Annotated in this window: 56 protein-coding genes and 1 tRNA gene (2 of these 57 running past the window's edge); 36 read left to right on the top strand and 21 right to left on the bottom strand. The window is 54.2% G+C overall.

Translation table 11 applies throughout. The annotated features are described in order from the left end of the window. Positions 1-867, top strand: the 3' portion of a protein-coding gene (gene puuE, locus ACJY2G_RS03020) for an allantoinase PuuE (protein ID WP_430320263.1). The gene continues 72 nt to the left of window position 1, outside the view; only the last 867 of its 939 coding nucleotides appear in the window; its start codon lies beyond the left edge, outside the window; it ends in the stop codon at positions 865-867. 626 nt (positions 868-1,493) lie between these two features. On the opposite strand, the gene hpxZ is transcribed toward puuE, so the two are convergent. From hpxZ to ACJY2G_RS03000, 4 genes are read right to left on the bottom strand one after another with little or no spacing between them, the layout of a single operon-like run. After that, positions 1,494-1,877 (bottom strand): oxalurate catabolism protein HpxZ, encoded by a 384-nt coding sequence (gene hpxZ / locus ACJY2G_RS03015; protein ID WP_112290588.1) that lies wholly within the window; start codon positions 1,875-1,877, stop codon positions 1,494-1,496. 52 nt (positions 1,878-1,929) lie between these two features. Beyond that, the gene (locus ACJY2G_RS03010) at positions 1,930-3,333 is read right to left on the bottom strand and encodes an AtzE family amidohydrolase (RefSeq protein ID WP_430320264.1); all 1,404 of its coding nucleotides are present in this window, start codon (positions 3,331-3,333) and stop codon (positions 1,930-1,932) included. Between the two features lie 14 nt (positions 3,334-3,347). Continuing rightward, complete coding sequence (gene hpxX / locus ACJY2G_RS03005; RefSeq protein WP_112290587.1) at positions 3,348-3,542, bottom strand: oxalurate catabolism protein HpxX; 195 nt, start codon at positions 3,540-3,542, stop codon at positions 3,348-3,350. A gap of 36 nt (positions 3,543-3,578) precedes the next feature. Next, the gene (locus tag ACJY2G_RS03000; RefSeq protein WP_113877951.1) at positions 3,579-5,165 is read right to left on the bottom strand and encodes a gamma-glutamyltransferase family protein; all 1,587 of its coding nucleotides are present in this window, start codon (positions 5,163-5,165) and stop codon (positions 3,579-3,581) included. Between the two features lie 199 nt (positions 5,166-5,364). Between ACJY2G_RS03000 and ACJY2G_RS02995 the strand changes: the two genes are divergently transcribed. The 9 genes from ACJY2G_RS02995 (at position 5,365) to uraH (ending at position 12,724) form a co-directional block, all read left to right on the top strand. Then, complete coding sequence (locus ACJY2G_RS02995; protein ID WP_112290583.1) at positions 5,365-6,204, top strand: MurR/RpiR family transcriptional regulator; 840 nt, start codon at positions 5,365-5,367, stop codon at positions 6,202-6,204. A gap of 258 nt (positions 6,205-6,462) precedes the next feature. Further along, positions 6,463-7,254: a transporter substrate-binding domain-containing protein gene (locus tag ACJY2G_RS02990; protein WP_430320266.1), complete on the top strand. Its 792-nt coding sequence runs from the start codon at positions 6,463-6,465 to the stop codon at positions 7,252-7,254. Between the two features lie 24 nt (positions 7,255-7,278). Beyond that, positions 7,279-7,944, top strand: a complete 666-nt coding sequence (locus tag ACJY2G_RS02985) for an amino acid ABC transporter permease (RefSeq protein WP_430320267.1) — start codon at positions 7,279-7,281, stop codon at positions 7,942-7,944. Positions 7,945-7,946: 2 nt separating this feature from the next. Beyond that, entirely contained in the window at positions 7,947-8,597 is a 651-nt protein-coding gene (locus tag ACJY2G_RS02980) for an amino acid ABC transporter permease (protein WP_430320387.1), read from the top strand. Then, positions 8,597-9,349 carry an amino acid ABC transporter ATP-binding protein gene (locus ACJY2G_RS02975; RefSeq protein WP_430320268.1) on the top strand — a complete coding sequence of 251 codons (753 nt, stop codon included), beginning with the start codon at positions 8,597-8,599 and terminating at the stop codon, positions 9,347-9,349. The genes ACJY2G_RS02980 and ACJY2G_RS02975 overlap by 1 nt, the downstream gene beginning before the upstream one ends. An 18-nt stretch (positions 9,350-9,367) precedes the next feature. Continuing rightward, positions 9,368-10,606, top strand: a complete 1,239-nt coding sequence (locus ACJY2G_RS02970; protein WP_430320269.1) for a pyridoxal-phosphate-dependent aminotransferase family protein — start codon at positions 9,368-9,370, stop codon at positions 10,604-10,606. Further along, entirely contained in the window at positions 10,606-11,880 is a 1,275-nt protein-coding gene (gene hpxK, locus ACJY2G_RS02965) for an allantoate amidohydrolase (RefSeq protein ID WP_430320270.1), read from the top strand. Before ACJY2G_RS02970 ends, hpxK begins: the two co-directional genes overlap by 1 nt. Beyond that, positions 11,877-12,392, top strand: coding sequence for a 2-oxo-4-hydroxy-4-carboxy-5-ureidoimidazoline decarboxylase (uraD, locus tag ACJY2G_RS02960; RefSeq protein ID WP_430320271.1), 516 nt, complete (start codon positions 11,877-11,879; stop codon positions 12,390-12,392). Before hpxK ends, uraD begins: the two co-directional genes overlap by 4 nt. After that, complete coding sequence (gene uraH / locus ACJY2G_RS02955; protein ID WP_112290571.1) at positions 12,389-12,724, top strand: hydroxyisourate hydrolase; 336 nt, start codon at positions 12,389-12,391, stop codon at positions 12,722-12,724. Before uraD ends, uraH begins: the two co-directional genes overlap by 4 nt. Positions 12,725-12,737: 13 nt before the next feature. Here the strand turns inward: uraH and ACJY2G_RS02950 are convergent, their stop codons facing one another. Further along, positions 12,738-14,006, bottom strand: coding sequence for a glutamine amidotransferase-related protein (locus tag ACJY2G_RS02950; RefSeq protein ID WP_430320272.1), 1,269 nt, complete (start codon positions 14,004-14,006; stop codon positions 12,738-12,740). Positions 14,007-14,218: 212 nt separating this feature from the next. On the opposite strand from ACJY2G_RS02950, the gene ACJY2G_RS02945 reads away from it, so the two are divergent. Beyond that, positions 14,219-14,725, top strand: a complete 507-nt coding sequence (locus ACJY2G_RS02945) for a DUF1993 domain-containing protein (RefSeq protein ID WP_430320273.1) — start codon at positions 14,219-14,221, stop codon at positions 14,723-14,725. A gap of 68 nt (positions 14,726-14,793) precedes the next feature. On the opposite strand, the gene ACJY2G_RS02940 is transcribed toward ACJY2G_RS02945, so the two are convergent. Continuing rightward, positions 14,794-15,567: an amidohydrolase gene (locus ACJY2G_RS02940; RefSeq protein ID WP_113877959.1), complete on the bottom strand. Its 774-nt coding sequence runs from the start codon at positions 15,565-15,567 to the stop codon at positions 14,794-14,796. Beyond that, complete coding sequence (locus ACJY2G_RS02935; RefSeq protein ID WP_279920007.1) at positions 15,555-16,715, bottom strand: pyridoxal phosphate-dependent aminotransferase; 1,161 nt, start codon at positions 16,713-16,715, stop codon at positions 15,555-15,557. The genes ACJY2G_RS02940 and ACJY2G_RS02935 overlap by 13 nt, the downstream gene beginning before the upstream one ends. Before the next feature lie 207 nt (positions 16,716-16,922). Between ACJY2G_RS02935 and ACJY2G_RS02930 the strand changes: the two genes are divergently transcribed. From ACJY2G_RS02930 to ACJY2G_RS02920, 3 genes are read left to right on the top strand one after another with little or no spacing between them, the layout of a single operon-like run. Next, on the top strand, positions 16,923-17,537 hold the full coding sequence (locus tag ACJY2G_RS02930) for a methylthioribulose 1-phosphate dehydratase (RefSeq protein ID WP_120163205.1): 615 nt from the start codon (positions 16,923-16,925) through the stop codon (positions 17,535-17,537). After that, a complete protein-coding gene (mtnC, locus tag ACJY2G_RS02925) occupies positions 17,534-18,220 on the top strand; it encodes an acireductone synthase (protein WP_430320274.1) in 687 nt (228 codons plus the stop codon). The genes ACJY2G_RS02930 and mtnC overlap by 4 nt, the downstream gene beginning before the upstream one ends. Before the next feature lie 11 nt (positions 18,221-18,231). Next, positions 18,232-18,777 (top strand): 1,2-dihydroxy-3-keto-5-methylthiopentene dioxygenase, encoded by a 546-nt coding sequence (locus ACJY2G_RS02920; RefSeq protein ID WP_120163203.1) that lies wholly within the window; start codon positions 18,232-18,234, stop codon positions 18,775-18,777. 488 nt (positions 18,778-19,265) lie between these two features. On the opposite strand, the gene ACJY2G_RS02915 is transcribed toward ACJY2G_RS02920, so the two are convergent. The 4 genes from ACJY2G_RS02915 to mtnA form a co-directional block, all read right to left on the bottom strand. Continuing rightward, positions 19,266-19,925 (bottom strand): DUF799 domain-containing protein, encoded by a 660-nt coding sequence (locus ACJY2G_RS02915; protein WP_120163202.1) that lies wholly within the window; start codon positions 19,923-19,925, stop codon positions 19,266-19,268. After that, a complete protein-coding gene (locus ACJY2G_RS02910; protein ID WP_112290559.1) occupies positions 19,922-20,299 on the bottom strand; it encodes a DUF4810 domain-containing protein in 378 nt (125 codons plus the stop codon). Before ACJY2G_RS02910 ends, ACJY2G_RS02915 begins: the two co-directional genes overlap by 4 nt. 18 nt (positions 20,300-20,317) lie before the next feature. Beyond that, entirely contained in the window at positions 20,318-20,986 is a 669-nt protein-coding gene (locus ACJY2G_RS02905; protein ID WP_120163234.1) for a CsgG/HfaB family protein, read from the bottom strand. 311 nt (positions 20,987-21,297) lie between these two features. Continuing rightward, positions 21,298-22,326 (bottom strand): S-methyl-5-thioribose-1-phosphate isomerase, encoded by a 1,029-nt coding sequence (gene mtnA / locus ACJY2G_RS02900; RefSeq protein WP_430320275.1) that lies wholly within the window; start codon positions 22,324-22,326, stop codon positions 21,298-21,300. A 116-nt stretch (positions 22,327-22,442) separates the two neighbouring features. Between mtnA and mtnK the strand changes: the two genes are divergently transcribed. The 3 genes from mtnK to ACJY2G_RS02885 all read left to right on the top strand — a co-directional run bounded on the left by mtnK (position 22,443) and on the right by ACJY2G_RS02885 (position 25,898). Continuing rightward, positions 22,443-23,642, top strand: coding sequence for an S-methyl-5-thioribose kinase (mtnK, locus tag ACJY2G_RS02895; protein WP_430320276.1), 1,200 nt, complete (start codon positions 22,443-22,445; stop codon positions 23,640-23,642). Between the two features lie 95 nt (positions 23,643-23,737). Then, the gene (locus ACJY2G_RS02890; RefSeq protein WP_095923134.1) at positions 23,738-24,208 is read left to right on the top strand and encodes a DUF1456 family protein; all 471 of its coding nucleotides are present in this window, start codon (positions 23,738-23,740) and stop codon (positions 24,206-24,208) included. A 292-nt stretch (positions 24,209-24,500) separates the two neighbouring features. Continuing rightward, entirely contained in the window at positions 24,501-25,898 is a 1,398-nt protein-coding gene (locus ACJY2G_RS02885) for a carbohydrate porin (RefSeq protein WP_430320277.1), read from the top strand. A 201-nt stretch (positions 25,899-26,099) separates the two neighbouring features. Here ACJY2G_RS02885 and fadE read toward each other — a convergent pair whose 3' ends face one another. Further along, on the bottom strand, positions 26,100-28,568 hold the full coding sequence (gene fadE, locus ACJY2G_RS02880) for an acyl-CoA dehydrogenase FadE (protein ID WP_430320278.1): 2,469 nt from the start codon (positions 28,566-28,568) through the stop codon (positions 26,100-26,102). Positions 28,569-28,837: 269 nt separating this feature from the next. On the opposite strand from fadE, the gene lpcA reads away from it, so the two are divergent. Further along, positions 28,838-29,416 (top strand): D-sedoheptulose 7-phosphate isomerase, encoded by a 579-nt coding sequence (lpcA, locus tag ACJY2G_RS02875; RefSeq protein WP_120163197.1) that lies wholly within the window; start codon positions 28,838-28,840, stop codon positions 29,414-29,416. Positions 29,417-29,556: 140 nt separating this feature from the next. Continuing rightward, a complete protein-coding gene (locus tag ACJY2G_RS02870; protein ID WP_112290550.1) occupies positions 29,557-30,324 on the top strand; it encodes a class II glutamine amidotransferase in 768 nt (255 codons plus the stop codon). Here the strand turns inward: ACJY2G_RS02870 and dpaA are convergent. Beyond that, complete coding sequence (dpaA, locus tag ACJY2G_RS02865; protein WP_112290549.1) at positions 30,295-31,020, bottom strand: peptidoglycan meso-diaminopimelic acid protein amidase; 726 nt, start codon at positions 31,018-31,020, stop codon at positions 30,295-30,297. The two genes, ACJY2G_RS02870 and dpaA, sit on opposite strands and share 30 nt — an antisense overlap. Positions 31,021-31,301: 281 nt before the next feature. Between dpaA and dinB the strand changes: the two genes are divergently transcribed. After that, on the top strand, positions 31,302-32,360 hold the full coding sequence (dinB, locus tag ACJY2G_RS02860; RefSeq protein ID WP_430320279.1) for a DNA polymerase IV: 1,059 nt from the start codon (positions 31,302-31,304) through the stop codon (positions 32,358-32,360). A 134-nt stretch (positions 32,361-32,494) separates the two neighbouring features. Here dinB and pepD read toward each other — a convergent pair whose 3' ends face one another. Beyond that, positions 32,495-33,955, bottom strand: coding sequence for a beta-Ala-His dipeptidase (pepD, locus tag ACJY2G_RS02855; protein WP_120163195.1), 1,461 nt, complete (start codon positions 33,953-33,955; stop codon positions 32,495-32,497). A 293-nt stretch (positions 33,956-34,248) separates the two neighbouring features. Between pepD and gpt the strand changes: the two genes are divergently transcribed. From gpt to ACJY2G_RS02825, 6 genes are all read left to right on the top strand, one after another. Beyond that, positions 34,249-34,707 carry a xanthine phosphoribosyltransferase gene (gene gpt / locus ACJY2G_RS02850; RefSeq protein WP_112290918.1) on the top strand — a complete coding sequence of 153 codons (459 nt, stop codon included), beginning with the start codon at positions 34,249-34,251 and terminating at the stop codon, positions 34,705-34,707. Between the two features lie 177 nt (positions 34,708-34,884). Then, positions 34,885-36,135 (top strand): esterase FrsA, encoded by a 1,251-nt coding sequence (gene frsA, locus ACJY2G_RS02845; RefSeq protein WP_112290916.1) that lies wholly within the window; start codon positions 34,885-34,887, stop codon positions 36,133-36,135. 63 nt (positions 36,136-36,198) lie between these two features. Next, positions 36,199-36,600 carry a sigma factor-binding protein Crl gene (crl, locus tag ACJY2G_RS02840; RefSeq protein ID WP_112290914.1) on the top strand — a complete coding sequence of 134 codons (402 nt, stop codon included), beginning with the start codon at positions 36,199-36,201 and terminating at the stop codon, positions 36,598-36,600. Between the two features lie 123 nt (positions 36,601-36,723). Then, on the top strand, positions 36,724-37,827 hold the full coding sequence (gene proB, locus ACJY2G_RS02835; protein WP_112290913.1) for a glutamate 5-kinase: 1,104 nt from the start codon (positions 36,724-36,726) through the stop codon (positions 37,825-37,827). Positions 37,828-37,837: 10 nt separating this feature from the next. Beyond that, positions 37,838-39,091 (top strand): glutamate-5-semialdehyde dehydrogenase, encoded by a 1,254-nt coding sequence (locus tag ACJY2G_RS02830; RefSeq protein ID WP_430320280.1) that lies wholly within the window; start codon positions 37,838-37,840, stop codon positions 39,089-39,091. A 157-nt stretch (positions 39,092-39,248) separates the two neighbouring features. After that, a tRNA-Thr gene (locus ACJY2G_RS02825) sits at positions 39,249-39,324 on the top strand. 40 nt (positions 39,325-39,364) lie between these two features. On the opposite strand, the gene ACJY2G_RS02820 is transcribed toward ACJY2G_RS02825, so the two are convergent. Further along, positions 39,365-39,616, bottom strand: a complete 252-nt coding sequence (locus tag ACJY2G_RS02820; RefSeq protein ID WP_430320281.1) for a helix-turn-helix domain-containing protein — start codon at positions 39,614-39,616, stop codon at positions 39,365-39,367. A 112-nt stretch (positions 39,617-39,728) separates the two neighbouring features. On the opposite strand from ACJY2G_RS02820, the gene ACJY2G_RS02815 reads away from it, so the two are divergent. Further along, positions 39,729-39,980 carry a helix-turn-helix domain-containing protein gene (locus ACJY2G_RS02815; protein ID WP_159282602.1) on the top strand — a complete coding sequence of 84 codons (252 nt, stop codon included), beginning with the start codon at positions 39,729-39,731 and terminating at the stop codon, positions 39,978-39,980. A 76-nt stretch (positions 39,981-40,056) separates the two neighbouring features. On the opposite strand, the gene ACJY2G_RS02810 is transcribed toward ACJY2G_RS02815, so the two are convergent. After that, entirely contained in the window at positions 40,057-40,389 is a 333-nt protein-coding gene (locus ACJY2G_RS02810; RefSeq protein ID WP_430320283.1) for a hypothetical protein, read from the bottom strand. A gap of 315 nt (positions 40,390-40,704) precedes the next feature. Here ACJY2G_RS02810 and ACJY2G_RS02805 point away from each other — a divergent pair, with 315 nt between their 5' ends. The 4 genes from ACJY2G_RS02805 to ACJY2G_RS02790 are packed head-to-tail and all read left to right on the top strand — an operon-like array spanning position 40,705 to position 42,862. Then, positions 40,705-40,896: a hypothetical protein gene (locus tag ACJY2G_RS02805; protein ID WP_430320284.1), complete on the top strand. Its 192-nt coding sequence runs from the start codon at positions 40,705-40,707 to the stop codon at positions 40,894-40,896. 3 nt (positions 40,897-40,899) lie between these two features. After that, positions 40,900-42,429, top strand: coding sequence for a colicin E3/pyocin S6 family cytotoxin (locus tag ACJY2G_RS02800; protein WP_430320285.1), 1,530 nt, complete (start codon positions 40,900-40,902; stop codon positions 42,427-42,429). Beyond that, positions 42,429-42,689 carry a DUF7683 domain-containing protein gene (locus ACJY2G_RS02795; RefSeq protein WP_430320286.1) on the top strand — a complete coding sequence of 87 codons (261 nt, stop codon included), beginning with the start codon at positions 42,429-42,431 and terminating at the stop codon, positions 42,687-42,689. Before ACJY2G_RS02800 ends, ACJY2G_RS02795 begins: the two co-directional genes overlap by 1 nt. Next, entirely contained in the window at positions 42,686-42,862 is a 177-nt protein-coding gene (locus ACJY2G_RS02790; protein WP_430320287.1) for a CPCC family cysteine-rich protein, read from the top strand. The genes ACJY2G_RS02795 and ACJY2G_RS02790 overlap by 4 nt, the downstream gene beginning before the upstream one ends. 128 nt (positions 42,863-42,990) lie before the next feature. Here ACJY2G_RS02790 and paoC read toward each other — a convergent pair whose 3' ends face one another. The 4 genes from paoC to ACJY2G_RS02770 all read right to left on the bottom strand — a co-directional run bounded on the left by paoC (position 42,991) and on the right by ACJY2G_RS02770 (position 47,743). After that, positions 42,991-45,189: an aldehyde oxidoreductase molybdenum-binding subunit PaoC gene (gene paoC, locus ACJY2G_RS02785; RefSeq protein WP_439291174.1), complete on the bottom strand. Its 2,199-nt coding sequence runs from the start codon at positions 45,187-45,189 to the stop codon at positions 42,991-42,993. Between the two features lie 3 nt (positions 45,190-45,192). Then, the gene (locus tag ACJY2G_RS02780) at positions 45,193-46,143 is read right to left on the bottom strand and encodes an FAD binding domain-containing protein (protein ID WP_430320289.1); all 951 of its coding nucleotides are present in this window, start codon (positions 46,141-46,143) and stop codon (positions 45,193-45,195) included. Further along, positions 46,140-46,679: an aldehyde dehydrogenase iron-sulfur subunit PaoA gene (gene paoA / locus ACJY2G_RS02775; protein ID WP_112290901.1), complete on the bottom strand. Its 540-nt coding sequence runs from the start codon at positions 46,677-46,679 to the stop codon at positions 46,140-46,142. Before paoA ends, ACJY2G_RS02780 begins: the two co-directional genes overlap by 4 nt. A gap of 152 nt (positions 46,680-46,831) precedes the next feature. Continuing rightward, the gene (locus ACJY2G_RS02770; protein ID WP_113877982.1) at positions 46,832-47,743 is read right to left on the bottom strand and encodes a LysR substrate-binding domain-containing protein; all 912 of its coding nucleotides are present in this window, start codon (positions 47,741-47,743) and stop codon (positions 46,832-46,834) included. 155 nt (positions 47,744-47,898) lie between these two features. Between ACJY2G_RS02770 and ACJY2G_RS02765 the strand changes: the two genes are divergently transcribed. The 4 genes from ACJY2G_RS02765 (at position 47,899) to ACJY2G_RS02750 (ending at position 51,907) form a co-directional block, all read left to right on the top strand. After that, the gene (locus ACJY2G_RS02765) at positions 47,899-49,386 is read left to right on the top strand and encodes a UbiD family decarboxylase (RefSeq protein ID WP_430320290.1); all 1,488 of its coding nucleotides are present in this window, start codon (positions 47,899-47,901) and stop codon (positions 49,384-49,386) included. Positions 49,387-49,433: 47 nt separating this feature from the next. After that, positions 49,434-50,153 (top strand): DUF554 domain-containing protein, encoded by a 720-nt coding sequence (locus ACJY2G_RS02760; protein ID WP_113877984.1) that lies wholly within the window; start codon positions 49,434-49,436, stop codon positions 50,151-50,153. Between the two features lie 226 nt (positions 50,154-50,379). Then, the gene (locus ACJY2G_RS02755; protein ID WP_120163181.1) at positions 50,380-50,613 is read left to right on the top strand and encodes a putative hemolysin; all 234 of its coding nucleotides are present in this window, start codon (positions 50,380-50,382) and stop codon (positions 50,611-50,613) included. Positions 50,614-50,749: 136 nt separating this feature from the next. Continuing rightward, positions 50,750-51,907: a M20 aminoacylase family protein gene (locus ACJY2G_RS02750; protein WP_439291170.1), complete on the top strand. Its 1,158-nt coding sequence runs from the start codon at positions 50,750-50,752 to the stop codon at positions 51,905-51,907. An 86-nt stretch (positions 51,908-51,993) separates the two neighbouring features. Here the strand turns inward: ACJY2G_RS02750 and ACJY2G_RS02745 are convergent, their stop codons facing one another. Continuing rightward, positions 51,994-53,781, bottom strand: a complete 1,788-nt coding sequence (locus tag ACJY2G_RS02745) for a methyl-accepting chemotaxis protein (protein WP_113877986.1) — start codon at positions 53,779-53,781, stop codon at positions 51,994-51,996. Between the two features lie 234 nt (positions 53,782-54,015). On the opposite strand from ACJY2G_RS02745, the gene ACJY2G_RS02740 reads away from it, so the two are divergent. Further along, a protein-coding gene (locus tag ACJY2G_RS02740; RefSeq protein ID WP_439291168.1) for a type I restriction-modification system subunit M crosses the window boundary here: on the top strand, positions 54,016-56,064 show its 5' portion. The gene runs 300 nt beyond the window's last position; only the first 2,049 of its 2,349 coding nucleotides appear in the window; the start codon lies at positions 54,016-54,018; its stop codon lies beyond the right edge, outside the window.

Below are 56,064 nucleotides of genomic sequence, written 5' to 3'. Positions count from 1 at the left end.
CACGCCAACTGGCCGGGCAACGCCCGCATTGCGGTGCAGTTTGTTCTCAATTACGAAGAGGGTGCTGAAAATAACGTTTTACATGGCGATGCCGGTTCCGAGCAATTCCTGTCTGACATCATCGGCGCAGCCAGTTTTCCCGACCGCCATATGTCGATGGATTCGCTGTACGAATACGGATCCCGTGCGGGTTTCTGGCGCATCCACAATGAGTTTCAGAAACGCGGCTTACCGCTGACCGTTTTCGGTGTAGCGATGGCGCTGGCACGCAATCCGGAAATTGTCAGCGCGATTAAAGCGGCGGATTACGACGTTGTCAGCCACGGCTGGCGCTGGATCCACTATCAGAACATGAGCAAAGCCGAAGAGTCGGAGCACATGCAAAAAGCCATCACCGTGCTGCGCGACCTGTTCGGCAAAGCGCCGTCCGGCTGGTACACAGGCCGCGACAGCCCGAACACCCGCCAGCTGGTCGCGGAGTCTGGCGGATTCCAGTATGACAGCGATTATTACGGTGATGACCTGCCGTTCTGGACGACGGTGAAACTGGAAAATGGCGAAACGAAACAGCATCTGGTGATCCCATACACGCTGGAAACCAACGACATGCGGTTTGCCTCCCCGCAGGGGTTCAATACCGGCGAGCAGTTTTATACCTATCTGAAAGACACGTTTGACGTGTTGTATGAAGAGGGCGAAACATCGCCGAAAATGATGTCGATCGGGATGCATTGTCGGATCCTCGGTCGCCCGGGGAGATTTCGCGCTTTACAGCGGTTTCTCGATTACGTCGAATCGCATGATCGCGTATGGGTTTGTAAGCGGCAGGATATTGCCGACCATTGGGTTAAACATTTCGGTGTTTAATCCCGAAATTCAAAACCTTGGGCTCGCCGCCCAAACTGGCCCAGAGGACGCGTAAGCGCGCGCCCTCTGGACTCCCGCGCTTTTTCACTGCGCGCTGTCGCGGGCACGACGGACATGTTCTGTTGCTTCAGTGGGTGGCGAAAATCCAGGTGCTTCGCACTACCTTCTCTCGGTCTTCAAGCCATAGGTCTTGAAGCCGCTCCGTTCAGCTGAATTTTGAGCACGCCAATCCACTTTTCTAAAAGATGAAAAACAGTCTGCCGTTAATTTTAAGATGGTGCGGGCGATTCAGAAATCTTGCTGAACGGAGCGTCCTGAAGACCTGAGGCTTCAGGACCGAGAGAGGGAACCGCGTAGCGGCAAGATTTCCAGCCTGTCACGGTGGTTGCTGAAACATAGCCAGCGAGCGATAGCATGCAGTTAAAAGACGTGGGAGATCCAAGAGGGGCCCGTCCTGGCCCCTTTTGGGCGGTTTCGGCGCAGCGCGATAAGTGATCGCTGTTATTGAGAAACCGAAATTATCACCGTTCAGATTTCCCCTCGGTGGGAACCGAAATTGTCACCGTCCATTCCTGGAAAAGAACAGTTTCCTCAGCTTTCCAAAGCTGAACCGCCCATTGGTTCGGTCAAACCATCAGACTCACATGGGCTGCCACAATCTTCCATCCACTCGCCATCTTCACCCACGTCTGCTGCTGACGCCCGATTTTGTCGGTGCCTTCACGGCGAAACTCCGTGCTGGCCACTGCCATGTCATCGCCAAATGTGGTGATGGTGGTGTTGACCAGATCCCGGTTTAAACCTTGTGAGGAACGCGCTGAGCGGAACGCGCGGATGGCTTCGATGCCGTAAAGATTTTCGCCCGCACCGTAGCGCACGGTACGCGGATCGTGCCAGAACAGTTCGTCGAGGACGGCGGTATCGTTGGTGATCAGCGCCTGTTCATAGCGATAAAACGCCGCATTCATTTCGGCAAGGATCGCCGGGCGGTCGATATGTTCAGTTTTCATGATTCGTCTCTTTACTCTTTTACTTCACCCTGGAAAACGGAGATGCAGGTTTTTACGCAGGCATCACCGGAGAACTGCTGACGTTCACTATTCCCTGTAATTCCAGCGCCCGTGCAGCGCGCAGGCACAGGTCTTCGCGCCACGGCGGCGCAATCAGTTGTAATCCAATCGGCAGACCGGTTGATGTCGTGACCGGCACCGTGACCACCGGTAAACCGAGGAACGAAATCGGCTGCGTCAGCATGCCCATATTGGCACGGGTTGGCAGATCCTGACCGTTAATTCTGATTGTGTCCTGACCAATCAGTGTTGCCGGGCATGGCGTGGCAGGGGCGATCAGAATGTCCCAGTGATCGAACAGGGGCAAGATTTGTTCCTGAAAATGCTGACGAAAACGCTGTGCCTGGACGTACCACGCCGCCGGGATCATCGCACCGGCCAGTAAACGCTCGCGGGATAATGGCTCAAACTGCTCCGGAATGCTGCGCAGTTTTGGCAAATACTGATTACCGCCTTCAGAAGCACTGATGATAAACGCCGCTGAACGCGCCATTTCGGCCTGCGGCATCACGACTTCTTCCTGCGCTTCCAGAGCCTGCGCAATCTGACGCACCGCTGCTTTGGCGTGGTCGTCGCACCAGGTAGAAAAATATCCGCCCAGCACCGCAGTGCGCAACCCCTGCTGGCCGCGTCCGAGCTGCGAAAACGTCGCGGTAACGGGCTTATCTGCCTGGAAGTGATCTTGCGGATCCGTGCCCTGAATCGCGTCATAGACCTGCGAAAGATCTTCGCTGCATCGCGCCATCGGGCCGATATGATCGAGGCTGGCGACAAACGGCTGGCTGCCGCGACGTGAAATTCGTCCGAAGGTCGGCTTCAGGCCGAGAATACCGCTCAATGAGGCCGGCACGCGGATCGAGCCGTTGGTGTCGCTGCCGAGTGTGAAATGCACCAGTCCAGCAGCCACGGCGGCGGCGGAACCGCCGGAAGATCCTCCGGCGACACGCGCCAGATCCCGTGGATTACGGGTGGCACCGTAATGGCTGTTTTCAGTGGTGAAGCCGTAAGCGTAAGCATCCATATTCAGCATGCCGGAAAGCATCGCGCCTTGTGCTGCGAGGCGTGAAACCGTCCACGCATCGTGGCGTGCGGCAGCGTTGCTGCTGTTGAGGCTTGCGCCTGCCAGCGTTACTTCACCGGCCACATCCAGCAAGTTTTTCACCGCATAAGGGATGCCTGCCAGAGGCGCAAGTGCGGCACCGCTTGCGCGGGTTTTATCCACTTTTGCTGCTTCACGTAACATACGTTCGCGGGTGATATGCGTATACGCGTTGATGACCGGATTAGCCTGTTCAATGGCGTCCAGCGTGGACGTCGCAATTTCTGTCGCTGAGATTTCGCCCTGCGCCATCGCCTGATGTAACTGACTGATGGTAAAGCTATCAAACGATTTCATGCGCGATACACTCTTCATGCTCTGTACACCCCGGCAATTTCCAGTCGCGAATCGAGCGGTAAATCCATCAGCGGTTGTGCCATTTGCGCGATACGGCTGAACTGCACCAGCAATTCCTGACGACGGGTGTCGTCGAGTTCCAGCGCCAGCACGCTTTCCATCTGGCGGATATAAGCGGCCCAGTCGGTCGCTGCGGGGGTATTTTTCATGCTGCTTCCTTATCAATTCTCATGAGCGAACTCTGATCAAAATCCGGCGGCGCTGCCGTTGCTGCGCGGGTCGGAGGCACCTTCAAACATGCCGTTGGTATGGCGGACAATCGCACCGGCGTGGCCGACGGCTTCGCTGAAATCCGGCAACAGTTCGACGTCGTGACCGCGCTGTCTCAGCCCGGCCTGCGTCGGATAGGCGAAACGGCCTTCCAGTTTCAGTGAATCCGAACTTTCTCCCCACGTCCGCCCCAGCAGCCAGCGCGGACCGCTGATCGCCTGCTGCAAAGACTGACCCTGCACCACATGGCGGATAAACACGGCGGCCTGGGTTTGCGGCTGACCGTCGCCGCCCATCGAACCGTAAACCATGGTGCGCCCGTCGTATAAACGTGCGGCGGCGGGGTTGAGGGTATGAAACGGTTGCTTGCCCGGTGCCAGCGCCAGTAAATGGCTGGCATCGAGGCTGAAAGATGCGCCGCGGTTTTGCCACAACACGCCGCTGCCCGGCAGCACTACACCACTGCCGAACTCGTGATAAATACTCTGGATAAATGATACCGCCAGCCCGCTGCTGTCCATCACGCCCATCCAGACGGTATCGCCCGGACCTTTACCTTTGCCCCAGTCGGCGGCGCTGTGCGGTTTGATGCGGGTGGCGAGGGCATCGAGATACTGCGGATCCAGCAGGCTCTGCGCGTCCTGCGTCATCATGCGTGGATCAGTGATAAAGCGGTCGCGCAGGCCGAACGCCAGTTTGGTGGCTTCGACAATGCTGTGGATCGTCGCGCTTTCATCCATGGTTTCCAGCGGCAGGCGGTCAGTCAGGCCGAGGATCGCCAGCGAAACCAGCCCCTGCGTCGGTGGCGTCAGGTTGTAGATTTCGCCTTTGCTGTGTTTGAGGCGCAGCGGCACACGGCGCTGCGGCTTGTAAGCAGCAAGATCGGCGCGGGTGACCGGCATACCGAGCTTTTCCATGTCGGCGGCCATATTGTCGGCCAGTTCACCGCGATAGAAACTGTTCAGCCCGTCTTCGCACAGCATCGATAACGTCTGCGCCAGTTGCGGCTGGGTGAAACGGTTCCCGGCGCGCGGCACGTCGCCGTTAGGCAGAAAAACATCGGCGAAGGTGCGGAAATCTTTCAGTTCATGTTGCTTGGCGCGGGTGGCGGCTTCCTGCGAGGCGGTCACCGGAATGCCGTCCGCAGCGTAACGGATGGCGTCACGCAGCAGGCGCGAAAGCGGTTTTTGCTCGCCGCCGAATTCAGCCGATACATTCAGCGCTTCCTGCCAGCCGCCGACGGTGCCTGCGACCGTCAGCGCCGCTTTCGGGCCGCGGTGCGGAATGTGCGTTTCACCGGCGTAGAAATCGAGAGAGGCCAGCGAACCGGCGGCACCGCTGGCGTCGATCGCCACCGGATTGCCCTGCGGGGGCACAATCAGCCAGAAACCGTCGCCGCCCAGTCCGTTCATGTGCGGATAGACCACGGCAATGGTGGCGGCCGCCGCCACCATTGCCTCGATGGCATTGCCGCCTTCACGCAATACCGCAAGCGCACTCTGGCTCGCCAGATGATGAGGTGTAACCGCCATGCCCAGCGGTGCGCTGTTACTGTTAATCATGCGATGTCCTTTTTGAAACGCTTTTTTTATGTTGCCCGCGCATGCAGGGATGAGGGCGTGCAGGGATTAAGTTAAGCAAGAGGTGTTCCACATCGGCAAAACCTTCAGACTTTCACTCATAATTTAGCTTGCATTGGCAAGCATAGTGCATGGTATGTTCCGCTGATTTACTGAAACATTGGTTACAAAAGGGACGGAGATGAAACAGATTGATGAACGTCTGCGTGACCATTACGCAGAACTCACGCCGCAGGAACAGCGGGTGGCCGACTTTATTTTTGCCAGCATTGATGACCTGATGAGCTACAACAGCGCAGAGCTGGCGCGGCTCAGCGGCGTGTCGAAGGCCACGGTCAGCCGCCTGTTTAAACGTCTTGGTTACCCGAGTTATCGCGATATGCGCGATGAAATGCGCACCCTGCGCCAGAGTGGCATGCCGCTGACCGACAGCCGTGACGCGGTGCAAGGTAACACCTTGTTATCACGGCACTATAAACAGGAAATGGCTAACCTGACGCAGTGGATTAATCAGATTGATGGCGCACAGTTTGGCGCGCTGATCACCGCCCTGAGTCAGGCGCGGCAGGTACGTCTGCTGGGTTTTCGTAACAGTTATCCGGTGGCGCTGCACCTGCGTCAGCAACTGATTCAGGTGCGTGCTGGCGTGATGATGATGCCGCAGCCGGGGCAAACGCTGGCGGAAGAACTGGTGGATCTCACCGCGCAGGACGTGGTGATTTTCGTTGCTTTCCGTCGTCGTCCCCGCATGGCGAAGGCGATTCTCACGCAATTACAGTCACTTGATGTGCCGGTTTTACTGATTTGCGAGCCGCAGGCGCAGACACTTATTCCGCTCGCCACCTGGCATCTGGCCGCGCCGCTCGACAGCGTGTCGGCGTTCGACAGTTATTCATCTGCCATGAGCCTGGCGAATTTACTCAGCAATGCGTTGTTGCACGATATGCTCGCGTCAGGCCGTCAGCGCATTCATCAGATAAGCGATTTGTATAACGATCTGGATGAGCTGGAGCAGCGCTGATTCCCGATTCAGGGACAAACTCAGCGCTTTTCTGGTGCTTTCGCACAATTACGGTGCATCAGAGTTTTCAACCTTTCTCGCTTTTTGCCCTGATTTAGGGCAAAAAAATCCCCTCTGCTTACTTCGCTGAGTCGCTAATTCCTTGTCATATCGTGACTTTGCGCACATTTTTTCTGCCGGGTCATTTTTGGCACATTCGTTGCAAAGTTTTAAATATAAGAATCTATCGTTCCAAAAACTTTTCACCGGAGATAATCTATGAACATGAACAAACGGTTGTTGGCATGGGCAGGTGCGGCAATGCTGGTGCTTCAGGCATCGAATGTTATGGCCGATCAGTTGCAGGATATTCAGAAGCGTGGCGTGCTGCGCGTGGCTGTTCCGCAGGATTTCCCGCCGTTTGGTTCGGTGAGCAAGGATTTGCAGCCGGAAGGTTATGACATCGACATGGCGCATTATCTGGCCGATAAGATGAAACTTAAGTTGCAACTGGTGCCGGTCACCAGCGCCAACCGCGTGCCTTATCTGCAAACGGATAAAGTCGATCTGGTGATTTCCAGCCTCGGCAAAAACGCCGAGCGCGAAAAAGTCATCGACTTCAGCAAAGCTTACGCACCGTTCTTCCTCGGCGTGTTTGGTGCGCAGGGTGACAAACTGTCGGATCTGAAAGAACTGTCCGGTAAAACCATCGGCGTGACCCGTGGCGCGGTGGAAGATCTGGCGCTGACCGATGTGGCACCGAAAGATGCCAAAATTCAGCGTTACGAAGACAACAACACCACGCTGTCGGCCTACCTGTCCGGTCAGGTGGAATACATCGCCACCGGTAACCTGGTGGTGGCGGCGGTAGCCCGCATGAATCCGGCCAAAGCGCCGGTTTCCAAAGTGATGCTGAAAGACTCGCCGTGCTATGTCGGTCTGCGTAAAGACGAACCGGCACTGAAAGACAAAGTGAATGAACTGATCGCCGAAGGCATCAAAGACAAGACACTGAATACGCTGTCTGAAAAATGGATGAAGGCACCGCTGCCGGCATCAATCGGCGCGTGAGCAGGGTTTTGACGGAGATTTTTCATGACCTATCAGCTTAACTTTAGCGCGCTGTGGCCTTATATGCCGGAACTGCTGGCCGGATTATGGACCACCATTGAGCTGACGGTACTGGCAACGGTTGGCGGTGTCGCGATAGGAGTTTGCGGCGCGGCCATCCGCTGCGGCAACCATAAAATTCTGCGGACAGTCTGGGGCATTTATGTCGAAGCCATCCGTAATACGCCGTTTGTGGTGCAGCTGTTTTTCATTGTATTTGGCCTGCCAGCCATTGGCCTGAAAATGACCGCCGGTGAAGCGGCGCTGCTGGCGATGCTGATTAACCTCGGCGCGTACAGCACCGAGATTATCCGCGCCGGTATTCAGGTGACGCCGAAAGGCCAGTGGGAAGCCGGACGCGTGCTGGGACTAACGCGCAGTCAGACGTTCCTGCGCATTGTGCTGCCGCCGTCGCTGAAACGCATTTATCCGTCGCTGGTCAGCCAGTGCATTATCGTGATGCTCGGATCTTCCGTGGTATCGCAGGTGTCTTTTGAGGAACTGACGTTTGCTGCGAACTTAATTCAGTCACGCACCTTCCTCAGTTTCGAAGTGTATCTGGTCACCACGTTGTTCTATTTGCTGTTGTCGGTGGCGATGCGTCAGTTGCTGCTGCTGGCCGGACGCCGTGTCTTTGGGAGTGAAAACTGATGATGACCTTCACTGACTGGGACATTGTGCGCAATCTCCTGCTGGCGGCGCGCTGGACGTTGCTGTTGTCGCTGACCGCGTTTATCGGCGGCACGCTGGTGACTCTGCCGCTGTTGTTTATGCGCCTGACCAGGCGCCGCTGGCCGACGCGTTTTGTGCGTCTGTATTCTGAACTGTTTCAGGGTACGCCGCTGCTGATGCAGCTGTTCCTGGCCTTCTTCGGGCTTGGCCTGTTTGGTATCAACGTCAGCCCGTGGACGGCTGCCGCGCTGGCGCTGACGCTGTATACCAGCGCGTATCTGGTAGATATCTGGAGCGGCAGTATTGCCGCTTTACCGAAAGGCCAGTGGGAAGCGTCGCGCTGCCTCGGCCTGAATTTCGGTCAGACGTTATGGCGTGTCATTACTCCGCAGGCGCTGCGGATTGCCATTGCGCCGACCGTCGGGTTTTCCGTACAGGTGGTGAAAGGCACCGCGCTGGCGTCGATTATCGGTTTTGTCGAACTGACCAAAGCCGGAACCATGCTGAACAACGTGACGTATGAGCCGTTCAAAGTGTTTGGATTAGTGGCGCTGGGCTACTTCCTGATGTGCTATCCGCTGTCCCGTTACAGTCAGCATTTAGAAAAATCATTGCGTGGAGAGAAACAGTAATGCCACTGATCACCATCAATCAGGTTCAGAAATATTACGGTCAGAACCACGTGCTGAAAGGCGTGGATCTGGATATCGACAGCGGCGAAGTGATTTCGATCATCGGCCGCAGTGGTTCAGGCAAAAGCACGCTGTTGCGCTGCATGAACGGGCTGGAAGGCTATCAGGAAGGCAGCATCAAACTGGGCGGCATGACCATCACTGACCGCGATTCCCAGGCGCGTGACATCAGCCGTTCGGTCGGTATGGTGTTTCAGAGCTTCAATCTTTTTCCGCACATGACCGCGCTGGAAAACGTCATGCTGGCGCCACGGCGCGTGCTGAAAAAGTCCGCCGCCGAATGCAGTGAACTGGCCGCGCAGATGCTGGCGAAAGTCGGGCTGGCGGATCGCATGGATTATTACCCGTCGAATCTTTCCGGCGGCCAGCAGCAACGTGTGGCGATTGCCCGTGCGCTGGCGATGAACCCGAAAGTGCTGCTGTGTGATGAAATCACCTCGGCGCTGGATCCGGAATTAGTCGGCGAAGTATTGAAAGTGCTCGAGCAACTGGCGAAAGAAGGCATGACGCTGGTACTGGTGACGCACGAAATGAATTTTGCCCGCGAAGTGGGCGACCGCGTGGTGTTTATGCATCAGGGCACCGTGTGGGAACAGGGCGAAAGCCGGGCGCTGTTTGCCAATCCGCAAACGCCGGAGTTAAAACAATTTATAGCATCCGTACGCGGCCTTACTGAGGCTGCCGCAAGCTAACATCGTAAAGGATTAACTATGTCAAATTTCATCTCTCCCGGACAAATCAACCCGCCAAGCCGTCTGCTGATGGGGCCGGGGCCCATCAATGCCGATCCGCGCGTGCTGCGGGCAATGGCGAGCCAGCTGGTCGGACAATATGATCCGGTGATGACCGGCTACATGAACGAAGTGATGGCGCTGTACCGTGCGCTGTATAAAACCGAAAACCCGTGGACGTTGCTGATCGACGGCACCTCGCGCGCCGGGATCGAAGCCGTGCTGCTTTCCGGTATCCGTCCGGGCGACAAAGTGCTGGTGCCGGTGTTTGGTCGTTTCGGTCATCTGCTGTGTGAAATTGCCCGTCGTTGTCGCGCTGAAGTTCACACCATCGAAGCGCCGTGGGGCGAAGTGTTTGATCCGCAGCAAATCGAAGATGCGATTAAATCCGTGAAACCGCGCTGGTTGCTGACCGTGCAGGGCGATACGTCCACCACCATGTTGCAGCCGCTGGAGCAACTGGGTGAAATCTGCCGCCGTCACGGCGTGTTGTTCTATTCCGATGCCACGGCGTCCTTCGGCGGCAACCCGCTGGAAACCGACGCCTGGGGTTTAGACGCAGTGTCTGCCGGTTTGCAAAAATGCCTCGGCGGTCCTTCCGGCAGCTCGCCCGTGACCATCAGCCCGCGCTTTGAAGAACAAATCCGCCGCCGTAAATGCGTGGAAGAAGGTATCCGTACCGCCGACCACGCCGACGGCGATGAGGAGATGATCTACTCCAACTATTTCGATCTTGGCATGATCATGGATTACTGGGGGCCGGAGCGTCTGAACCACCATACCGAAGCCACCAGCATGTTATTTGCGGCACGCGAATGTGCGCGCATCATTCTGGAAGAAGGGCTCGATACCGGTATCGCCCGCCACAAACTGCACGGCGGCGCACTGCTGGCAGGGATTCAGGGCATGGGGCTGGAAGTGTTCGGCGACCTGAATAACCGCATGAATAACGTGCTCGGCGTGGTCATTCCGCAGGGCGTTCACGGCGAACAGGTGCGCCAGATGATGCTTAACGATTTCAGCATTGAAATCGGCACGTCATTTGGCCCGCTGGCCGGGAAAATCTGGCGTATCGGCACCATGGGTTACAACGCGCGTAAAGACTGCGTGTTGCAGACGCTGGTGGCGCTGGAAGCGGTGCTTAACCGTCTCGGCTATGCGTCGAAATACGGCGCAGGGGCGCAGGCCGCCTGGGATCACTACGCAGGAGGTCAGTAATGGCAGAAGCCTTTACGCTGGCTGCGGTTTCCGACAGCGCAAAACGTGCTGCTGAACGGGTGATGGCGCGCTGCGATGCACTCGCCGCCATCAGTGAAACGCCGGGTCAGCTGACCCGCGTGTATCTCTCGGCCGAACATTTGCAGGCCAATCAGGTCGTGGGCGGATGGATGGAAGCAGCCGGTATGCGCGTCTGGCAGGACAGCGTCGGCAACATCTGCGGGCGCTACGAAGGGCTGGACGCTTCGGCTCCCGCCATCCTGCTTGGCTCACATCTCGACAGCGTGCGTAATGCAGGGCGTTATGACGGCCCGCTGGGCGTGCTGACCGCGCTGGAAGTGGTGGCGCATTTGCATCACAACGGCATCCGTTTGCCGATGGCGGTGGAAATTGTCGGGTTCTGCGATGAAGAAGGGACGCGTTTTGGTATCACGCTGCTGGGCAGCCGCGGGCTGACCGGCACCTGGCCGGCGGACTGGCTGGAACGTCAGGACGCGCAGGGGATTTCGGTGGCACAGGCGATGCAGAGTGCCGGGCTGGAGCCGCTGAAGATCGGTGCGTCACAGCGCGCGGTCAGCGATTTCTGCGCGTATCTTGAATTGCATATCGAACAAGGCCCGTGCCTGCAAACGGCGGATGTGCCGCTCGGCGTGGTCACGGCGATTAACGGTGCGCGTCGCCTTAATTGCGAATTCACCGGTCACGCAGGTCATGCCGGAACCGTGCCGATGGGGCAGCGTCAGGACGCCCTGACCGCCGCCGCTGAATGGACGCTGGCGATTGAAAGCATCACTACTGCCACCGGCCGTAATCTGGTGGCGACGGTCGGCACCCTGGAATGTCTGCCGGGCGCGGTGAATGTCATTCCGGGTCAGGTGAAGCTGTCGCTGGATGTACGCGGTCCGCGTGATGATGATCTCTCTGCGCTGCTGGAAACGCTGCTGGCGAAAGGTCGGGATATCGCCGCACGGCGCGGCCTGACGTTCGCTGCCGAACAGTTTTACGGCATCAGCGCGACGGAATGTAATGCCGGTTTGCAGCATCGTCTGAGTCAGAGCGTTCTACACCTGCAGGGACAGGCGATGTCATTGCCAAGCGGGGCAGGGCATGATGCGATTGCCATGGCTGAATGCTGGCCGGTCGGCATGTTGTTTGTGCGCTGTAAAGACGGCATCAGCCATCATCCCGATGAATCTGTCACCACCGGCGACGTAGCTTACGCGGTGCAGGCGTATATCAATACGGTGCTGAGTTTTGCTGAGGGACATTTATGACTTTCGAAGGATCCGGCTCGTTATCCAGATTCAATGCGCTATCCGAATTTGAAGCCGTTGCCCTGTTGCGCCCGCTGGTGAATATCCCTTCGTGGGCGAAAACTGTCAGTGACGGACGCCCTTATGCTTCTGTGGAAGACGTATTGCGCCGCGCGGAAGCGGCCTGCGAAAACTGGCAACCGGAAGATATTACTCAGGCGCTGTCGGCACATCCGCGTATCGGCGAACGCGCCAGCGGAGCCAGTAAAGAAGCGCAGCTTTCCCGTGGCGAACAGGCGACGCTCAATATCAGCCAGCAGGCAGTGATCGATGCGCTGCATGACGGCAACCTGCGTTATGAGCAACGTTTCGGACGGGTGTTTCTGATCCGCGCGAAAGGGCGCAGTTCAGAGGAGATTCTGGATAATCTGCAACGACGCCTGAAGAATTCACCGGACGCTGAAGATCAGGAAACGGCGCAACAACTCAAAGAAATTACCCTGCTGCGTTTAAAGGAGATATTCCCGTTATGACACGCATCACCACCCATATTCTTGATACGTCTTTGGGCCAGCCCGCGGCCAATGTGCGCGTCTGGCTGGAAAGCCTTGAAGGGCGGAACATCACGCTTATCAGCGAAACCCAAACCGATGCCGATGGCCGCGCCGCAAAATTAACGCCGGAACCGGTGGCTTCCGGGCATTACCGGTTGTGTGCGGATATTGGCGCGTATTTCACGGCAACGGGGCGCGAAACGCTGTATCACTCGGCGATCATTGATGTGGTGATCGACGGTGAGCAGGATCATTACCATCTGCCGCTGCTGATCAGTCCTTATTCTTATTCAACGTATCGCGGCAGTTAGACCTTTCTGTCATTCAGCCCATCAGCAGGTGCGGATGCTTTAACCGCACGCTTTGGGTCAGCGCCGCGTGGCTGACATCCCGGTCACGATTGCCCTGACGCACCTGTTGCAAAAACGCCATCAGCAGCGGATGCGGGCGCTCGCGACGTGACATCAGTTCCGGTTGTCCCTGAACGCCGAGAAAGAACGGATGATTGTCCAGCTCTGCCACCTGCGCCTGTTCCCCGCTTTCGTCATACCCCGTAATGCGCAATCCCGTACTTTCCAGTTCTGCCAGTAAATGCGGATTCAGATAGCGGCGCTGGTTATAGCGCAGCGTAAACGCATCGCCCATTTTATTGGCCAGCAGGCTGCCGCTGCGGGTGATGACCGTATGATTCCCCGGACGTGGCTGCGCGTGCTCGGCGAGCGGCAAACCGGTTTGCAGACTGCCCAGCGTTGACGGGCCGTGCATCACCACCCGATCCTGTCCGAGCACTTTCTGGCCCAGCGCCGTCACCATCTGATGCATTCCCTGATTGATGCCCAGCACCGGCGTGCGGTTTTCCAGTGCCCAGGCGGCAGTCGCCAGCGCGCTGGCCTGATGATCGCCCTGCGTTAACGTTGCGCCCGGTAAAATAATGCCGTCGACGTCGAAAAGCGTGCAGTCGAGCTGGCTGCCAAGTAACGCCGCTGTCACATACACCACGTCAATGTTCATTGCCAGTGCATCGGCGGCGTCTCCCAGTGCAGCCAGCATCGCCGGATAGCTGTCGCGTTGCTCGGCAAAATCGCCCACCAGCGCCACGCGCAGTGTTTTTCCTGCCCGCATCACCGGCTGCGAAACGGAGCCTAACGCCCAGCGCCCGAAGGCATCGCGCCCCCAGCCGTTACTGCGAATTTTGCCGGTCGCGCAATCTTCCAGCTGGAATTTATCCTGATTGCGCACCACGGTCAGTGACTCAGTTTCTATGCCGTGTTCAGCGATTTGTGCCGCCAGACCCGCGGATAAAGGCTCACGCAATGGTACGACGATATCTTCTTTAAGTGCCCGATAAATCAGGGATTCAAGGCCAGTTTCTTCACCCGCACCGCGCCCGGTCAGGCGCTCAAGCCACACCAGCCCGCTGGTCAGTGCGTGTCCCTGCGCCGTGACGTGCTGACGGGCATTCGGGTAACGTTGTGCATCATGACTGACGGGAAAGTGACACAGCGGCAACGCGCGGAGTTCAGCAAGTATCGCTGCCATCGCGCCGTACAACGCAGGTTCGGGCGTGGAGTGTGCAATAAAGGTGATGGTCATCAGTGGTCCTCTGTCAGATGTTTTTGCGGGGATATTGAATGCAAGAATTGATCCACACAGGGATGTGTTTACATGCGCTGACAAAAAGAGAGAGATGTGTCGCAAACCCGCATTTCGTCACACTTCATTGCTATAAAACGTCACGCTGTTTAGAACGGAACGCGCTAGTGTAGCGCCGGTTGTTCTAACACTTCATTCACTAAGGAAGCATCATGTCAGCATCTCTTTATGGCAGTACGGCAGCACAGTTTGTTCGTGGATTAAAGAATCTTTCAGCCTTGCTGGAAAAGGGCGCTGCATGGGCAAAAGAAAACGGAAAATCAGAAGAAGAAGTCCTGAATACCCGTCTGGCCGAAGATATGTATCCGCTGGCGCGTCAGGTGCAAATCACCAGTGACATGTCGAAAGGCGCAATTGCCCGTCTGTCGGGCATTGCCGCACCGGCGATGGAAGATAATGAAGTGACGTTTGCCCAGTTGCAGGAACGTATCGCCAAAACGCTGCGCTTTATTGAAAGCGTGGATGTCGCGAAACTGGAAGGCGATGAATCCCGCGAGATCGTGGTGAAAGGCCGAAACCATGAACTGAAATTCACCGCGCACAGCTACGTCACCGTCTTTGCCGTGCCGAACTTCTATTTCCACATCACTACCGCCTACAACATTCTGCGCCACCTGGGCGTGGATATTGGTAAGGCGGACTTTATCGGCGGGAATTAATCACCACTGTCGAATAAAAAATGCCCCGGCTGAAAAGTCCGGGGCATTTTTTTGTCATGTAACAATTTTTAGTCATGCAACAAATAGGTATCGGCATCGCGCCAGGCGGGGAAAGTTTCGCGGTAATCCTGTAACGCTTCCAGTGATAATTCGGCCTCAATAATCATCGCCGAACCCGGTTCTGCCCGCGCCAGTTCTTCACCTTGCGGATTAATGATCAGGCTGTCGCCGCTGTAATAATGACCGTTATCGTCATGGCCGACGCGGTTGCAACCGGCAACATACGCCTGATTTTCGATGGCACGGGCGGCGAGCAATGTCTGCCAGTGACGGCTGCGTGGGGCAGGCCAGTTGGCGACGTAAAGCGCCAGGTCGTAATCCTGACGATTGCGTGAATACACAGGGAAACGCAGGTCGTAACAGACTTGCGGCAAAATACGCCAGCCGCGCCATTCGACGATTTCACGACGTTTTCCGGGCACATAATAATTGTGTTCACCGGCCATGCGGAACAGGTGACGTTTATCGTAAAAATGCACGTTGCCCTGCGGCTCAACCAGCAGGAAACGGTTCACCGCGCCTTCCGTGGTGCTCAGCGCCACACTGCCACCGATCATCGCACCGAGTTGTTTTGCCCATTGTTGAAGCCATTGCACCACACGCGATTCCGGCAGCGCGCTGCCCGGTGCCTGCATGGCAAAACCGGTGGTAAACATTTCAGGCAACACAATCAGGTCACGGCCGGTCAGCGCACCGAGCAGGCCGTCGAAATGCGCGAGGTTTGCCTCGCCGTCCAGCCACACCAGCGGCTGTTGCAGTACGGACAGTTTTAAAGTTGACACAGGCGCTCCGCGGCAGCGTCCAGCGTGGCTTCCTGTTTGGCGAAGCACAGCCGGATCAGTTTATGTGGGAAAGGTGCGGCGCAGAATACCGACATCGGAATGGCCGCTACGCCGACATGTTCAGTCAGCCAGTGGCAGAATGCCACGTCGTCTAAATCGGACACGTCACTGTAGTCGACCAGCAGGAAATAGGTGCCCTGACTGGGTAACACTTTCAGACGGCTGTTCGCCAGCCCCTGCGCCAGACGGTCGCGCTTGGCCTGATAAAAGGCCGGTAATTCCTGCCAGTGTTCCGGCGCTTCACGCAGCATATCCGCCAGCGCCAGCTGAACCGGCGTGGTGATGGAGAAGGTCAGATACTGATGAACCTTGCGCAGTTCGGCACTGATAATCGCCGGTGCGATGCAGTAACCTACGCGCCAGCCTGTCATGTGATAAGTCTTGCCGAACGATGACACCGCAATAGCACGCTGACGCAATTCGGGATGACGCAGCACGCTGGCGTGACCTTGCGGTGCAAAGCAAATGTGCTCGTACACTTCATCGCTCAGCACGAAAATGTGCTTATCCGCAATGGTCTGCCAGAGTTGTTCGACGTCGCTGTCGCTCCAGACCGTGGCCGACGGATTATGCGGGGTGTTGATGATCACCAGCTTCGTGCGGTCAGTGATCTGATCGGCGAATTCCGCCCAGTTCACTTTAAATTCCGGCGGCTGTAGCTGAATGCGTTTCATCACGCCGCCCGCCAGTTCCACCGCCGGGGCGTAACAGTCATAGCTCGGATCAAAAGCAATCACTTCATCACCTTTCGACACCAGCGCGGTGATGGCGATATACAGTGATTCGGTCGCGCCCGCTGTGATGGTGATGTCGGTGTTGGCGTCCGGCGCATAGCCGTAAATCAGTTCGGTTTTCGCGGCAATCGCTTCACGCAGTGGCGCGGTGCCGGTCATCGGAGCGTACTGGTTCGAACCCTGACTGACGTGATACGCCAGACGATCCCTCAGATATTGCGGGCCGTCGAAGTCAGGAAAACCCTGCGACAGGTTAATCGCATTGTGTTTCTGCGCCAGAGCACTCATTTGGGTGAAAATCGTGGTGCCTAAGGCAGGAAGTTTACTTTCGGGGATCAATGCTGCTGTGCTCATGGCGGGTCAATACTCCTGGACCGTTGACCTGACAGGCGTCAGGTGTGCAAATAGCGATGTTGCTGACAATATAACACGATGTTAATATTTGGCAATCGAGACGCTTAGATGGCTAAATGCCAATTCGGTCTAAGGCACTTAACTTTTTATATATCGCTGTTTCACGCCAAACTCAGTCCCTCAACGCACCGGTTTTACAGGATAAAAATGACAGAGAATTTGCAACTGGGCGCGCTGCTGGCGGCCTGTCACTGGATTGGTCAGAAGGGCTGGAGCCCGGCGACGGGCGGTAATATGTCTGTACGCGAAGGCGATGCCCATTGCCTGATCACCGAATCAGGAAAAGACAAAGGATCACTGACCGCAGAAGACTTCCTGCTGGTGGAACTGGAAAGCGGCCTTGCGCCGGGTGGTCGTCGTCCTTCGGCGGAAACCGGGCTGCACACGATGCTGTATTCCCGCTATCCTGAAACAGGCGCGGTGCTGCATACCCATTCGGTCAACTCGACCGTGTTATCGCGGGTTGAGCGCAGCGGCGCGCTGGTGCTGGAAGGCTACGAGATGCAAAAATCGCTCAGTGGCCAGACCTCGCACCTTGATCAGGTGGTGATCCCGATCTTCGACAACAGCCAGGATATTCCTGCGCTGGCGCAGAAGATTATTGCCTCGTCAGAGCACGCGCCGTTGCAGTATGGTTTTCTGCTGCGCGGCCACGGGCTGACCTGCTGGGGACGGGATGTGGCCGAAGCGCGCCGCCATCTGGAAGGGCTGGAATTCCTGTTCCAATGTGAACTGCAACGTCGCCTGCTGGAGGCTAAATGATCCGCGCTATTGTCACTGATATTGAAGGCACCACCACGGATATCCGTTTTGTGCATCAGGTGTTATTCCCTTACGCCCGCCAGCGTCTGGCGGAGTTCCTTCGTCATGAGCATGAACAGCCGGACGTCGCAGCGGCGCTGGACGCCTTACGCGCTGAAATCGACCGGCCACAGGCCAGCGTCGAAGCGCTCATCGAACAGCTTTTTACCTACATGGACAACGACGTGAAATCGACGTCGCTGAAAGTCTTGCAGGGCATCATCTGGCGCACGGGTTATGAGAATGGCGATTTCCGCGGCCATCTCTATGACGACGTCGCGCCGCAACTGGAAGGCTGGAAAGCCGAAGGCCTGAAACTTTGCGTGTATTCCTCCGGTTCGGTGGACGCGCAAAAACTGCTGTTTGGCTACAGTGATGCGGGTGATTTAACCCCGCTGTTCAGCGGATATTTCGACACCCGCGTCGGGGCAAAGCGTGAAACGGAGTCGTATCAGAACATCGCCGAGCAACTGATCCTGCCGCCGCAGGATTTACTGTTTTTATCGGACATCCGTCAGGAACTCGATGCCGCGCGCCTGGCAGGCTGGCATACCTGTCAGCTGATCCGTGATGACGCTGACGAGCTCAGCGATCACCTGCAAGTTAATCGTTTTGATCAGATAGCCTTAGAAACATTCTTATAAGAGGGTTGACCATGAGTGCATTGACGATTTTTAGTGACCAGGATCCTTCCGCACCGGTCTGGGAAAGCCGCGACGGCGACGCCATTGCTGCCGAACTGAGCAAAATTGATGTGCGCTTTGAGCGCTGGCAGGCTGATCGCGATTTAGGTGAGAACCCGCAACCGCAGGACGTGATTGCCGCTTATCAGCATGAAATCGATAAACTGGTCGAAGAAAAAGGCTATCAGAGCTGGGACGTGATCAGCATGCGTCCGGACAATGAACAGCGCGACGTGCTGCGCACCAAATTCCTTTCCGAGCATACGCATGGCGAAGATGAAGTACGTTTTTTCGTTGAAGGCGCGGGGCTGTTTTGCCTGCACCTGAATGGCAAGATTTTCCAGATCCTGTGCGAGAAGAACGATCTGATTTCCGTACCGGCCAACACCCGCCACTGGTTTGACATGGGCGGATCCCCGTCATTTACCGCGATCCGCGTGTTCGACAATCCGGAAGGCTGGGTGGCGCATTTCACCGGCGATAAGATTGCGGATGCGTATCCGAGGATGGGGGAGTAAGGGGGCCACGTCTCGCAGAAACAAAAAAACCACCGAAAGGTGGTTTTTTTGTGCTGGTCAGGTTAGCGGCCTTTCCAGCGGGCTTCGTTACTGATGTAACGCAAGCGCAGACTAGCGGGAGGGATAGTCTACTTTTTGAACTTATTTGTCAAGGATCCTGGCAATGCGTGTATGATGACGCCGGGCCTTTACGCCGTCTTAGCAAACGGGCACCGGTTTCAGAAAAGGATGTCCAACGACCGTCAACGCAGGCGCAGACTAGCGCTTGTTTTCACGGAGATATCACCGGTGGTGTTGACGTGAAGCGGTCTTTGCAAGGACCGCACAATGAAACGGTACATCTGTATCTTTCTCGTTGTCACCGGCGCGACGCTGACACAAGGGAAGGGGAGCTGGAGCATTTCCAACAACTCTCTTAATGTGATCATTAACGCACCGGGCAAGTAAGCCAGAAAGCCGTCCCGCAAGGGACGGCTTTCTTCAGGCCTTTAACGCATTACCTGCTTACCATAATTCGGTGAGCGTGGGCCGTACAGCAGGCCGTCGGTCTGAGATGCACTCAGCAGACGGTAGCTGGTGAGCCCGGCGATATCATGACCTTTGTCGGAAATCGTGCTGGAGATTTGCTTCACCGCAGCCTGAACCAGCATGCCGATGATCCCGCCGTTGTTGTTGTCATTTTCGCTGTCAGAGGCAGTGGCGTTACCTGTCCACAGCACTTTGCCATTGCGTAAATCCACCAGTTTGGCATTAGCGGTGACACGGGTTTCGCTGGAAACCACCATGTAGCTGCTGCCGTAGCTGGTGATATCAATGTAAAGCGCGGCATCCGCACCGAAAATTTCACGCAGTTTGGCGGCGCTGACTGAACGAATATCTTCCGCACCGGTTATGCCGTTCTGCTTGAAGGTTTCTTCAACGACAGCCACCGGGAAGACATAGAAGCCGTCTTCTGCCAGCGGTGCCGTGACAGTTGAAAGCATGCTGTGGCTGGCGTTCACGTCCGGCGAATGGTTCACCGGCGGCAGGACCAGAATCGATCTCGGTTTGCTTTCTTTAAACGCGGTGTAATCGTAAGACGCTTTTTTCGCGCAGCCTGTCAGCAACAACGTCAGCACCATACCGGTCAGCAGGAATAAACGTTTCATTTAACACTCCCTTTATTTTTCAGCAGGAAATCCATGTAGGTTGCTGACTCAGGAAATAAACTTTTCTCAGTATTGAATTCCTGAAATGCCAGATCGGTATGACCGGTATTGGCATAAAGTAATCCCAGTTGGGCGTGCAGGCCTGGTGGAACGGCTTTACCGGTTGCACGGGATTTTTCAATCGACTCTTTTAATGACGCGATTTGTTCTTCCGGGCCGACTTTGTCACCCTGATAATACTGGTAAACGGTCTTCTGATAGTTATCCCAGTTATATAATGATGTGTCAGCCTGTTTTGCACAGCCCGCTAATAATAACGCTAGGGTAAAAAATCCACCTTTTAACACGGCGCGTTGGGTTTTACGTAATGTCATTTGATAATATCCGTATTATTAATTAGCCGGACGCCATGCGCCGCTTTCGATCCCATTCACCAGGTTATTCACCGCTTCACGAATTGCTAAATCCAGCACTTTGCCGTTTAAGGTAGAGTCATAACTGGCAGTACCGCCGAAACCAATAATTTCACGGTTGGACAGGGAATACTCGCCTGCGCCCTGTGAGGAATACACCACTTCAGAGGTCTGAACATTGACAACATTCAGGCTGACTTTAGCGTAAGCGATCTGTTGCTTACCGCGGCCGAGGATGCCCCACAACTGGTTGTCGCCGACTTCTTTACGACCAAACTCAGTCACATCACCGGTGATGACGTAATTAGCACCTTTCAGCGTTTGTGCCTGGCCTTTAATTCCGGCTTCTTCTTTAATTTCAGCCATATTGGTGCGGTCTAAAACATTAAAGCGGCCAGTTTGTTGCAGGTCAGTCACCAGAATAGTTTTAGACTGATTGCCCAGACGATCGACGCCGTCAGAGAAAATGCCACTCATATAGCTTGAGCGGTTATCGAATTTTCCGACAGAAATCGGACTGCGGGGGCCATTATATTGCGTGTTATAAGAAGCGACTTTCTGAACTTCAACCGTGCGGGATGATTCTGTTGCACACCCTGTTAATGTGCCTGCCGCAATCATTGCCGACAAAATGAAAACTGATTTCATCATGTTACTATTCCTTGTCAATTTAATTTTTATTAACGGGCAAAGGTTGCTCGTGCCAAATTAAAATAATTTGACTTAATGTTATTCCAATAAGTAGCAGGAGATATTTCACTTAAAACGATGAATTATCTCAATAGCCATTTTTACCCTTTTCGGTCGCGGAATACCGGCGCTGAAAGAGAGTAAAATTTAAAATTGGCTAATGATAATCCTAACAGATATTGCTTTTCGATTTCCTTACATTAATGGATTTTCTTTATCATTAGCTCAAAAAAACAGCGCCTGCAGGCGCTGCATTATTTACCAGAGGGTTAACGCAAGGCTCGTCTGAAGAACCCTTCCCGAACCTGATCCGGCGTCACCACGCCCACATCCAGCACCCATCCGCTGATCAACTCTGCAGGCGTCACATCAAATGCCGGGTTATAAACCTGTGCGTCCAGCGGTGCCCATTGTACGGAACCAAAACTGCCGGAAACGCCGGTGACTTCGCTTGCGGCGCGCTGTTCGATGGGGATAGCGGCACCGTTCGGACATTGCGGATCGTGCGTGGTATGCGGTGCGGCGACGTAGAACGGAATGCCGTGATATTTCGCCAAAACCGCCAGGCTGTAAGTGCCGATTTTGTTGGCAACATCGCCATTCGCAGCAATGCGGTCAGCGCCGACCCAGATAGCATCGACGCGCTTTTGTGCCATCAGGCTGGCGGCCATCGAATCGCAAATCAGCTGATAAGTAATGCCCAGCTCACCGAGTTCCCAGGCGGTGAGACGTCCGCCCTGTAACAGCGGACGGGTTTCGTCCACCCAAACCTGTTCTACATTCCCCTGCTCATGGGCGCGGCGGATCACCCCGATTGCCGTACCGACGCCTGCCGTTGCCAGCCCGCCGGTGTTGCAATGGGTCAGCAGGCGGCTGCCGGGTGTGACCAGCTTAGCGCCATGTGTGGCAATGCTGTCGCACAATGCCCGGTCCTCATCCACCAGACGCAACGCTTCTTCTGATAACGCCTTCACGTAATCAGGTTGTTGCAGCGCGGCTTTCATCCGGTCGAGATTGTTCATCAGATTCACGGCGGTCGGGCGCGAGGCACGCAGCGTGTCCAGCGCATGATGTAATTCATCCTGCGCCATTCCCCGTTCAGCCAGCAGCGCCAGCAGCAGGCTGGCGGACAAGCCAATCAGGGGTGCACCACGCACGCGCAGGGTGCGGATGTGATCCACCAGTTCGCTGACGTCACGACATTCGCGCCAGTCAGACCGTTGCGGCAGGGCTTGCTGGTCGAGGATCCACAGCTGGTTTTCACGAATACGTAAACTGGTGGTTGTGAAGCTTTGCATTATTGGTTAAATCCTTGTTGCCCGGTTGCATCTGGTCACTTATTCTGCCAACATGAGTAACGGATGTATAGACGTCTAAACGCTTTAAAGGCTAAAAAAGAATTCGAGAGGTCAGGATGTCGCGCTACTACACATTTACCGCCAAAGATGCCGTTGAATATGCCCGTCAGTTTGGCGGCGTGGCAGATCCGCACTCCCTGGTCACTGCCGATGAAATCGGTGACGGAAACCTGAATCTGGTGTTTAAGATCCGCGATACTGCGGGTAAAAGCCGGGTGATCGTCAAACAGGCGCTGCCGTATGTGCGTTGTGTGGGTGAATCCTGGCCGCTGACTTTAGATCGTGCGCGCATTGAAGCAGAAACCCTGATCATCCACGGTCAGTATTGCCCGCAGCATACGGTCAGCGTTTTACATCACGACGCAGAACTGGCGGTGATGGTGCAGGAAGATCTGTCGGATCATCACATCTGGCGTAGCGAGCTGGTGCAGGGGAAATACTACCCGCAGGCTTCTGCCCAGCTGGGAGAATATCTGGCGCAGACGTTGTTCCATACCTCGGATTTCTTCCAGAACGCGCAGACCAAAAAAGCCGAAGTTTCCCGTTTCACTAATCCTGAATTGTGTCAGATCACCGAAGATCTGTTCTTTACCGATCCGTATGTCGATCACGAGCGCAATAATTTTGATGCCGTATTGCAGCCGGAAGTGGATGCGCTGCGTGCGGATAAACCGCTGCGACTGGCGGTGGCTGCGCTGAAACACCGTTTCCTGAGTAAAGCGGAAGCGTTGCTGCACGGCGATATTCACAGCGGGTCGATTTTTGTCGCCGAAGGTAAACTGAAAGCCATCGACGCGGAATTCGGTTATTACGGCCCGCTGGGATTTGATCCGGGTTCGGCAATGGGAAATCTGCTGCTGAACTACTGTGGCCTGCCGGGACTGGTCGGGGTGCGTGAAGCGGCAGATGGCCGTGAGCAGCGCCTGAAAGATGTGCGTGAACTGTGGCTGAGCTTCTCGGAGCGTTTCCTGCAACTGGCGCGGGATAAATCCCAGGATCCGACGCTGGCGGAGCCGGGCTATGCGGAAGTTTTCCTGCAGGAAGTCTGGCACGATGCCGTCGGGTATTGCGGCGCGGAGTTGATCCGCCGCACCATCGGACTGGCGCACGTCGCCGATCTCGATACCATTAAAGATGCTGCGATGCGCGCCGATTGCCAGCGCCACGCGCTGAGCCTCGGACAAAAACTCATTCTGACTGCACAACAAATCGGCGATGTGGAGTCACTTATTGCGCGGATCCGTCAGTTCAGCTAATCCTGTAAGATTCTTGTATAATGCCCGCCTTCGAGGTGCGTAGGGGTAAACCCGGTGGCATTTCCTCGGTTTACTTTTAACAGGAATACAGAATTATGATGCATAACCATGTCTTGCGCAGCGTGCGCTACATGCTGGATTTGAGCGAAGGTCAGTTGATTGAGATCCTTAAAACGACCGGTACGCCTGTCAGCCCAGAAGTGATGTCGCGCTACCTCAAAAAAGAAGACGAAGAAGGCTACATGGAAGTGCCAGACGAAGTGATGGCAAACTTCCTTAATGGCCTGATCACCTTCAAACGTGGTAAAGACGATCGCTTCCCTGCGCCGGAAGTAGAAAAGCGTCTGACCAATAACATCATGCTGAAAAAATTGCGCGTGGCGTTTGAGCTGAAAACCGAAGACATGATTTCCGTGCTGACTGCGGCAGATTTCAAAGTCTCCGAAGGCGAACTGAGTGCGTTCTTCCGCAAGGAAGGCCACAAAAACTACCGTCCTTGCGGCGATCAGGTAATGCGTTATTTCCTGAAAGGGCTGACGGCGAAAGTCCGTCCTAAGAAAGGCTGAATATAAAGTATTCATGAAATAAATATTTTCACAGAGAATACTTCATTAGTGAATAATAAGCGGGAGCCTCAAAAAAGGCTCCCGTTTTACGTTTATTGATTCTGTAATTGCGGAATTTCGTTATTTCCTTTCTCACTTCACGTTTTTTTAGTTTATTTTTGACAGAGTATTAATCCGGAAACTATCTTCATCCCTCGCCGTAATACCTCTGGGCACTATTTTAAAAAAAATAAAACACCGCTGTTAATTGACAGGCAGCGGTTAAATTTTATAGTGAAAAGGATATCTTATTATGACAAAAATTAAAGCGCTGGCCTTGTTCGTTGGATTTGCCGTTTCGGGTTCTTCGGTCGCCGCGGCGTCTCAAAGCAGTCTCGAAGCCCGCATGGCGCAACTCGAACAGCGTCTGCAGCAGGCAGAGACGCGAGCAGAAACGGCAGAAAAGCAAATTGAGCAGCTCAAACATCAGGACATCAAACGCGAACAGGAAATTGCTATCGTCAAAGAAGCTAATCCTGTTGAAGTTAAAAAAGATGGAATATCGAAAGACAAATTATTAACACTTAATGGATTCGATAATTTAAAACTGTATGGCGATGTGGAATTTAATGTCGACGGCGCAAGTCGTACAGGGCAATTAACCTCTGTGCGAACCAGTGATAATAAAAACTGGAAACCGGGAAATAATGAACGCTGGGATGTTAACGGACGGTTATTAATCGGTCTGGATGGTTATCGCCGTAATGATAATGGCCAGTTCTCTGGTTTCTCTGTACAGCCAACGGCTGACCTGAATGGCTCGATGAATCTTGATGATGCTGCCTTCTTCTTCGGTGAGGAAAAAGACTGGATGGCAAAAATCGGTCGTTTCGAAGCCTACGATATGTTCCCGCTTAATCAGGATACTTTCATCGAATACTCCGGGAATACCGCCAACGACCTGTACGCCGACGGTTATGGCTATGTGTACATGATGAAAGAAGGGCGCGGGCGTAGTGACAGCGGCGGCAACATCATGCTGAATAAAAATATCGGCAACTGGTATTTCGAGCTGAATACCTTGCTGGAAAACGGTTCAGCGCTGTTTGCCGAGCAAAACTATCATGGCAACGAACTTGAGAATGACAAAAACGTTGCCTATCTGCGCCCGATCATTGCCTGGAAGGGGGATGCCTTCTCGGTTGCGGCGGCAATGGAAACCAACGTGGTGAACAACGCGTATGGTTACACCAACGATAAAAACGAATTCGTCGATCAGTCCAAACGTAATGGTTACGGTATGACAATGACCTGGGACGGCCAGAAAGCTGACCCGGAAAATGGCGTGGTAGCAAACCTGAGCACGGCGTATATGGATGCGTCGGATGAGAAAGACTTCACCGTCGGTGCCAATGCGTTGTGGAAAAACTTCGAACTGGGTTACATCTACGCGCACAACAAAATTGAAGACTTCAACACTAGTGGCATTCGCGAATCCGATTATGACGATGACTGGTTCGATGAGCCGGGCAGCTACGACATCCATACCGTTCACGCCAGCTACCTGATCCCGAACGTCATGAACATGGAAAACTTCAACGTCTACCTGGGCGCGTACATCTCCATGCTGGAAGCGGATAAAACTTACAGCAGCGATGATGACAGTGACCAGAGGTATGGGGCGCGGGTACGCTTTAAATACTACTTCTAAATTACCCATCATAATTCTGGCTGCAGATGCGTTGGCTTCGCGCACTTACCCCAGTCACATAGTTATCTATGTTCCTGGGGATGCGTTTACTTGCCGCCTTCCTGCAACCTGAATCCTTTAGGGTAATACGTGTGTATCTTCATAAATAATAAAAGCCTGAGTGCGTAAACACTCAGGCTTTTTTATGACTTAACCGTTAAATCAGGCAGCTTCGGTGTGGCGGGGTTTCGCCTCAGCCTTTTTTACGCTGTCTTTCTCCGCTTCAGGTTTTTGCGCAGCCAGGGCGTCCGGCTCAAACTCATCGACGTTAATGGAACGCAGACGGCTTTCTTCCGCACGGCTCAGGATTCGGGCGTCATCAGCGCTCAGATGACCAGCATCCAGACCTTTTTGCGCCAGAATATCCAGACGGGTGAACGGCAGCTTTTTACCCATCGCTTCGCACAGACGTTTGTGAACCGGCTCAGCGGCCAGAATATCCTGCAACGCTTCTTCCAGCAGACCGACCGGATTGTGCTCGCTTGGCGTCAGATACTGACCACGACCGATGCGGCTGCGGGTCTCAGATGGCAGCTGCAGAATGCGCGCCAGTTCGTGATCCAGACGGTCAGACGGTGCGGCATGTGAAAGCCCCAGCGGGAAAATCACCAGACGCATCACACCCGCCACGAAACGGTTCGGGAAGTTACGCAGCAAATCGTCGATAGCCACTTCAGCCTGATGCAGACAATCCTGCACGCCCCAGTGAACCAGCGGTAAATCCGCTTCGTTACAACCTTCTTCGTCATAACGTTTCAGCGTCGCCGTCGCCAGATACATCTGGCTGAGGATATCGCCAAGACGGGCGGAAATACGTTCGCGACGTTTCAGACTGCCGCCGAGCACGCCCATGGAAATATCAGACAGCAGCGCCAGATTAGCGCTCAGACGGTTGATGTGCTGGTAGTAACGCGCCGTTTTGTCGTTAACCGGTGTGTCACTGGTGCGACCGCCGGTCAGACCGAGCCAGAAGCTGCGCATATTATTACTGCCGACATGGCCGATATGCCCGAACAGCGCACGGTCGAAATCAACCAGATCGTTTTTCTCAGCGGCCGCCATTTCACGCAGAACATAAGGATGGCAGCGGATCGCGCCCTGACCGAAGATGATCATGCTGCGGGTCAGAATGTTGGCACCTTCCACGGTAATCGCAATCGGCGCGCCCTGATAAGAACGGGCCACAAAGTTGCTGGTGCCGAGCATAATGCCTTTACCGCCGGTGATATCCATCGCATCCATCACGGCGCGCTGGCCACGGTGAGTACAGTGGTATTTCACGATAGCCGACAGCACCGCCGGTTTTTCGCCGAGCATAATGCCGTTGGTAATCAGGGTTGCAGCGGCGTCCATCACATAAGCGTTACCGGCAATGCGTGCCAGCGGTTCTTCGATGCCTTCCATTTTGCCGATAGGCAGTTTGAACTGACGGCGGATATAGGCATATGCGCCGGTCGCCAGCGCCAGAGATTTCAGGCTACCCGTGGAGTTAGACGGCAGGGTAATACCACGACCGACAGACAGACATTCCACCAGCATACGCCAGCCCTGACCGGCCATTTTCGGGCCGCCAATGATGTAGTCGATCGGCACGAAAATATCGTGGCCGCGCGTCGGACCGTTCTGGAACGGCACGTTCAGCGGGAAGTGACGATGGCCAATTTCGACACCGGCGGTGTCGGTTGGGATCAGCGCACAGGTAATGCCCAGTTCAGTTTCGTTGCCGAGCAGGTGATCGGGGTCTTTCAGTTTAAACGCCAGACCCAGCACGGTGGCGATAGGGGCCAGCGTGATGTAGCGTTTGTTCCAGGTCAGACGCATACCGAGGACTTCTTTCCCCTGCCACTGGCCTTTACAGACGATACCGAAATCCGGAATAGCACCGGCATCAGAACCCGCTTCCGGGCTGGTCAGGGCGAAACAAGGGATTTCCAGACCTTCGGCCAGACGCGGCAGATAGTGATCTTTCTGCTCTTCGGTGCCGTAATGTTGCAGCAATTCGCCCGGGCCGAGGGAGTTCGGCACACCGACGGTGATCGCCAGAATACCGGATACACCGGCCAGTTTTTGCAACACACGCGCCTGAGCGTAAGCGGAGAATTCCAGGCCGCCGTATTCTTTCTTAATGATCATCGCGAAGAAGCGATGTTCTTTCAGATACGCCCACAGTTCCGGCGGCAAATCTGCCAGTTCATGGGTTATCTGGAAGTCATTCGCCATGCGACAGGCTTCTTCAACCGGCCCGTCAATAAAGTGTTGCTCTTCTTCGGTCAGTTGCTGTTCAGGGTAATCCTGCAATTTTTTCCAGTCAGGCTTACCGCCAAACAGATCGCCTTCCCACCAGGTCGTTCCGGCTTCAATAGCTTCTTTTTCCGTGCGTGACATGGCAGGCATCACTTTACGGAAGGTGCGCAGGGCAGGGGCTGAGAACAATGAACGACGCAGGGCAGGGATATTGAACGGCAGCAAAATGATCGCCAGCGGCACCAGAAGCCATAACGTCCACAAATTAATGGCACCCATGGCAGCGGTAAACGCCAGTAAAATCAGGCTGCTAAGGGCAAGATTGACCTTGTGGTAGAACAACGCACCAAGGATCACGACAAATGCAACAATGCTAAGAACCATCATAGTAAAGCTCCTGAGTAGTAGGAGGTCTGACCTGTTGTAGGGATACAATGGTTTTAGTTCATGCTCATTTCTTTATCAATGTGTTTACATACTAATTACAACACAGCTCACAAACCGGCCGCACGAAGCGTCAAAAACAGAAACTATCGGAATCATTACCGCTTCATTGCTTCTCGCTGTTTCGGCTTTCCGTTAAACTGCACAGCGGAACGTTTTATTGCTATCGGCCGTGCGTAAACCGGCTGCAAATGGACATAAAAGAGGCTGCTATGTACCAGGATATTATCCGTACTGAACTGAACGAAGCTGCTGATACGCTGAATAAATTCATCAGCGATCCGGCAAATATTGAGTCTATTCAACGTGCAGCAGTGCTGCTGGCAGATTCATTCAAAGCGGGTGGGAAAGTAATTTCCTGCGGCAACGGCGGTTCACATTGTGACGCCATGCATTTCGCGGAAGAGCTGACCGGCCGTTATCGTGAAAATCGTCCGGGCTATCCGGCGATTGCCATTTCTGACGTCAGCCACATCTCCTGCGTCGGCAACGATTTCGGTTACGAATACATTTTCTCCCGTTATCTGGAAGCCGTTGGCCAGAAAGGTGACGTTCTGCTGGGGATCTCCACTTCTGGCAATTCTGGTAACGTGATCAAAGCTATCGAAGCTGCCCGCGCTAAAGGCATGAAAGTCATTACCCTGACCGGTAAAGATGGCGGCAAAATGGACGGCTCAGCCGACGTGGAAATCCGCGTTCCGCACTTTGGTTTCGCTGACCGCGTGCAGGAAATCCACATTAAAGTGATACATATCCTGATCTTATTGATCGAAAAAGAGATGGCAAAATAATTCGCCGCACGTGGGTAATACGGCGTTGAAATCTGGCTCAGAATGCTCATTTACTCTATGTAAACTCCGCTTCTTCGCCAGATTTCGCTTTGTCTTTCCTGAGTGCAGCGCATTATAAGAATAATAAAAGGAGGCAGGTGATGTGCGAATTGCTCGGGATGAGCGCTAACGTCCCTACTGATATTTGTTTCAGTTTCAGTGGATTAGTGCAGCGCGGTGGCGGGACTGGTCCGCATAAAGACGGCTGGGGCATTACCTTTTATGAAGGCAATGGCTGTCGTACTTTTAAAGATCCGACGCCAAGTTTTAATTCGCCCATTGCCCGCCTTGTTCAGGAATATCCGATCAAATCCTGCGCGGTGATTTCTCATATTCGTCAGGCAAACCGTGGCGAAGTGGCGCTGGAAAATACCCATCCGTTCACCCGCGAACTGTGGGGACGCAACTGGACTTACGCGCACAACGGCCAGCTTCGCGGTTACCGCCAGCTGGATACCGGCACGTTGCGCCCTGTCGGTCAGACAGACAGTGAATACGCTTTTTGCTGGTTGCTGCATAAACTCACCCAACGTTATCCGCGCCGCCCTGCAAGCTGGCCGCCGGTGTTTCGCTATATTGCGTCGCTGGCTGATGAGTTACGGCAGAAAGGGGTGTTTAACATGTTGCTGTCGGACGGTAATTTCGTGATGGCATACTGCTCGACGAATTTGCACTGGATCACGCGGCGGGCGCCTTTCGGAAAGGCAACGTTGTTGGATCAGGATGTGGAAATTGATTTTCAGCAGCAGACGACACCGAATGATGTCGTCACCGTGATTGCCACGCAACCGCTGACCGCAAACGAAACCTGGAACAAGATTGCCCCAGGTGAGTTCGCGTTATTTCATCGGGGCGAACGCCAGCTGTGAGGACAGCGGGGTGTTAGACAACGGTTGCAGCACTTCATATTTACCGTCAGTGACCACAACATTCGGTGGCTGATGGTGTTTCTCAAAGTACGCATATCCCGGTTGTAACTGGCTCCAGAAGCTGTAGTAGCTTGAGTTTTTGTGCGCCTTCATGTTGGCATCGGTCATTTTGAACGGATAAATGCTGATCTGCAGATTACGCTGCCCGAACTGGAATGCCGCCTGCACATAGGTAAAGATTTCGTCCATGTAGCCGTCGGTCATGGCGTAGCAACCGATAGACTTACAGTTTCCGTGGATCATCAGATACTTACCTGAATAGCCCTGCGAGATGTCGTAAGCATTGGGGAAACCGATGTTAATGGCGCGATAAAAGCGGCTGTCAGGTTTCAGGTGGTGAATATCCACGTTGTAGAAACCTTCCGGGCTTTTGAAATCACCTTCGCGACGTTTATTTCCCAAACCGCCGGAAAAATCGCAGATGCCGTAACTGCCGATCAGACGAAATTCGCCGTCGAGTTGGGCATACAATTCGAGTTTACGTTCTTGTTTGAAGATCTGGATATAAACCGGAGCGCCTAACAATTGCTTTTTAAGCGTCGCGTTGACCGGGACAGCATCGCTGGCCACGGCGTAATTTGCTGTAAATAAAGGCAAACTGAGGAGCATCGCAAGAAACAGCGCGATTCTGATCATTCTAAATCCTGCTTGGTAATAATGTCGATTATTGTGTCTACAGCGGAACTGCCTGTAAGACCGCCACTGATTTTCTTCTTATGTACTGCCTGTCTGAAACGATGCCATATTAATACTGATTAATTTTTTAGCAATCACCAAATAATGAATAATGAATTTCACAATCGGAAATTTATTACCTTGCCATGAATGGTGATTAATTAAGCGAAATTAACCAACATTTTCTGTGTTGGAAATCTCCGCACTCAACTGTATACTTATACAGTCATTGGGGGAGGGCTATGCGTAAAATCATTCATGTGGATATGGACTGCTTTTTCGCGGCCGTCGAGATGCGCGACGATCCTACCCTGCGCGATATTCCAATCGCTATCGGCGGCAGTCGTGACCGCCGTGGCGTCATCAGTACCGCCAATTATCCAGCCCGCAAATTTGGCGTACACAGTGCAATGCCTACCGGCATGGCTCTGAAACTTTGCCCGCATCTGAAAGTCATTCCCGGCAGAATGGACGCCTATAAAGAAGCGTCAAACCACATTCGTGAAATCTTCGCGCGTTATACGCCATTGATCGAACCGTTGTCACTCGACGAAGCTTATCTGGATGTTTCCGACGCCACCCAATGCAATGGTTCCGCCACACTTATCGCCGCTGAAATTCGCCAGGCCATTTTCGATGAAATCAATCTGACGGCTTCTGCGGGCATTGCGCCGATAAAATTTCTGGCAAAAATCGCCTCAGACCTGAATAAACCCAACGGCCAGTTTGTGATTACGCCCGATAAAGTGGACGCGTTTTTACAAGATTTGCCGCTGAGCAAAATCCCCGGCGTCGGCAAAGTCACCGCCCAGCGGTTGCAGGAGCAGGGGTTGATCACCTGCGGTGATGTACAGCGTTACGATCTGGTGAAACTGCTCAAACGCTTTGGCAAGTTTGGACGCGTGTTGTGGGAACGCTGTCAGGGGATTGATGAGCGTGAGATTTCCCCCGAGCGGTTGCGTAAATCCGTCGGTGTGGAACGTACGCTGGCCGAAGATATTCACAGCTGGGAAGAGTGCGTGGCGCTGATCGAACGTTTGTACCCCGAACTGCAAACGCGCTTAAGCCGCGTCAGTCCGGATCTGCGCATTGCGAGACAGGGTGTAAAACTCAAATTTCATGATTTCCAGCAGACCACGCAGGAGCACGTGTGGCCGGTGCTGAATAAAGAAGATTTACTGAAAGTCGCGCGTGATGCCTGGGAACAGCGGCGCGGCGGAAGGGGAGTCAGGCTGGTGGGGTTGCATGTGACGTTGCAAGATCCCCAAATCGAGCGGCAGCTTCTTCTTCCCTGGGAATGATCCCCGTCATCCTTCAAACTGTCTCTGCGTTGGCTGCCTTCGCAAACCCCGGTCACATACTTGTGTATGCTCCCGGGGATTTACTCAGTTGCCGCCTTAATACAGCCCGAATGATTTAGGGGATCGATCGAGTATTAACTGCGTTCAGGAATCGCTTTCAGCAGGGCCGTCAGCAGTTTCCAGTACAGCTCGACGCTGGCAATTTCAACCTGCTCATCCGGCGAGTGCGGGCCGGTGATGGTTGGCCCGATGGAAACCATGTCCATATCCGGGTACGGTTTTTTGAACAGACCGCATTCCAGACCGGCGTGGATCACCATGATGTTCGGGGTTTTATTGAACAGCGTCTGGTAAGTTTCACGCACCAGCGTCATCACTGGTGAGCTTGGCTCAGGTTTCCAGCCAGGGTAGCTGCCTTTTGCCAGACTTTTCGCGCCAGCCAGTTCACTCAGTGAATTGAGCATGCTGACCACATATTCTTTGCCGCTGTCGATAAGAGAACGGATCAGACTGTTGATCGCTACTTCGTCATCTTTCATGGTGACAACACCGACGTTCAGCGAGGTTTCTACCACGCCTTTCACGTCATCACTCATGCGGATCACGCCGTTTGGCGTCGCGTTCAGCAGGGCAAGGAATTTACCCTGAGTTTCCGCGGTCAGCGCTTTCGTGTTGCTTTCAGCCGCTTCTGCCACCAGAGCAATTTTCTTCTCAACCGCTGACAGTTCAAACTGAATGGTCGCCAGGAATTCCTGTGCTGCTGCTTTCAGTACGTCTGCTTTATCCGCAGCCACTGCCAGAGTTGCAATCGCTTCACGCGGGATGGCGTTACGCAGTGTGCCGCCGGTGAAATCCAGCAGACGCAGGCCCAGTGTCTCGGCGTTGTCTGCCAGGAAACGCGCCAGCAATTTGCTTGCATTACCCAGACCTAAATGGATATCAGCGCCGGAGTGGCCGCCTTTCAGTCCCTTCAGGGTCAGCTTCAGCGTGGTGAAACCAGCCGGAACCGCTTCACGGCTCAGTGGCAGTGTGGCGGTAAAATCAATGCCGCCGGCGCAACCCATGTAGATTTCGCCTTCGGTTTCAGAATCGGTGTTGATCAGGATTTCAGACTGTAACCAGTCTGGTTGCAGGCCGAATGCGCCTGCCATGCCGGTTTCTTCGGTCATGGTCAGCAGCACTTCCAGCGGACCGTGCTCTACGCTGTCATCAGCCAGAACTGCCAGCGCGGACGCCATGCCGATGCCATTGTCAGAACCCAGCGTGGTGCCGCGGGCTTTTACCCAACCGTCTTCGATGAAAGGCTGGATCGGATCTTTAGTGAAATCATGAACGGTATCGTTGTTTTTCTGCGGCACCATATCGAGGTGCGCCTGCAGGGCAACGGCTTTGCGGTTTTCCATGCCTTTCGTGGCCGGTTTACGCAGCAAAATGTTGCCGACTTCATCACGCTCAGCGTGGATACCCTTTTCCTGTGCCCATTCAACGATGTGTTTTGCCAGTTCTTCTTCATGATAAGAAGGGTGCGGAATTGAACAGATTTTGGCAAAAATATCCCACAACGGTTGTGGCGAAAGCTGAGACAGTTCAGACACTATAAGTCTCCTGTAACAGTCAGCTCATTCAGGCTCCGTTTGCAGGGGAACTGATTGAGATGCTGTAGGTTTAAGGTTAAGTAATCCCCGCCAGACTGTGTGGCGAGTGGCCTGACAGAATATCACTTAATCTTAACCTGTGCGCGGGGACGGGGAGAAATTCCGGGTTTTTTGGGGCGCTTTGACCAGATAATCGCTGGTTTTTGTGAGACGGACTCACTATAATCTCGCGCAACCTTTTTTCCCCCCATTATTTATTTAGAAGCCGTTAATTCACTGGCTGGGACACCTTTATGAGCGAAAAATACGTTGTAACCTGGGACATGCTGCAAATCCACGCCCGCACCATGGCTAAACGCCTGCTGCCGGCAGAACAATGGAAAGGCATTATTGCCGTCAGCCGTGGCGGTCTGGTCCCTGCAGCGTTGCTGGCTCGCGAGCTGTGCATCCGCCATGTCGATACCGTGTGTATCTCCAGCTATGACCATGATAATCAGCGCGAAATGCAAGTGCTGAAACGCGCAGAAGGCGACGGTGAAGGCTTCATCGTAATCGACGATCTGGTTGATACCGGCGGCACTGCGAAAGCGATCCGCGAAATGTACCCGAAAGCACATTTCATCACCATCTTCGCCAAACCTGCTGGCGCACCGCTGGTCGATGATTACGTCATCGACATTCCGCAGAACACCTGGATCGAACAGCCGTGGGATATGGGGGTCATCTTTGTGCCTCCATTAGTGGGTAAGTAATTTTCCCTTAGTGTTTATAAACGCCTGGCTTATTGCCGGGCGTTTTGCTTTTGTTGACTTGAAATCCTTTCCGCTTGACCTCACCCCTCACTTGTCGCAACGTGGTCGGGTTATAATCCCGTCCAGAAATGATCGCCTGCGGGCGACCTGCTGCTTGCTAACGGAGGATCTTGCATCATGGCTCCAGCCAACCTTACGGAAAAACTGTTTAAACCTTCCTTTAAATATCCGGAAACTTCGACGCTGGTTCGTCGCGTTCATCATCATAATACGCACCCGCCGATGCACACTGCGCTGGAAGGCGACACGGTAAATTGCTGGTACAGAACCATTAACCGCCTGATGTGGATGTGGCGGGGTGTCGATCCTTTAGAAGTCGAAGAAGTGCTGTCGCGGATTGCAGTTTCCAAAGCCGAGCACAGCGATCCGCTGCTGCTGGACACCGTCATTGGCTACCGTAACGGCAACTGGGTTTACGAATGGTCAAATCAGGCGATGGCGTGGCAGCAAAAAGCCGCAGAAGAAAAAGATCCAAACCTGGCCAGCGAATACTGGCTGAAGGCGGCGAACCTTTACAGCATCGCCGGGTATCCGCATCTGAAAGGCGATACGCTGGCGGAACAGTCAGAAGTACTGGCCAATAAAGCCTTTGAGAAATCGTCAGAACATTCGCCGTATTCTCTCAAAGAGATCGAATTCAAAATTCCGGGCGGCGCGCCGATCACCGGTTTCCTGCACCTGCCGAATGAAGGCAAAGCGCCGTTCCCGACTGTCATGGTGTGCGGCGGTCTGGATACCTTGCAAAGTGACCATCAGCGTCTGTTCCGTTCTTATCTGGCGCCGATGGGCATTGCGATGCTGACCATCGACATGCCGTCGATCGGGTTCTCGTCGAAGTGGAAACTCACCCAGGACACCAGCTTCCTGCATCAGCAGGTATTGCACCAGCTTGCCGATGTTGCGTGGGTCGATGCCAGCCGTGTCAGCCTGCTCGGTTATCGTTTTGGCGCGAACGTCGCTGTGCGTCTGGCCTATCTCGAACCGCGCCGTGTGTGTGCCGTTGCCACATTGGGCGCGCTGGTGCATTCATTGCTCAGCGATCCGAAATGTCAGGAACAGGTTCCCGATATGTATATGGATGTGCTGGCGAGCCGGCTGGGGATGTCGAGCGCGTCGGATTCGGCGCTCAAGACCGAACTTAATCGATATTCTCTGAAAATGCAGGGGCTGCTGGGGCGCAGAACGCCGACGCCAATGCTGGCCGCGTACTGGGAGAACGACATATTCAGTCCGAAGGCGGAAGCCAGATTGATTGCGGATTCTTCATCTGAAGGCAAGCTATTACCGATTCAGAACGAGCCGCTTTATGAGCATTTTGACAAGGCTTTGCATGAGATTTGTGAGTGGTTGCAAAAGCATATGCGTTAACTTAATGGTTGCTAATTCCTAACGTTTTGCTAAAAAGGATCGTCTTTCTATGGAGGTTGTACTATGACGTTACCAAGCGGTCATCCTAAAAGCAGGCTAATGAAACGTTTCGGTACACTGGGACCGTACATCAGAGAAGGAAAATGCGAGAACGACCGCTTTTTCTTTGACTGCTTAGCTGTCTGTGTGAACGTGAAGCCCGCGCCGGAAAAGCGTGAGTTCTGGGGCTGGTGGATTGAGTTGCAGGCTGAAGCCGAACGTTTTACCTATGTTTATCACTTCGGTTTGTTCGATAAAGACGGCATCTGGAAAGCGCAAAACATTAAAGATGCTGAAGTGCGTGAGAAGCTTGAGACGACATTGAAAGGGTTCCACAAGAATCTCAACAAGATGATTGAAGAGATGTCCCTCAAACTGGAACCTGCTGATGATTTCAGCGAAGAACCCGTGAAGCTCTCCGCCTGACTTTCTGTACTACCCATTCCCATACTGAATGCTGCTATTATAGCGTTATGCCGGTTGGCATAACGCTTCTCCCCTGTTAAAAAAGACACAGAAGCACTTCTTATTCACACTAATGGAACGATTATGAGTGGTAGCCAGACACTGGTTGTAAAACTGGGCACCAGCGTGCTCACTGGCGGTTCACGCCGCCTCAACCGTGCTCACATTGTTGAGCTTGTCCGCCAGTGCGCGCAGCAACATGCGGCAGGGCATCGGATTGTGATTGTGACGTCGGGCGCCATTGCTGCCGGGCGTGAACATCTTGGCTACCCCGAACTCCCCGCCACCATTGCTTCCAAACAACTGCTGGCTGCTGTCGGGCAAAGCCGTTTGATCCAGCTGTGGGAGCAATTGTTCTCTATTTATGGCATCCACATTGGTCAGATGCTGCTGACGCGCGCCGACATGGAAGACCGCGAGCGATTCCTCAACGCCCGCGACACGATGCATGCGCTGCTTGATAACCATATCGTGCCGGTGATTAACGAAAACGATGCAGTGGCGACGGCGGAGATCAAAGTCGGCGATAACGACAATCTTTCCGCGCTGGCCGCAATTCTTGCCGGTGCCGATAAATTGCTGCTGCTGACCGATCAGCGCGGTCTGTTTACCGCCGATCCGCGCACCAATCCGCAGGCCGAGCTTATCCGCGAAGTCATGACAATTGATGACGAACTGCGCGGCGTGGCGGGTGACAGCGTTTCCGGACTGGGTACCGGTGGCATGGCGACCAAATTGCAGGCGGCGGATGTCGCGTGCCGTGCGGGCGTCGATACCATTATTGCCGCAGGCAACCTGCCGGGCGTGATTGGTGATGTGATTAACGGCGTGTCCGTCGGCACACGTTTCCACGCGATGGAAACCCCGCTGGAGAACCGTAAACGCTGGATCTTCGGCGCACCGCCAGCCGGTGAAATCACCATCGACGACGGCGCGGTTTCCGCCATGATGGAGCGCGGCAGTTCACTGCTGCCAAAAGGTATCCGCGAAGTGAAAGGCGATTTCTCGCGTGGCGAAGTGATCCGCATCCGCAATCTGAACGGGCGCGATCTTGCGCACGGTGTCAGCCGCTATAACAGCGATGCGATGCGCATGATTGCCGGTCATCACTCTCAGCAGATCAGCGAAATTCTCGGTTACGAATACGGCCCGGTTGCCGTGCATCGTGACGACATGATTGTCAGTTAAGGAGTTTTCCATGCTTAACGAGATGGGCAAGGCCGCGAAAGCCGCGTCCTGGCAGCTCTCCACCCTCAGCACCGCGCAGAAAAACCGTGCACTGATGCTGATGGCCGACATGCTAGAGGCCAATAGCCAGAGCATTATTCTTGCCAACGAACTCGACATGTCCGCCGCCCGCGAAAGCGGCATGAGCGAAGCGTTATTAGACCGCCTGCTGCTGACGCCCGCGCGGTTATCGGCCATTGCCAGCGACGTGCGCGATGTCTGCCGCCTGAGCGATCCGGTCGGGCAGGTGATTGACGGTTCACAGCAGGACAGCGGTCTGCGTCTCGAACGCCGCCGTGTGCCGCTCGGCGTGATCGGCGTGATTTATGAAGCGCGCCCGAACGTCACCATCGATGTCGCCAGCCTGTGCCTGAAAACCGGCAACGCTGTGATCCTGCGAGGTGGCAAAGAAACGCACCACACCAATCAGGCGACGGTTAACGTCATCCAGATGGCGCTGGAAGAGTGCGGGCTGCCGAAAGCGGCGGTTCAGGCGATTGAAAGCCCTGATCGCGCACTGGTCGCAGAACTGCTGCGTCTGGATAAATACGTCGACATGCTGATCCCACGCGGTGGCGCGGCGCTGCATAAACTGTGCCGCGAACAATCCACCATTCCGGTGATCACCGGCGGTATCGGTGTGTGTCATACATTTGTGGATGAAAGCGCAGATTTCGACAAAGCGCTGACCGTGCTGGAAAGCGCCAAAGTGCAGCGTCCGAGCGCCTGTAACAGCCTGGAAACCGTGCTTGTGCATGAAGCCATTGCCGCCCGATTCCTGCCGGAACTGAGCGACAAAATGTACCGCGCAGGTGTTACGCTGCACGCCTGCGAATCCGCAATGCCTTATCTGCAAAACGGCCCGGCGAAAGTGCTGGCAGTAACTGAAGAAGATTATTCAGATGAATGGTTGTCACTGGATCTGAACGTGACAGTCGTCGCCGATCTGGATGCCGCCGTGGCGCATATCCGCACTTACGGCACCGAACATTCCGATGCGATCCTTACGCGTTCTATCAGCAGCGCGGACAGGTTTGTACGTGAAGTGGACTCCTCGGCGGTGTACGTCAACGCCAGCACCCGTTTCACCGACGGCGGACAGTTTGGTTTAGGCGCAGAAGTGGCGGTCAGTACCCAAAAACTGCACGCCCGCGGCCCGATGGGATTAGAAGCCCTGACGACCTACAAATGGATTGGTTACGGCGATGATTTAGTCCGCCCGTAACAGTGAGCACCGGTGGATTTTTAGTCATGAAGCCGGTGCTAATCCCCTATTTTGCATAGGGTGATGAGAAAAGCAGCAAACGCACTGCAGGGGGCTTGACGGCAGCGTTATATTTCACTAATTTAGCACCCCGTAGTCCCCCGGTAACACTCAAAATGCCGACTTAGCTCAGTAGGTAGAGCAACTGACTTGTAATCAGTAGGTCACCAGTTCGATTCCGGTAGTCGGCACCATTTCTGCTTTAACTCTCGTATTATCAAACGATTAATTCATTCAAGCCCTCAGCTTTCTGTCTATTTTTTTCCCTGTTTTCTCATCAAAATACCGACTCGGCCAGATCTCTTTTGCCTCAATCCCAATCGTTTTTGCAATGATCATTTCACCTTTTGGCCACGGTCTTGCAAGCGCATTGGAAAGCGTGGATGAACTTAGTCCCGCGTCCCTCGAGACTGCTGCCATTGTTGTCCTTTTCTTTCTGATTGCCGCGATGATGTCAGCGGTATGCCAATCTTTTGAAACTGCCACGTAAGACCTCCGGATAATGGTAATTACTAAGTTATCCTTAGTGTGCTCGGCGCTTAAAAATAACACAATAGAAAACTAAGAGTAACTTAGTGAAAAGGTTGGCTCCGACATCATGTTGATCAAGAGACTCAAGGAAGCACGTTTGCGTGCAGGGCTTTCTCAATACAAGTTGGGCGTGCTTGCTGGTCTGGATGAGGCTTCATCAAGTGCGCGCATGAATCAGTATGAGAAAGGCAAGCATCAGCCAGACCAGGATACTGTCAGCCGAATAGCTAAAGTGCTGGATGTGCCTGTTGCCTATTTTTATGCCGAGGAAGACGAACTTGCTGCGCTGATTATTGAATTCCACGGGAATAGAAAGTAGTCATATTTTTCCGGGAAAGCTAATTAGCATTCAGGCGGCAGGTTATATCTCTGCCGCCTGTGAATTATCACCAATGCTATTTCTCTGCACTTTTCGCAGCAGCAATAAGTTTACCGCATAAAGCTTTATTTTCAGCCGGGCAGGACTCAGAGGACAGAATAATGATCTGCAGTTTTGCAATATCCTGCCATTTATCGATAAGCATTCTCGCGATCGCTTCTGAATTCCCTTCAGCAATACTGCCATCATCACATTGCGCGTAAGCGACGTAATTCTTTTGTATTGCTTCCCATGAGTCCAGATTATCGATAGCTAAATCAGCAGCTTCAGCATCACGTTCAGTACAACTTTTTGCATGAGTAGGGTCAGAAATGAGAGCCAGTGATAGAACAATTACGACAACTTTCATTCTATATCCATTTATTATCATGTGTTATTTTCTGCGATAGATGCGTTTTGATATCAAATTTATCTCGCTTGAAATAATTTATAAGGCTATTTGTGCCATAAATATTCAATATACATTTCACTCAATAATTAGTTAATAGTGATGAATATAAACATTGGTTTTATCTGTTTGTATGAATAAGCAGAATAACTTAATGGAATTATATATTTTGATTTGGCTCAATGTTTATGGGTTTATATTTATTGTTCGTTGTGAGTGTTTATTTAAGCTGCTTATTATACCGACTGAATTCACCTCAGCGGACGAAAAATAAATATGGAAATGCAATTCACTAATGAACTGAATCAGGAATTACTGGATGTCATTAATGCCTCTCCTTTCACTGCTGAACAGCTGGCTGAAATGGATGAAAGCGTGAGGGCTGTGGTGGAGGAACAGGCAGCATTTGAACGTCAGCAACCTGTTATTGCGATTTACCGGCTGGCGGTTTCGGGCAGCGGAGCGTAACGGATGGGGTATCGTTCAAATTGTTATGGTCGCGGGCAGGCGCTGCACGGTGATAAAACCACGACGGGCGCGGTGTGCATCACCTCACTGCCGAATGCCACAGAGCACGGACTTGGCGTGATCCGCATCGGGGATGTCACAACCAACTGCCCGAAATGTGGTCGTCGCGGAAAAATCACCAGCGGAGAGCCGCATTGCATCTATGACGGGCTTGCTTCTGCCGTGGATGGTTCGCAGGTTTTATGCGGTTGCCCGCCGGGGACGAACCGGGTTATCGCGCCAGCCGGACAATGGATGGGGAGAGGTAAATCACCTTCCGAACAGGCGCGTGAAAAGTGGGAAGCAGAGCGTGCCGCGATATTACGGGTTCAGACTGAGAAAGAAGCGGCAGAACAGGCCAGACGTTCGATGCCGGTGTTTGCGAAATCCGCGGAATGTGGCGCAGGAAATACCGAAGCACGAACCTGTGAGGAGCAACATCATAACTTCGGGCGGATATCTTACGGTGTGCCGACGCCGGTCGCTGGCATAAAGCCCGAAATTGAGCAGCATGCGCAGGCAGCGAAGCGCAAGAAACCAGCCGGTGATAAAACGCCGTGGTACAAAAAGTTTTTTGGCGCGAAGGTTGATACGCCCGCGCAGTCTGGCATGCCGCTGGCTATCCCTGTGGCAACAGGGGGCGGCACTGAGCTCATTGCGGCGGGCATGAATGCACTGCGCGGCGTGACGTCGCTCCGCTCTGGCAGCCTGTTCGTGAATCCGGTAGCCGTGGGTGTCATCGGAACTTTTTATTCGAACAAGCTGAACGCCGGTGAGGAGGATATTTTAAGCGACAGCCAGCTTGCGGCGCTGGCCGGAAAATCTGCCCCGACGCGGATCCGCTTTCAGTGGATGAAGGATAAATATGGCCGGTTAATACCGGTGGCTTATCACACCGGCGCTGACAGCGGACAGGATCAGGTTCGTGTGCGCGCCATGCGGAGGAACACGTTCACGGGTAATTATGAGTTCTGGGTGGATGGCGCGGAAAAGCCCACCATCATCTGGACGCCAGACGAGCTGGAGTTTAAAGCGCCCACTAATACCGGTAATCGTGATGAGCCGTATTTACCTTCGACCATCACCGTATTACCGTTACCCGGCGCGGAAGAAATTGGCAGCACCTCAACCTCGCTGCCGATCCCGGATGAATCCTCATTTGATGATTACATCCTGGTCAATCTGCCGCATGGTACGCCGCCGATTTATATTTATCTGAGTAATGACCACAAATACCATGTGGCACCAAGAGGAAATCCTCCCTTGCCAGCATTTCCTGATGCTAAGAAAGCAGTAAGTAAGACCCTAATCAAGGGCGGAGGAAAGTTCCGGTATCGTTGGAAAGACTCAAAAAAGACGATCTACGAATGGGATTCTCAACATGGAACTGTCGAAGTTTATGATAAAAGCGGGCGTAATCATTTAGGTGAATTTGATCCCGTAACCGGCAAACAAACCAAACCTGCAGATCCATCAAGAAAGGTAGAAAAATAATGATTATTTACACTATAGATTTGTTTGATAAGCAAACAGAAGACTTGATTTTAGAGGTAAATATTCCCAAAAAAAATCTGGACCCTATTTCAAAAATAATGGGTTGGGATGAAGAGGATAAAATGGATTTCATTAATGGCGTTGCGGTGTTTAACGTGAATAAGGTGCAAGCTACATCCCTCGGTATACTATTTGAAACAATATTTGATACTGATAATTACATTATTCAGATGTCTGCAGGTGAAGACAATGACAGATGATTATCCTTGCCCATGTTGTGGTGAAAAAGTATTCGAAGCCAGGTGAGCATGACATCTGTCCCAACTGTAATTGGGAAGATGACCTTTTCAGTCTAAAAATCCTGACAGCCGTGGTGGAGCGAAAAAAAATGAGTTTGAATGAAGCTAAAGAGGCTTTTAAACAAGGTAAATGACTATCAGTTGGTTTTCAAAAGAACAGATAGTCAATAAGTGGTGAATGCTGTTGCCTTTAGTAACCCCCAAAATTCCCCCCATGCCCGCAGCACCTTCCTGCGGGCATAGATCTTTCTCTCTGACGAACTCACTCAATCTCCGGCAGTCCCTCAATCAGTTTATCCAGTGTCACCGGATAATCGCGCACCCTGATGCCTGTGGCGTTATAAATGGCATTGGCGATGGCGGCGCTGACGCCACACAGGCCCAGTTCGCCGACGCCTTTGGCTTTCATGGGGGAAGAAACCGGGTCTGTGTCGTCGAGGAAAATCACTTCCTGATCAGGGATGTCGGCGTGAACCGGCACTTCATAGGCTGCAAGATCGTGATTCACGAAGTATCCCAACTCTTTATCAATATTCAGCTCTTCCGTCAGGGCCGCGCCGACGCCCATGGTCATCGCGCCGATCACCTGGCTGCGTGCCGTTTTCGGGTTAAGTATCCGGCCTGCAGCGCAGACCGCCAGCATGCGGCGGACACGGGTTTCGCCGGTGGCGATATCCACGCCGACTTCCACGAAATGCGCAGCGAAGGTCGATTGCTGGAACGTCTTGTCCAGCCCACCGAACTCGATGGTGTCTTCCACGGTGAGGGTTCCGCTGGCTGCGGCTTTGGCGAGCGGGGCGGTGCGCTCGCCCTGACAAATCAGTTCATCGGTAAACACGGCGTCATCCGCATTAAACCCGAGCTTTTCAGCGACAGCTTCGCGCAGTTTCACGCAGGCGGCGTACACCCCGGCGGTAGACGTATTCGCACCCCACTGGCCGCCGGAACCGGCAGACACCGGGAAGTCGGAATCACCCAAACGCACGACCACTTTTTCCAGCGGAACGCCCATCATCTCGGCGGCGGTCTGGGCGATGATGGTGTAACTGCCGGTGCCGATATCGGTCATATCGGTCTCCACCGTCACGATGCCCTGCGCGTCGAGATGCACCCGCGCACCGGATTTATCCAGCAGATTGTTACGAAAACCCGCCGCGACACCCATACCGATCAGCCAGCGTCCGTCGCGAACCTGTGCCGGTGTGGTATGACGCCGGTGCCAGCCGAATTTATCTGAGCCGGTACGCAGGCACTCGATCAACTGACGGCGTGAAAAGAAACGCTCGGTATTGAGCGGATCGACCTGCGTATCGTTCAGAATACGAAACTCCACCGGATCAACGCCGGCTTTCTCCGCCACTTCGTCGATAGCGATTTCCAGTGCCATCAGACCAGGCGCTTCGCCGGGAGCGCGCATGGCGTTGCCTTCGGGCAGATCCAGCTGTGCCAGCCGTAACCCGGTCAGCCGGTTTTTGCCCGCATAAAGCAGTTCACTCTGCTGCACGGCTGTCTCCGGTGTACCACCGGGCAGGTTGCCCGACCAGCTTTCATGCGCGATGGCAGTGATGCGGCCTTTTTCATCCGTGCCGATGCGGATGTGCTGAATAGTGGCCGGACGGTGCGTGGTGTTATTAGGGATCAGCGGTCGTGGCAACATCACTTTCACCGGCCTGTTCGCGGCACGCGCCGCCAGTGCTGCCAGCACAGCATCGCTGCGCAGGAACAGTTTGCCGCCGAAACCACCGCCGATGTAAGGCGAAATCACCCGCATCTTCTCTTCGGGAATATTCAGCGTTTTGGCAAGTTCACTGCGACACCAGGCGATCATCTGGTTCGAGGTGCGCAGGATCAGCTTGTCGCCTTCCCAGACGGCCAGTGAGGCGTGCGGTTCCATCGCCATATGGCTCTGATCCGGCGTCGTATAAATGGCGTCATGCTGCACCGGCGAGGCGGCGAAGGCGCTGTCGAAATCACCGGCGGTTTTGTCCGGCGTATCTTCCAGCGGCGTGGTGACGGCAGGCTTTTGCTCTGCCAGGCTGTACGCACCTTGTTCACGCTGGTAATCAACGTTGATGAGTGACGCGGCGGCGCGTGCCTGCTCGAAGGTCTCTGCCACAACCACGGCAATCGCCTGATGGTAGTGCTCAATCTGCGGGCCGCCCAGCAGCGTGGCGGCATTCATGTCGCCTTTGCCGAGCTTACCGGCGTTGGCCGCCGTGACGATCGCCAGCACGCCGGGTGCGTGTTCTGCGTCATGCAGATCCATCGAGATGATACGGCCTTTGGCAATGGCGGCACCAAGGACATAACCATAGGCTGCGCCCGGCACTTCATCCTGCCATTCGTAGGCGTAGGGCGCGGTGCCGGTGGTTTTTAGCGGACCGTCGATGCGGTCATGCGCACGACCGACCACTTTCATCTGGTCGATCGGGTTGTCAGTTGCAGGCGTGTCGAATTTCATTTGTTATGCCCTCGCTTCAGTCAGCACGGAGGCGAGCGTTCGCTTCGCCAGTATCAGCTTGAACGCATTCTCAGGCGTCGGTTGCGCAGCGGCGAACAACCGCGCGTAAACCTCTCCCGCACCGTTCGCCACCTGTGCATCAGCTTCTGCCAGCCTCCAGGGTTTATGCGCCACGCCGCCGAGTGCGACACGACCGGTGCCGTCGGGCTGTACGATGGCAGCAACGGACACCAGCGCAAAAGCGTAAGAGGCGCGGTCACGGACTTTGCGGTAAACATGCGTGCCTCCCGCAGGGGGCGGCAGGATAACGGCGGTGATCAGTTCACCTGTGGCCAGCACGGTTTCCAGATGTGGCGTATCGCCCGGTGCAAGGTAGAAGTCGGCCAGCGGAATGCGGCGTACTGCGCCGTCAGGGTTGATGGTTTCGACTACGGCATCGAGCAATTGCATCGCGACAGCCATGTCGCTCGGGTGTGTGGCGATGCAGGCCGCGCTTGCGCCGACGACGGCATGCTGGCGACTGAAGCCCCTGATGGCCGCACAACCACTGCCGGGCTGGCGTTTATTGCACGGCTGGTTGGTATCGTAAAAATACGGGCAGCGGGTACGCTGGAGCAGGTTACCGGCGGTAGTCGCCTGATTGCGTAACTGGCCGGAGGCTCCCGCCAGCAGCGCCCGCGACAGCACGGCATAGTCGCGGCGGATGCGCAAATCAGCGGCCAGATCGGTATTACGTACCAGCGCGCCAATGCGCAAGCCGCCGTTGCCGTCGGGTTCAATGGTATCGAGCGCCAGACCGTTGACGTCAATCAGATGGGAAGGTTGCTCGATCTCAAGTTTCATCAGATCCAGCAGGTTGGTGCCGCCCGCAATAAATTTTGCACCGGGATGTTGCAAGGCACTGCTGGCAGCGTCGGCGGGCGTCTTGACCCGTTCATAGGTAAAAGCCTTCATGGTTTTTGCCCTCCGGCGACGTCTTCAATCGCGGCAAGAATGTTGGAATACGCGCCGCAGCGGCAGATATTGCCGCTCATGCGTTCGCGGATTTCTTCTGCGGTACGCGGTGGAGGGGAAACCAGATCCAGCGTGACGTGGCTGGGAATGCCGCTTTCGATTTCCTGTAACACGGCGACTGAGGAGCAGATCTGCCCCGGCGTGCAGTAACCGCACTGGTAGCCGTCGTGTCTGATAAATGCGGCCTGCATCGGATGCAGGTTGTCAGGCGTGCCAAGACCTTCAATAGTGGTGACGTCGGCGTCCTGATGCATCACTGCCAATGTCAGGCAGGAGTTGATACGGCGGCCATCGACGATAACGGTACAGGCACCGCACTGACCGTGATCGCACCCTTTTTTAGTGCCGGTCAGTTGCAGGTTTTCGCGCAAGGCGTCCAGCAGGGTGGTGCGTGTATCCACGACCAGTTGGCGGATCTGGCCGTTCACTTTCATTTTAAGATGGGACTGATGTGTTTCATTGTCATGGTTGCTCATGCCAGACCTCCGGTATTACAAAATTTGAATCCAAAAAGGGGGGTGACTTCGCGGGTGCCTTTGCGGCATTTTTTTATCACGAAGCCTTAAGCATAGTCGGCGATGGCGTTGGGATTAATCCTGAAGTCCGGCTTCTTCAGTTTATTCCACTTTCAGTCCTGCTTTTTTCCCTTCACCGGCTTCGTCAGTTCCCGCGCATAACGGATGAAATCCGCCAGTGCTTTGTTTTTCAGATGCCGCTGCCAGCTGAGCGTCAGCGTGGTGGTCGCACCGGGATCGGTCAGGAAGCAGTAATTCACATCGGGGATCATCACTGATCGCTGGGTTTCCGGGACTAACGTCACGCCCATGCCCATCGATACCAGCCCGATAGCCACCGACACATCGCGTGTAAACTGAATTTTCTGCGGCACAAATCCGGCCTGCTGGCAGGCGTTAAGTGCCGACCAGCCGAGGCCGACACCCGGCGGATCTTTCTGGATAAGAAACGGAGAGTCCGACAGCGAGGATAGGTCGATTTTTTGTCCTGAACAGGCCGGATGGTCGCGGGGCAGTACGGCGATCAGCGGACGGGTAGCAACGTCGAGATATTCCAGCTCAGGGAACTGCGGCACAGGTGAACGCACCAGCGCGATATCCAGCTGATAATTGAGCAAAAGTGTTAGCTGCTCGTGAACGTTATGTTCTTCAATGACGATATCAATATCGGGTTTATGTTTGCGATAACCATTAATTAACAGCGCCAGTGCCGGATCCAGAATCGACGATCCGACATAACCCAGTTTGAGTTGTCCTTTATGTCCAAGCCGCAAACTGCGGGCGTTCTCAAGGAATTTCTCGTAGTGGGTGATGGCGATGCGCGCTTCTTCTACCAGTTGCTGCCCCTCGAAGGTCAGCGCTACATGGCGCTTATCACGGGTGAAAAGGGGGATCCCCAGAGACTGTTCCAGTGCCTTTATTTGCTGGCTTAATGCGGGCTGGGCGATGTTGAGTTGCAGCGCAGCTTTACCAAAATGCAGTACTTCCGCCAGCACCACAAACGAGTGTAATTGTCGGTAATCCATATGTCCTCCGGTGCATTTTCCTCATAATAATCCCTTATTAAAAAGCCGCGTATTGTTATTGGACTCTTATCACCCATTCTTTGCAAACTGGCGGGGTAGCGGCGATGAACAGCAGGCCGCTGTATCCTCAATGACATGAATTAAAGGGGCATGAGATGTCTGAAGAAAAAACAAAAGTGACTGATCTTCGTTCCGCGCTGGAGGTGTTGAGCCAGTACGACGACGAACTGATCTACACCGATGAACCTGTAGACCCGATTGCGGAGTTATCCGGTGTATACCGCTACGTTGGCGCACACGGCACCGTAAAACGTCCGACTCAGGTGGGGCCGGCGATGATCTTTAATAAGGTCAAAGGGTATAACGACATGCGGGTGCTGATTGGCCTGCTGTCTTCGCGCAAACGTGTGGCGCGTCTGTTTGGCACCACGCCGGAAAATCTGGCGTTTATGCTGAAAGATTCCGTATCGAATCCCATTCCGCCGATTGTTATTCCGCGTGAAAAAGCGGTCTGTCAGGAAGTGGTTCATCTGGCGACCGATCCGGATTTCGACATTCTGAAAATTTTGCCAGCACCGACCAATACGCCGGAAGATGCGGGCCCGTATTTTACCCTCGGCATGTGCTACGCCGCTGATCCTGAAACCGGCGAGCATGACGTCACTATTCACCGCCTGTGCGTGCAGAGCAAAGATGAAATCTCCATGTATTTTGTGCCTGGCCGCCATCTGGATGTGTTCCGTCAAAAAGCCGAAGCCGCAGGCAAAGCGCTGCCCATCACCATCAGCATCGGCGTTGATCCGGCGATTGAAATCGGTGCGTGTTTTGAGCCGCCAACTACGCCGCTGGGCTTTGACGAGCTGTCGATCGCAGGCAGCCTGCGTAATCAGGCCGTGGAACTGGTGGATGCTCTGACTGTCAATGCGCGCGGTATTGCCAACGCCGAAGTGGTCATCGAAGGTGAACTGGTGCCGAACTACCGTGTTCGCGAAGATCAGAACACCAATACCGGTAAAGCGATGCCTGAATTTCCGGGTTATACCGGTGCGGCACAGGCCGAAGTGCCGGTGATTAAAGTGAAAGCCATTACCCACCGCCGCCATCCGATCCTGCAAACCTGTATTGGCCCGAGCGATGAACACACCAATATGGCCGGTATCCCGACCGAAGCCAGTATTTTGCAAATGGTAGAACGTGCGCTGCCGGGCTTTGTGCAGAACGTTCACTGCCCGTCACCGGGTACCGGTAAATACCTCGCGGTATTGCAGGTGAAAAAACGCTTTACGGCGGATGAAGGTCGTCAGCGTCAGGCGGCATTGCTGGCATTTGCTGCCTTCTCTGAGCTGAAACATGTGATGCTGGTGGATGAAGACGTTGATATTTTCGATCTCAACGACGTGATCTGGGCGATGACCACACGCTATCAGGGCGACGTCAGCACGGTCTTTATTCCCGGTGTGCGCTGCCATCCGCTTGATCCGTCTTCCGATCCGGCCTTCAGCCCGTCGATACGTGACCACGGTATTGCCTGCAAAACCATTTTCGACTGCACAGTACCTTACAACCTGAAAGCGAATTTCCAGCGCAGCGAGTTCCTTGACGTGGATGTGAACCGCTTTATTCCAGGCTTTAATAAAAAATAAGAAGGCAACGGCGGAACTATGAAGTTAATGACCAGGAGTAATAACTCATGATTATCGGACCTTATATCAACGGTTCCGCCGTATTGCTTGGCGGGATTGTCGGCGCGTTACTCAGTCACCGGCTGCCGGAACGTCTGCGGACGTCGATGCCGCTGATTTTCGGTGCGGCCTCGATGTGTATGGGCGTCGTGCTGGTAGTTAAAGTCAGCCACATGCCGGTGATGGTGCTGTCAGTTATCCTCGGTGCGCTGCTGGGCGAACTCTGTTATCTGGAGAAGGGCATCGGCAAGCTGGGCAGTAAAGCGCGCAGTCTGGTGGAGGTTTTTGTGAAATCCGATCCGGGTGATCAGGCGTCTCAGGAACAGTTTTTGCAAAGCTACGTGGCGATTATCGTGCTGTTTTGCGCCAGCGGTACCGGGATTTTCGGTTCCATGCATGAGGGCATGACCGGTGATACCAGCGTGCTAATCGCCAAATCGTTCCTCGATTTGTTCACCGCCGCTATTTTTGCCACCACACTCGGTTTCGCCGTGGCGGTGGTCGCGGTGCCGCAGCTCATCATCCAGTTGCTGCTGGCGTACGGCGCAGTATTTATTCTGCCGCTGACCACGCCGGAAATGCAGGCGGATTTCTCCGCCGTCGGCGGTGTATTGATGTTCGCCACCGGTTTCCGTATTTGCGGCATCAAAATCTTCCCGGTCGCCAATATGCTGCCGGCGCTGATCCTTGCCATGCCAATATCAAGCTTATGGGTTCATTTCTTCTGATTCAGACCATTTCCGCTATCACCCGCCACTCAGCTTCTCCCGGCAGAGGCGGCGGTTGCCGCCTTCTTCGTGTTTGCGAACCGTGGCGAAAACGACATTGTCCTGAAAGCTGAACGCCTGATAAACGAAGCCAAAACAGCACGCCTTTTAAGAATGTGGGAGTAGAAAACTGAACGCGGCGGGGAATAGAATCCTCCGTCGCTTATTCTTTTTATGAAGGCTCGTTATGAAAAAACTCTTTCTTATCATTATGGTTTCAGCACTGGCAGGTTGTGTCAGTGAGCACCCTAAACCGCAAAAACATCAGACCGGGATGGCGAATCCGGCGGCTGTCTATTGCCATGAGAGAGGCGGCAGATCGGTGAGTGTGCAAACGCCGCACGGTGTCCGTGCCGACTGTGTATTCGCGGATGGCCGGGGTATCGATGAATGGGAACTGTACCGCAGGGATCACGGATAATAATTAACGTGCCAGGCACAGGCAAACAACCCGATTTCACGTTTATCTGTTCACGACGGGATGTGATACTTTGAACCCATTAGCGTGCCGGTGAGAGCAACTCATCGCTTTGGATTCAGAACAGCACAGAGGGTTTATGGCGGTCATTTCCCAACACATTATTGAGCAGGCAAAACACTGGCGCAGGGACTTTCATATGCGCCCGGAACTGGGGCTGAATGAACATGGCACCGCAAAAATAATCAGTGAGCTGTTGCTGTCATTTGGTCTTGAAGTTCACACCGGAATTGCGGAAACCGGCGTTATCGCCACGTTGCGAAACGGCGAAGGGCCGTCCATTGGCTTGCGCGCAGATATCGATGCCTTGCCTATTCATGAACTGAATGACTTCGCTCACCAGTCGCAAAATCCGGGGCTGATGCACGCCTGCGGTCACGACGGGCATACGTCGATTTTGCTGGGTCTGGCAAAACATCTTAGTGAGAACCGCCAATTTCGCGGCACGGTGCATTTCATCTTCCAGCCTGCTGAAGAGAATTTTGGTGGCGGTGAAATGATGGTGAAAGAAGGGCTGTTTGAACGCTTCCCGATGCAGGCGGTTTACGCGCTGCATAACTGGCCGGGCTTGCCGGTCGGCGAAGTAGCGGTCAGTCAGGGGCCGATGATGGCGTCGCAGGACAATTTCTATATCACCCTCACCGGAAAGGGCTGCCACGCGGCGATGCCTGAACTCGGTGCCGATCCGGTGGTGGCTGGCGCGCAACTGATTTTATCTCTGCAAAGCCTGATTTCACGCCGTCTGTCGCCGCTGGAACAAACGGTGATCAGCCTGACCCAGCTTCAGGCCGGTGAAGCCATCAACGTGATCCCGGAAACGCTGCAAATGTCGGGAACACTGCGTTGCCTGAGCAGTAAAACCCGTGAAACCTGCTGGCAGCTGATTGAGGAATACGTCAAAGCGGTGCCGCAGCCGTTTGGTGTGAAAGGGGAAGTGCGCTGGGAATATGGCTATCCGGTGACGCAAAATCATGCGGCGCAGGCGGATATTGTGCGTGTCGCGGCAGAGAACACGCCGGGCATTCAGAAAGTGCATTTCAACAATGCGCCGTCGATGGCTGCCGAAGACTTTGCCTATTTACTCGAAGCCTGTCCGGGCGCGTACTTCTGGTTAGGTGCCGATGGCGCTACGCCGTCAGCGTCTTTGCACAGCCCGCGTTATGACTTTAATGACGATATTATTCCGCTGGGTATCGGCGTGCTGACGACGTTGGTTGAGCGTGAACTGAAAGCATAACGCCCGCGCCGCGCATACAAAAAGGCCGGACATTTTACAGATGTCCGGCCTTTTTCATGATATTGACCCGTCCTGATTAGCGTTGATTACACCCGGAAATGCCCCACGGCGATCGCCAGTCCGGTTGCCTGTTCCTGCAACGCCGACGCGGCGCCGGTGGATTGCTGAACCATCGCCGCGTTCTGCTGCACCATGCCGTCGAGCTGGGTGATGGCGCGGTTAATTTCGTGAATGCTCTGCATCTGTTCCTCAGACGCGTGAGTGATTTCCAGCATCGCGCTGCTGACATTCGCCACATTACTGACGATCTCACTCATGCTGTCGCTGGCCAGCCGGACCTGCGCTGAACCCGATGCCACGCTGCTGACGGTAGATTCGATCAGCACTTTGATCTCCTTCGCCGCCTGTGCGCTGCGCTGTGCCAGACTGCGCACCTCGCTGGCGACCACCGCAAAACCACGGCCTTGTTCACCTGCGCGCGCGGCTTCTACCGCGGCATTCAGCGCCAGAATATTGGTCTGGAAAGCGATGCCGTCAATAACGCCGGTAATATCGCCGATTTTCGACGACGCCGTTTCAATGCTTTCCATTGTCGTGATGACTCTGGTCACCACTTCGTCACCACGTGTGGCGGCTTCAGAGGCCGATCGCGCAGTGCCGGACGCCTGTTTAGCGGAACTCGCCGACTGAGAAACCGTGGCAGTGATTTGCTCCAGCGACGCCGCTGTTTGTTGCAGGCTGGCCGCCGCGGATTCGGTACGCCCGGACAAATCGTTATTCCCTGCGGCAATTTCATCGGCGGCAATTTTGACCGATTCGCTGGTGGTGCGGATCTCCGACATTACCTTGCTGAGTTTATCGACAAAGGTGTTGAACGCCTGCGCGATTTGCGTCACCTCGTCGTGGCCGTCCGTTGGCAGACGTTGCGTGAGGTCATCTTCGCCGGAACTTATGGCGTTGAGTGTATCCCGCACCACAGAAAGGCGGCGGAAGGATTTGCTGATAATCAGCCCGATCACCGCAGCGGAGAGCAGCACAATCACCATCAGCGTAATCACCGAAGACGTCAGCAGGGATCGCATACCCGCCGTGGACTCTTTCTGATCCTGCGCCACCAGCGTATACCATTCCGTGCCTGCCACCGGCATGGCGCGCACGCGTTTCACCACACCATTGAGTTCAATATCCTGCGGTGAATTCGCCGCTAACAGCGCCGGTAAATCCACGCCCTGCGCCAGTGCAGTAAAGGGTTTCAGCGCCAGACTGGCGTCAGGATGTGCAATGATAACGCCGGATTTATCCACCAGCATGCCGAAACTGCCTGGCGTCGGATGAACGGTATTAACGTTATTCACCACGCTGTCCATCGATACATCGCCCGCCACAATCGCTTTCAGCGTGCCAGATTCCATGACAGGCACGGCGAAAGTCACCACCAACTTACCGGTTCCGGCATCAATATACGGTGGCGTGGCAACCGGATGTCCGGCGTCGGCTGCCTGCGTATACCACGGGCGACCGGTCGGATCGTAATCTGCGGGCACACCGGCCGGATCGGAGAACTTCGCGGTTTTATTCGCGTATCCGACGTAGACGTTAGTAAACCCACCTGCGCTGGCGATCTGTTTGAGAACCGGGATCGGATCTTCCGATAGCGCAACCTGTTGCAGTGAATCGATCATCCGTGTTTTAGAACTCACCCAGTCGCTGATCCCTTGCGTGTGGCTGGAGGTCAGCGCGTTCAGCGTACTGTCAGTCGCCTGACGGTTGTATTTGTTAGCAACGGTGTAACTGAGGAACGTATTGATAACCAGCGAGCACGCTACGATGGCGATACAGGCGGTGATAATGCGCGAACGGATAGTCTTTAGCATGAGCGTTTCCCTGGAAGGAATCTTAAGTTTTTGGTATCGGCAGGAAAGGGAAAAACTTGAAGTCGATCACAAAAAAGTTCTTAGCGTTAAATACCTGCTTGTTTAAGTGGTACTCGTAAGATGTTGTTGTATAAGAATAAAAGTTAAATATCCATGGTATTTATAAGGTTTATTGAGTTTAATAAGTTGAACAATGCGCTTATCTCTCATCAACCTGCCCACCATGGATGAACTATGACCAAAATGGACTTTTCCCAAACCGCTGCCTTTATCTGGTCAGTGGCTGATTTACTACGTGGTGATTTCAAACAGTCGCAGTACGGACGCATCATTCTTCCCTTTGCCTTGCTCCGCCGTCTGGAATGCGTGCTGGAAAACAGCAAAGACGCGGTCGTGATACAGGCGCAGAAAGTACATGCGATGGCGTTGCCGGAAGAAGCGCAGGAAAAGCTGATTTTGCGCGCCACCGGCGCACTGGCGTTTTTCAACACCTCGCCGATGAACCTCAGCAAGCTTGGACAAAAAGACACCCGGGATAATCTGGAGAACTACATTCAGAGCTTCTCCACCGATGCCCGCGAGATTTTTGAACACTTCAAATTCAGCGAATTTATCAGTCAGCTCGACGAAGCCAATTTGTTGTTTAAAGTGGTGCAAAAAGTCGCAGCGACCGATCTCAGCCCGGCGGCGGTATCCAACCACGATATGGGGCTGGTGTTTGAAGAACTGATCCGCCGCTTTGCCGAAGGATCCAATGAAACGGCGGGTGAGCACTTTACGCCGCGCGACATTGTGCGTCTGACCACCGCGCTGGTGTTTATGAAAGACGATGAGGCGCTGACCCGCGACGGGATCATCCGCACCATTTACGATCCGACGGCGGGTACGGGCGGCTTTTTATCCGCGGGGATGGAATACCTGCACGAGCTGAATCCGAACGCCGTGATGCGGGCATTCGGACAGGAACTGAACCCGGAATCCTACGCCATTTGCAAAGGCGACATGCTGATCAAAGGGCAGGACGTCAGCCTGATCAAACTTGGCAACACGCTTTCCAACGATCAGCTTCCCGCCGACAAATTTGACTACATGCTCTCCAATCCGCCGTTCGGTGTGGACTGGAAGAAAATCGAAACCGAGATCAGCGACGAACATACCCTGAAAGGTTTTGATGGTCGTTTCGGTGCCGGATTGCCCCGTGTTTCCGACGGTTCGCTGCTGTTTTTGCTGCATCTGATCAGCAAAATGCGCGACGGCGGCAAAGAGGGCGGCGGCCGCATCGGCATTATTCTTAACGGTTCGCCATTGTTTACCGGCGGGGCGGGCAGCGGTGAAAGCGAAATCCGCCGTTATATTCTGGAAGCCGACCTGCTCGAAGGCATCGTCGCGCTGCCGACCGACATGTTCTACAACACCGGCATTTCGACCTATGTGTGGATCCTGTCGAATAACAAAGACAGCGCGCGTAAGGGCAAGGTTCAGCTGATCGACGGCTCAAACCTGTGCGGTAAAATGCGCAAATCGTTAGGATCGAAGCGTAATCTGATGGGTGAAGATGACATCAGACTCATCACCCGCACCTTTGGTGATTTTGCGGTGATCAATCCGACCCCGCTGTATGAGCTGGGATTAGAGAAAGCGCCGGAACAAAAATCCAGCCGTGGCCGCCAGTCCGCCAGCAGTAAAAAAGACGCGCCGAAAACCTTCGCCAGCAAAATCTTTAACAGCACCGATTTCGGTTATCGTCGCCTGACCATTGAACGTCCGCTGCGCCTTTCTGCACAAATCACCGATCAGGCCATTGCCACTTTACGTTTCGCGCCGAAGCCGTTTAACGCGCCGATGGAGCGGTTGTATCAGGATTTCGCCGCGCCGTGGAATGCGCAGATTTATGGCGATTTTTCGCAGGTAGAAACCGAAGCCCGCGCCATCATTAAAGCCGATTTCCCCGAGCTAAAAGAGAAACAGATTAAAGACCTGCTCGATCCCAGAATGTGGCTGGCGCAACGCACGCTGATAGAGAAAGCCCGTCAGATCCAGATGGCCTTTGGCACCACTGACGGCGGTAAACACAGCGTCAGCAACGATTTCAATCAGTTTGATCACTCACTGAAAACCGCGCTCAGTGTTGCTTGCGTGAAGCTCGATACCAGAGAGAGAAAGCAGTTTATCGACGCAATCACCACCAAAAATCCGGCAGCCGAACCGGTGGTGAAGAAAGTCCTGAAAGAGAGCGAACAGCCGTTGTATGGCGCGTTCCGCTACAAAGGCAAAGTGGTCGAG

It is taken from the genome of Rahnella sp. ATs2, from assembly GCF_051851855.1.
In the GTDB taxonomy this organism is placed as follows: Bacteria; Pseudomonadota; Gammaproteobacteria; order Enterobacterales; family Enterobacteriaceae; genus Rahnella; species Rahnella variigena.
This window is presented reverse-complemented; position numbering and strand designations above follow the sequence as displayed.

Coding starts and splice junctions, on each gene's coding strand:
- hpxZ (WP_112290588.1), bottom strand. CDS start 1,877: ATGAAAACTGAACATATCGACCGCCCGGCGATCCTTGCCGAAATGAAT.
- ACJY2G_RS03010 (WP_430320264.1), bottom strand. CDS start 3,333: ATGAAATCGTTTGATAGCTTTACCATCAGTCAGTTACATCAGGCGATG.
- hpxX (WP_112290587.1), bottom strand. CDS start 3,542: ATGAAAAATACCCCCGCAGCGACCGACTGGGCCGCTTATATCCGCCAG.
- ACJY2G_RS03000 (WP_113877951.1), bottom strand. CDS start 5,165: ATGATTAACAGTAACAGCGCACCGCTGGGCATGGCGGTTACACCTCAT.
- ACJY2G_RS02995 (WP_112290583.1), top strand. CDS start 5,365: ATGAAACAGATTGATGAACGTCTGCGTGACCATTACGCAGAACTCACG.
- ACJY2G_RS02990 (WP_430320266.1), top strand. CDS start 6,463: ATGAACATGAACAAACGGTTGTTGGCATGGGCAGGTGCGGCAATGCTG.
- ACJY2G_RS02985 (WP_430320267.1), top strand. CDS start 7,279: ATGACCTATCAGCTTAACTTTAGCGCGCTGTGGCCTTATATGCCGGAA.
- ACJY2G_RS02980 (WP_430320387.1), top strand. CDS start 7,947: ATGACCTTCACTGACTGGGACATTGTGCGCAATCTCCTGCTGGCGGCG.
- ACJY2G_RS02975 (WP_430320268.1), top strand. CDS start 8,597: ATGCCACTGATCACCATCAATCAGGTTCAGAAATATTACGGTCAGAAC.
- ACJY2G_RS02970 (WP_430320269.1), top strand. CDS start 9,368: ATGTCAAATTTCATCTCTCCCGGACAAATCAACCCGCCAAGCCGTCTG.
- hpxK (WP_430320270.1), top strand. CDS start 10,606: ATGGCAGAAGCCTTTACGCTGGCTGCGGTTTCCGACAGCGCAAAACGT.
- uraD (WP_430320271.1), top strand. CDS start 11,877: ATGACTTTCGAAGGATCCGGCTCGTTATCCAGATTCAATGCGCTATCC.
- uraH (WP_112290571.1), top strand. CDS start 12,389: ATGACACGCATCACCACCCATATTCTTGATACGTCTTTGGGCCAGCCC.
- ACJY2G_RS02950 (WP_430320272.1), bottom strand. CDS start 14,006: ATGACCATCACCTTTATTGCACACTCCACGCCCGAACCTGCGTTGTAC.
- ACJY2G_RS02945 (WP_430320273.1), top strand. CDS start 14,219: ATGTCAGCATCTCTTTATGGCAGTACGGCAGCACAGTTTGTTCGTGGA.
- ACJY2G_RS02935 (WP_279920007.1), bottom strand. CDS start 16,715: ATGAGCACAGCAGCATTGATCCCCGAAAGTAAACTTCCTGCCTTAGGC.
- ACJY2G_RS02930 (WP_120163205.1), top strand. CDS start 16,923: ATGACAGAGAATTTGCAACTGGGCGCGCTGCTGGCGGCCTGTCACTGG.
- mtnC (WP_430320274.1), top strand. CDS start 17,534: ATGATCCGCGCTATTGTCACTGATATTGAAGGCACCACCACGGATATC.
- ACJY2G_RS02920 (WP_120163203.1), top strand. CDS start 18,232: ATGAGTGCATTGACGATTTTTAGTGACCAGGATCCTTCCGCACCGGTC.
- ACJY2G_RS02915 (WP_120163202.1), bottom strand. CDS start 19,925: ATGAAACGTTTATTCCTGCTGACCGGTATGGTGCTGACGTTGTTGCTG.
- ACJY2G_RS02910 (WP_112290559.1), bottom strand. CDS start 20,299: ATGACATTACGTAAAACCCAACGCGCCGTGTTAAAAGGTGGATTTTTT.
- ACJY2G_RS02905 (WP_120163234.1), bottom strand. CDS start 20,986: ATGAAATCAGTTTTCATTTTGTCGGCAATGATTGCGGCAGGCACATTA.
- mtnA (WP_430320275.1), bottom strand. CDS start 22,326: ATGCAAAGCTTCACAACCACCAGTTTACGTATTCGTGAAAACCAGCTG.
- mtnK (WP_430320276.1), top strand. CDS start 22,443: ATGTCGCGCTACTACACATTTACCGCCAAAGATGCCGTTGAATATGCC.
- ACJY2G_RS02890 (WP_095923134.1), top strand. CDS start 23,738: ATGATGCATAACCATGTCTTGCGCAGCGTGCGCTACATGCTGGATTTG.
- ACJY2G_RS02885 (WP_430320277.1), top strand. CDS start 24,501: ATGACAAAAATTAAAGCGCTGGCCTTGTTCGTTGGATTTGCCGTTTCG.
- fadE (WP_430320278.1), bottom strand. CDS start 28,568: ATGATGGTTCTTAGCATTGTTGCATTTGTCGTGATCCTTGGTGCGTTG.
- lpcA (WP_120163197.1), top strand. CDS start 28,838: ATGTACCAGGATATTATCCGTACTGAACTGAACGAAGCTGCTGATACG.
- ACJY2G_RS02870 (WP_112290550.1), top strand. CDS start 29,557: ATGTGCGAATTGCTCGGGATGAGCGCTAACGTCCCTACTGATATTTGT.
- dpaA (WP_112290549.1), bottom strand. CDS start 31,020: ATGATCAGAATCGCGCTGTTTCTTGCGATGCTCCTCAGTTTGCCTTTA.
- dinB (WP_430320279.1), top strand. CDS start 31,302: ATGCGTAAAATCATTCATGTGGATATGGACTGCTTTTTCGCGGCCGTC.
- gpt (WP_112290918.1), top strand. CDS start 34,249: ATGAGCGAAAAATACGTTGTAACCTGGGACATGCTGCAAATCCACGCC.
- frsA (WP_112290916.1), top strand. CDS start 34,885: ATGGCTCCAGCCAACCTTACGGAAAAACTGTTTAAACCTTCCTTTAAA.
- crl (WP_112290914.1), top strand. CDS start 36,199: ATGACGTTACCAAGCGGTCATCCTAAAAGCAGGCTAATGAAACGTTTC.
- proB (WP_112290913.1), top strand. CDS start 36,724: ATGAGTGGTAGCCAGACACTGGTTGTAAAACTGGGCACCAGCGTGCTC.
- ACJY2G_RS02830 (WP_430320280.1), top strand. CDS start 37,838: ATGCTTAACGAGATGGGCAAGGCCGCGAAAGCCGCGTCCTGGCAGCTC.
- ACJY2G_RS02815 (WP_159282602.1), top strand. CDS start 39,729: ATGTTGATCAAGAGACTCAAGGAAGCACGTTTGCGTGCAGGGCTTTCT.
- ACJY2G_RS02810 (WP_430320283.1), bottom strand. CDS start 40,389: ATGAAAGTTGTCGTAATTGTTCTATCACTGGCTCTCATTTCTGACCCT.
- ACJY2G_RS02805 (WP_430320284.1), top strand. CDS start 40,705: ATGGAAATGCAATTCACTAATGAACTGAATCAGGAATTACTGGATGTC.
- ACJY2G_RS02800 (WP_430320285.1), top strand. CDS start 40,900: ATGGGGTATCGTTCAAATTGTTATGGTCGCGGGCAGGCGCTGCACGGT.
- ACJY2G_RS02795 (WP_430320286.1), top strand. CDS start 42,429: ATGATTATTTACACTATAGATTTGTTTGATAAGCAAACAGAAGACTTG.
- ACJY2G_RS02790 (WP_430320287.1), top strand. CDS start 42,686: ATGATTATCCTTGCCCATGTTGTGGTGAAAAAGTATTCGAAGCCAGGT.
- paoC (WP_439291174.1), bottom strand. CDS start 45,189: ATGAAATTCGACACGCCTGCAACTGACAACCCGATCGACCAGATGAAA.
- ACJY2G_RS02780 (WP_430320289.1), bottom strand. CDS start 46,143: ATGAAGGCTTTTACCTATGAACGGGTCAAGACGCCCGCCGACGCTGCC.
- paoA (WP_112290901.1), bottom strand. CDS start 46,679: ATGAGCAACCATGACAATGAAACACATCAGTCCCATCTTAAAATGAAA.
- ACJY2G_RS02770 (WP_113877982.1), bottom strand. CDS start 47,743: ATGGATTACCGACAATTACACTCGTTTGTGGTGCTGGCGGAAGTACTG.
- ACJY2G_RS02765 (WP_430320290.1), top strand. CDS start 47,899: ATGTCTGAAGAAAAAACAAAAGTGACTGATCTTCGTTCCGCGCTGGAG.
- ACJY2G_RS02760 (WP_113877984.1), top strand. CDS start 49,434: ATGATTATCGGACCTTATATCAACGGTTCCGCCGTATTGCTTGGCGGG.
- ACJY2G_RS02755 (WP_120163181.1), top strand. CDS start 50,380: ATGAAAAAACTCTTTCTTATCATTATGGTTTCAGCACTGGCAGGTTGT.
- ACJY2G_RS02750 (WP_439291170.1), top strand. CDS start 50,750: ATGGCGGTCATTTCCCAACACATTATTGAGCAGGCAAAACACTGGCGC.
- ACJY2G_RS02745 (WP_113877986.1), bottom strand. CDS start 53,781: ATGCTAAAGACTATCCGTTCGCGCATTATCACCGCCTGTATCGCCATC.